At 71.2% G+C, this 57,671-nt stretch carries 40 protein-coding genes, 1 pseudogene and 3 riboswitches (2 of these 44 only partly in view); of the genes and pseudogenes, 25 read left to right on the forward strand and 16 right to left on the reverse strand.

The annotated features are described in order from the left end of the window. The 3 genes from ACZ42X_RS01035 to ACZ42X_RS01045 form a co-directional block, all read left to right on the forward strand. On the forward strand, positions 1-574 hold the 3' portion of the coding sequence (locus ACZ42X_RS01035) for an NAD(P)-dependent oxidoreductase (RefSeq protein ID WP_468282739.1). 308 nt of this gene lie to the left of the window's left edge; 574 of the gene's 882 nt are visible here — the last part of the coding sequence; the start codon falls outside the window, past its left edge; it ends in the stop codon at positions 572-574. A gap of 218 nt (positions 575-792) precedes the next feature. Beyond that, a complete protein-coding gene (locus tag ACZ42X_RS01040; RefSeq protein WP_468282742.1) occupies positions 793-1,185 on the forward strand; it encodes an STAS domain-containing protein in 393 nt (130 codons plus the stop codon). A 146-nt stretch (positions 1,186-1,331) separates the two neighbouring features. Beyond that, positions 1,332-3,416, forward strand: coding sequence for a SpoIIE family protein phosphatase (locus tag ACZ42X_RS01045; RefSeq protein WP_468282745.1), 2,085 nt, complete (start codon positions 1,332-1,334; stop codon positions 3,414-3,416). Positions 3,417-3,478: 62 nt separating this feature from the next. Here ACZ42X_RS01045 and ACZ42X_RS01050 read toward each other — a convergent pair whose 3' ends face one another. Together ACZ42X_RS01050 and ACZ42X_RS01055 are read right to left on the reverse strand one after the other, a co-directional pair. Then, positions 3,479-8,113, reverse strand: coding sequence for a tetratricopeptide repeat protein (locus ACZ42X_RS01050; protein WP_468282748.1), 4,635 nt, complete (start codon positions 8,111-8,113; stop codon positions 3,479-3,481). Between the two features lie 55 nt (positions 8,114-8,168). After that, the gene (locus ACZ42X_RS01055; protein WP_468282751.1) at positions 8,169-8,510 is read right to left on the reverse strand and encodes a trypco2 family protein; all 342 of its coding nucleotides are present in this window, start codon (positions 8,508-8,510) and stop codon (positions 8,169-8,171) included. 231 nt (positions 8,511-8,741) lie between these two features. Between ACZ42X_RS01055 and ACZ42X_RS01060 the strand changes: the two genes are divergently transcribed. Then, entirely contained in the window at positions 8,742-9,671 is a 930-nt protein-coding gene (locus tag ACZ42X_RS01060) for an alpha/beta hydrolase family protein (protein WP_468282754.1), read from the forward strand. Between the two features lie 361 nt (positions 9,672-10,032). After that, on the forward strand, positions 10,033-10,884 hold the full coding sequence (locus ACZ42X_RS01065) for an MBL fold metallo-hydrolase (RefSeq protein WP_468282757.1): 852 nt from the start codon (positions 10,033-10,035) through the stop codon (positions 10,882-10,884). Positions 10,885-10,924: 40 nt separating this feature from the next. On the opposite strand, the gene ACZ42X_RS01070 is transcribed toward ACZ42X_RS01065, so the two are convergent. Together ACZ42X_RS01070 and ACZ42X_RS01075 are read right to left on the reverse strand one after the other, a co-directional pair. After that, the gene (locus tag ACZ42X_RS01070; protein WP_468282760.1) at positions 10,925-13,045 is read right to left on the reverse strand and encodes a CehA/McbA family metallohydrolase; all 2,121 of its coding nucleotides are present in this window, start codon (positions 13,043-13,045) and stop codon (positions 10,925-10,927) included. A gap of 77 nt (positions 13,046-13,122) precedes the next feature. Next, positions 13,123-14,100, reverse strand: coding sequence for a phytanoyl-CoA dioxygenase family protein (locus tag ACZ42X_RS01075; RefSeq protein WP_468282763.1), 978 nt, complete (start codon positions 14,098-14,100; stop codon positions 13,123-13,125). 210 nt (positions 14,101-14,310) lie between these two features. On the opposite strand from ACZ42X_RS01075, the pseudogene ACZ42X_RS01080 reads away from it, so the two are divergent. Then, positions 14,311-17,463 (forward strand): annotated as a pseudogene (locus ACZ42X_RS01080) (family 78 glycoside hydrolase catalytic domain); the annotation flags it as partial. A 50-nt stretch (positions 17,464-17,513) separates the two neighbouring features. Here ACZ42X_RS01080 and ACZ42X_RS01085 read toward each other — a convergent pair. Beyond that, complete coding sequence (locus ACZ42X_RS01085; protein ID WP_468282766.1) at positions 17,514-18,416, reverse strand: AraC family transcriptional regulator; 903 nt, start codon at positions 18,414-18,416, stop codon at positions 17,514-17,516. Between the two features lie 115 nt (positions 18,417-18,531). Here ACZ42X_RS01085 and ACZ42X_RS01090 point away from each other — a divergent pair, with 115 nt between their 5' ends. Further along, on the forward strand, positions 18,532-19,293 hold the full coding sequence (locus ACZ42X_RS01090; protein ID WP_468282769.1) for a phytanoyl-CoA dioxygenase family protein: 762 nt from the start codon (positions 18,532-18,534) through the stop codon (positions 19,291-19,293). A gap of 31 nt (positions 19,294-19,324) precedes the next feature. On the opposite strand, the gene ACZ42X_RS01095 is transcribed toward ACZ42X_RS01090, so the two are convergent. The 10 genes from ACZ42X_RS01095 to ACZ42X_RS01140 all read right to left on the reverse strand — a co-directional run bounded on the left by ACZ42X_RS01095 (position 19,325) and on the right by ACZ42X_RS01140 (position 34,144). Then, positions 19,325-20,191 (reverse strand): AraC family transcriptional regulator, encoded by an 867-nt coding sequence (locus ACZ42X_RS01095; protein ID WP_468282772.1) that lies wholly within the window; start codon positions 20,189-20,191, stop codon positions 19,325-19,327. Between the two features lie 76 nt (positions 20,192-20,267). Then, entirely contained in the window at positions 20,268-22,442 is a 2,175-nt protein-coding gene (locus ACZ42X_RS01100) for a family 78 glycoside hydrolase catalytic domain (RefSeq protein WP_468282775.1), read from the reverse strand. Then, positions 22,439-24,586 (reverse strand): glycoside hydrolase family 36 protein, encoded by a 2,148-nt coding sequence (locus tag ACZ42X_RS01105; RefSeq protein WP_468282778.1) that lies wholly within the window; start codon positions 24,584-24,586, stop codon positions 22,439-22,441. The genes ACZ42X_RS01100 and ACZ42X_RS01105 overlap by 4 nt, the downstream gene beginning before the upstream one ends. Positions 24,587-24,629: 43 nt before the next feature. After that, positions 24,630-25,379, reverse strand: a complete 750-nt coding sequence (locus ACZ42X_RS01110) for a hypothetical protein (RefSeq protein ID WP_468282781.1) — start codon at positions 25,377-25,379, stop codon at positions 24,630-24,632. A 2-nt stretch (positions 25,380-25,381) separates the two neighbouring features. After that, positions 25,382-26,074: a formylglycine-generating enzyme family protein gene (locus ACZ42X_RS01115; RefSeq protein WP_468282784.1), complete on the reverse strand. Its 693-nt coding sequence runs from the start codon at positions 26,072-26,074 to the stop codon at positions 25,382-25,384. Positions 26,075-26,123: 49 nt separating this feature from the next. Then, the gene (locus ACZ42X_RS01120; protein WP_468282787.1) at positions 26,124-29,381 is read right to left on the reverse strand and encodes a hypothetical protein; all 3,258 of its coding nucleotides are present in this window, start codon (positions 29,379-29,381) and stop codon (positions 26,124-26,126) included. Between the two features lie 145 nt (positions 29,382-29,526). Next, positions 29,527-30,450 (reverse strand): carbohydrate ABC transporter permease, encoded by a 924-nt coding sequence (locus ACZ42X_RS01125; protein WP_468282790.1) that lies wholly within the window; start codon positions 30,448-30,450, stop codon positions 29,527-29,529. Beyond that, complete coding sequence (locus ACZ42X_RS01130) at positions 30,434-31,432, reverse strand: carbohydrate ABC transporter permease (protein WP_468282793.1); 999 nt, start codon at positions 31,430-31,432, stop codon at positions 30,434-30,436. Before ACZ42X_RS01130 ends, ACZ42X_RS01125 begins: the two co-directional genes overlap by 17 nt. Next, positions 31,405-32,853: an ABC transporter substrate-binding protein gene (locus tag ACZ42X_RS01135; protein ID WP_468282796.1), complete on the reverse strand. Its 1,449-nt coding sequence runs from the start codon at positions 32,851-32,853 to the stop codon at positions 31,405-31,407. The genes ACZ42X_RS01130 and ACZ42X_RS01135 overlap by 28 nt, the downstream gene beginning before the upstream one ends. Before the next feature lie 274 nt (positions 32,854-33,127). Further along, complete coding sequence (locus tag ACZ42X_RS01140) at positions 33,128-34,144, reverse strand: LacI family DNA-binding transcriptional regulator (protein ID WP_468282800.1); 1,017 nt, start codon at positions 34,142-34,144, stop codon at positions 33,128-33,130. A 188-nt stretch (positions 34,145-34,332) separates the two neighbouring features. Between ACZ42X_RS01140 and rhaI the strand changes: the two genes are divergently transcribed. From rhaI to ACZ42X_RS01190, 10 genes are all read left to right on the forward strand, one after another. Beyond that, complete coding sequence (gene rhaI, locus ACZ42X_RS01145; RefSeq protein WP_468282803.1) at positions 34,333-35,502, forward strand: L-rhamnose isomerase; 1,170 nt, start codon at positions 34,333-34,335, stop codon at positions 35,500-35,502. Positions 35,503-35,610: 108 nt separating this feature from the next. After that, a complete protein-coding gene (locus ACZ42X_RS01150) occupies positions 35,611-37,650 on the forward strand; it encodes a bifunctional aldolase/short-chain dehydrogenase (protein WP_468282806.1) in 2,040 nt (679 codons plus the stop codon). A gap of 149 nt (positions 37,651-37,799) precedes the next feature. Beyond that, the gene (locus tag ACZ42X_RS01155; protein WP_468282809.1) at positions 37,800-39,329 is read left to right on the forward strand and encodes a rhamnulokinase; all 1,530 of its coding nucleotides are present in this window, start codon (positions 37,800-37,802) and stop codon (positions 39,327-39,329) included. After that, positions 39,329-40,084 (forward strand): (Fe-S)-binding protein, encoded by a 756-nt coding sequence (locus ACZ42X_RS01160; protein ID WP_468282812.1) that lies wholly within the window; start codon positions 39,329-39,331, stop codon positions 40,082-40,084. The genes ACZ42X_RS01155 and ACZ42X_RS01160 overlap by 1 nt, the downstream gene beginning before the upstream one ends. Then, positions 40,081-41,505 (forward strand): LutB/LldF family L-lactate oxidation iron-sulfur protein, encoded by a 1,425-nt coding sequence (locus tag ACZ42X_RS01165; RefSeq protein ID WP_468282815.1) that lies wholly within the window; start codon positions 40,081-40,083, stop codon positions 41,503-41,505. Before ACZ42X_RS01160 ends, ACZ42X_RS01165 begins: the two co-directional genes overlap by 4 nt. After that, complete coding sequence (locus ACZ42X_RS01170; protein WP_468282818.1) at positions 41,502-42,140, forward strand: LutC/YkgG family protein; 639 nt, start codon at positions 41,502-41,504, stop codon at positions 42,138-42,140. The genes ACZ42X_RS01165 and ACZ42X_RS01170 overlap by 4 nt, the downstream gene beginning before the upstream one ends. Before the next feature lie 220 nt (positions 42,141-42,360). After that, positions 42,361-43,842, forward strand: coding sequence for a peptidase M16 family protein (locus ACZ42X_RS01175; RefSeq protein ID WP_468282821.1), 1,482 nt, complete (start codon positions 42,361-42,363; stop codon positions 43,840-43,842). 304 nt (positions 43,843-44,146) lie between these two features. Further along, complete coding sequence (locus tag ACZ42X_RS01180) at positions 44,147-45,019, forward strand: hypothetical protein (protein ID WP_468282824.1); 873 nt, start codon at positions 44,147-44,149, stop codon at positions 45,017-45,019. A 610-nt stretch (positions 45,020-45,629) separates the two neighbouring features. Beyond that, the gene (locus tag ACZ42X_RS01185) at positions 45,630-45,941 is read left to right on the forward strand and encodes a DUF1490 family protein (protein WP_468282826.1); all 312 of its coding nucleotides are present in this window, start codon (positions 45,630-45,632) and stop codon (positions 45,939-45,941) included. A 2-nt stretch (positions 45,942-45,943) separates the two neighbouring features. Beyond that, positions 45,944-48,130, forward strand: a complete 2,187-nt coding sequence (locus ACZ42X_RS01190) for a heavy metal translocating P-type ATPase (RefSeq protein ID WP_468282829.1) — start codon at positions 45,944-45,946, stop codon at positions 48,128-48,130. A gap of 120 nt (positions 48,131-48,250) precedes the next feature. On the opposite strand, the gene ACZ42X_RS01195 is transcribed toward ACZ42X_RS01190, so the two are convergent. Next, positions 48,251-48,958, reverse strand: coding sequence for a (2Fe-2S)-binding protein (locus tag ACZ42X_RS01195; RefSeq protein WP_468282832.1), 708 nt, complete (start codon positions 48,956-48,958; stop codon positions 48,251-48,253). 103 nt (positions 48,959-49,061) lie between these two features. Continuing rightward, positions 49,062-49,245: riboswitch (cobalamin riboswitch) on the reverse strand. A gap of 88 nt (positions 49,246-49,333) precedes the next feature. Then, positions 49,334-49,573: riboswitch (cobalamin riboswitch) on the forward strand. A 204-nt stretch (positions 49,574-49,777) separates the two neighbouring features. Between ACZ42X_RS01195 and ACZ42X_RS01200 the strand changes: the two genes are divergently transcribed. From ACZ42X_RS01200 to ACZ42X_RS01235, 8 genes are all read left to right on the forward strand, one after another. After that, positions 49,778-50,677, forward strand: coding sequence for a GHMP family kinase ATP-binding protein (locus ACZ42X_RS01200; RefSeq protein ID WP_468282835.1), 900 nt, complete (start codon positions 49,778-49,780; stop codon positions 50,675-50,677). Further along, a complete protein-coding gene (locus ACZ42X_RS01205; RefSeq protein WP_468282838.1) occupies positions 50,674-51,696 on the forward strand; it encodes a cysteine synthase family protein in 1,023 nt (340 codons plus the stop codon). Before ACZ42X_RS01200 ends, ACZ42X_RS01205 begins: the two co-directional genes overlap by 4 nt. Further along, positions 51,693-52,922 (forward strand): ATP-grasp domain-containing protein, encoded by a 1,230-nt coding sequence (locus ACZ42X_RS01210; protein WP_468282841.1) that lies wholly within the window; start codon positions 51,693-51,695, stop codon positions 52,920-52,922. The genes ACZ42X_RS01205 and ACZ42X_RS01210 overlap by 4 nt, the downstream gene beginning before the upstream one ends. Then, positions 52,915-54,189 carry an MFS transporter gene (locus ACZ42X_RS01215; protein WP_468282844.1) on the forward strand — a complete coding sequence of 425 codons (1,275 nt, stop codon included), beginning with the start codon at positions 52,915-52,917 and terminating at the stop codon, positions 54,187-54,189. Before ACZ42X_RS01210 ends, ACZ42X_RS01215 begins: the two co-directional genes overlap by 8 nt. Beyond that, complete coding sequence (locus ACZ42X_RS01220) at positions 54,158-54,907, forward strand: class I SAM-dependent methyltransferase (RefSeq protein WP_468282847.1); 750 nt, start codon at positions 54,158-54,160, stop codon at positions 54,905-54,907. The genes ACZ42X_RS01215 and ACZ42X_RS01220 overlap by 32 nt, the downstream gene beginning before the upstream one ends. Positions 54,908-54,968: 61 nt before the next feature. Next, positions 54,969-55,154, forward strand: a riboswitch (cobalamin riboswitch). Between the two features lie 30 nt (positions 55,155-55,184). Further along, complete coding sequence (locus ACZ42X_RS01225) at positions 55,185-56,234, forward strand: ABC transporter substrate-binding protein (RefSeq protein WP_468282850.1); 1,050 nt, start codon at positions 55,185-55,187, stop codon at positions 56,232-56,234. After that, a complete protein-coding gene (locus tag ACZ42X_RS01230) occupies positions 56,231-57,340 on the forward strand; it encodes a FecCD family ABC transporter permease (RefSeq protein ID WP_468282853.1) in 1,110 nt (369 codons plus the stop codon). The genes ACZ42X_RS01225 and ACZ42X_RS01230 overlap by 4 nt, the downstream gene beginning before the upstream one ends. Positions 57,341-57,378: 38 nt before the next feature. Continuing rightward, positions 57,379-57,671: the 5' end (the start) of an ABC transporter ATP-binding protein gene (locus ACZ42X_RS01235; RefSeq protein ID WP_468282856.1), read on the forward strand. The gene runs 526 nt beyond the window's last position; only the first 293 of its 819 coding nucleotides appear in the window; the start codon lies at positions 57,379-57,381; its stop codon lies off the right edge, out of view.

Raw genomic sequence — 57,671 nt, forward strand, 5'->3', positions numbered from 1 at the left:
CGGCGCAGCGCACGCCGAGTCTGGTGTCGGGTACGTCGCAGCGCCGGTCTTCGGCCGTGTTCCGGTCGCCGAAGCCGGGGCACTCAACATCCTTGCGGCCGGTGAGGACGGGTTGATCGACCGCGTGCAGCCGTTCTTCGACGTGATCGGCTCGCGGACGTGGCGACTCGGTGATCGTCCGGAGCAGGCCAACACCGTGAAGATCCTCGGGAACTACCTGATCGCCTGCGCAATCCAGTCACTGGGCGAGGCTGTCAGCCTGGCGGAAGGCGCCGGTGTCGACTCTCGGCAGTTCGTCGAACTGCTGACCTCGACACTCTTCCCGGGTGTCGTATACGCAGGCTACGGGTCGATGATCGCCGAACGGAACTACCAGCCGGCCGGCTTCACCACGGTCCTGGGCCGCAAGGACCTCCACCTCGCGCTCGATGCGGCGATCGACCACGACATTCCGATGCCGATCGGTCAGCTGCTGCAGGCCGTCTTCGATCAGGCCGTCGCCGACGGTCGCGGGGCGGATGACTGGGCGGTCATCGCGGAACAGCAACCGCGGTTGACCACCGGCGGCCGATGACCGTGACCGCGGCCTGGTGATCGCGCCAGGAGACGGCTCTTCGCGTCCGGCAGCGGCCGCCCGTTGGCTCGGGCACGAGCCTTGCGTAGCGCGCCGTAAGCGGGATAGACCTGCGGGTGAGAAATGGAACATCGGCTTCCGCCGTTGGTCGCCGGGCCTCGCGGCCCAGCGGCGTTCCCTCCTCTGCCGCAGGACACCGAGAACATCGGGAGCCGCCCGTGACACCTCCTCCTCCGCGCTTTCATGTCGCGACGAAACTCGCGGTCGGCCAGAGCGCCCTGCGCCTGTCAGGTGAGATGGACCTGGAGAGCACACCGGCGCTCCGGCACGCCGTACGCAGCTGCCTTCGGGTCCGTCCCACGTCCTTGCTGATCGATCTCTCCGGCCTGTCTTTTTGCGACTGCTCCGGCGTCAACGCGTTGCTGTGGGCTCAGCAGGAGTCCCTGCACGCGGGTGCCGCCTTCCTCACTCGGGGTCCGCTCCAGCCGGCTGTCGCCCGTGCGATCGAGATCGTCGGCGCCGGATGCCTGCTGCCGAGGACGTACGCGGCGACCACTGCGGCACCCGCCCCCCGGCCCCTGTGCGCGCGGGGCTGGATCAGCCTTCCCTAGCCGGGCACCGACGCACCGAGCCATCCCCTCTGTCCTTTGTGGACATACGGCGGGTGCAGACCGCGTCATGATGGAGGTGTTCGCCGCCCAGTGGAGCCGTGCAGGCTGAATCGATCCTTTCGCCGAGCTGAGAAGGGTGGCCGGTCATGGCAGTGGCAGACGGCTTTGATGCCGGGGCCCACCTGCGAGCAGTCGGCCGAGCAGAGGTGGCCGGAGGTCCGGCCGGTGGTCTCCTGGATGCCCTTGGAGTGGCACCGGTGGTGCTGGACCGGGACGGCCGCATCGTTCTGTGGAGCCCGCAGGCCGAGGCGCTCCTCGGCTACCGCGCGGATGAGGCCCTCGGGCGGTACGCCGCCCGATTGCTGGTCGCCGAGCAGGACCGTGATCAGGTGCTGACCTTGTTCGGCAAGGTGATGCACGGCGGTGAGACATGGGCCGGCGTCTTCCCGGTCGTCCATAGGGACGGCAGTGTCCGCTGGCTCGAATTCCGCAACATGCGGTTGCAGGATGAACACGGCGGCCGGTACGCGCTGGGCCTCGCGGTCGACCAGAGCGTGCTGAGGCAGGTCGAGCAAGATCTGGCGCTATCCGTTCGGCTGATAGATCAGTCCCCGATCGGTCTGGCAGTGATCGACACCGACCTGCGCTATGTGACGGTCAACGAAGCCCTGGTGCACCTCAACGGCCTGTCGGCGGCCCAGCACCTGGGCCGCCCGGTGCGCGAGGTGCTCTCCTTCCTGGACACCGACGCGGTGGAATCCTCGATGCGGCTCGTCCTGGCCACCGGCACGCCTCTGCTTGATCAGTACACCGTCGGCCGCGTACCGGCGGACCCCACGACCGAGCGCGCCTGGTCGGTCTCCACCTACCGGCTCGAGGACTCCGCCGGCACCGTGCTGGGCCTGGCCACCTCCGTCGTGGACGTCACCGAGCGGCACCGCGTCGCAGCGGAAGCCGAGCGCGCCCGGCACCGGCTGGCCGTCATCGCCGACGCCTCCGCCCGTATCGGCACCACCCTCGACGTAGAACAGACCGCGCGGGAACTGGCCGAGGTGGCGGTGGGCGCATTCGCCGACCTGGCCGCCGTCGACATTCTCGACACCGCCCTGACCGAGATCGCCTCGGGCACGGCTACGGAGTCCATGGTCTTCCGGCCCCTCATCGTGCACACCGCCTACCCGACCCCCGCCGCCCTGGCCGCCGACCCGCCCGAGAGTCCGGTGCGCTACGGCCCCGACCGGCTGATCAGCCGCTGCGTACGCAGCCGTCGGCCCGTCCTCGTCGCCCACGTCGACGATCGCGACCTGGCGCGCATCGCGCCCGACGAGCAGGCCGCCGCCGTGCTCGCCCGCGCCGGTGCCCACTCCTACCTGGCCGTTCCGCTGATCGCCCGAGGGGAGATCCTGGGCGCCGTCGACTTCCTGCGTGCCCGCAACCCCATGCCCTTCACCGAGGACGACCAAGCCCTCGCCCTGGAACTCGCCTCACGGGCCGCCGTCTGCATCGACAACGCCCGCACCTACCAGCAGCAGCGCCACGCCGCCCTCACGCTCCAGCGCAGCTTCCTGCCCCGCATCCCGGCCACCGTGCCGGGGCTGGACATCGCCTGCCGCTACCAGCCCGCCGGATCCGCCGCCGAAATCGGTGGAGACTGGTACGACGTACTCCCCCTGACCAGCGGCGATACGGCACTGGTCGTCGGTGACGTCATGGGCAGCGGCATCCAGGCGGCCGCCGCCATGGGACGGCTGCGCACCGCCACACAGACCCTCGCCGAGCTCGACCTCGCACCCGACCAGGTCCTGCAACACCTCGACCGGATCACCGCCACCCTCGAACCGTCCATCGCCACCTGCCTCTACGCCGTGCACGAAGAGGCCCCCTCCCGCCTCCGCATCGCCGTCGCCGGCCACCTCCCCCCGGTCCTGTGCCGCGCCGGCCAGGCACCGATCCTGCTGGACCTGCCCACGGGAGCACCACTTGGCGTCGGCGGCGTGCCCTTCCGCACCACCACCATCCCCGTCGGGCCCGGTGATCGCCTGCTCCTCTACACCGACGGCCTGGTCGAAACCCGGCGCACCGACATCGACGCCCGGCTGCACAGGCTCCTCGAACTCCTCGCCACCCCGGACGCCGACCTGGAGGCCACCTGCGACCGCCTCCTGTCCCGCCTGCACCACACCGAGGGCCATGACGACGTCGCACTCCTCCTCGCGCAGGTACAGCCCTGATCTCTCCCCGTCACACCGAGGCCCTCACGGGTCGAAGTCGAGCGGTGTGCAGCCCCCGGGCATCATGCGTGCAGCCGCTTGTGGACCTCCTCCGCTTCATCGGCTCGCCGGGCCATGGCCAGTGGCTGTTCCTGCACGAGTACGCGGAACAGCGCGACGGCTTCGGTGGAAGCGGCGCGGGCGGCATCGAAGTGTTCGCCCGCTGCCCACCAGGCGCGCGCGGAGGTGGCGAGGGCGTGTGCGAGGACTTCTCGGTGGGCGTGCGGTTCCTGGGAGGAGAGAAGGCGTGCTCTCCGGACCGCGTCCTCGGCGACTTCCCCGGCAAGCTGCGCTTGTCCGGTCATGGCGAGTCCCCGTGCCTGCTCCGTGAGCGACTCGGTCAGCGCGAGGCCCATCAGCGCAGGACCGTCGGCGTAGCGGCGCAGGATGTCCACGGCTTGCTCGTTCGCCGCGACGCCGTCCTCCTCTCTGCCCGGCACTCCCACCGCACACTTGGCGAATGCGTTCAGCGTGCCGGCGCGCAGCAGTTCCGCCGAGAGGTCTTCCGGGAGTGCCCGGCAGAAGTCGACGGCCTCGGCGAGCAGGGGGAGGGAGGCTTCGGGCGGGACGGTGTCCGAGACCGCCGCCACTTCGGACAGCAACATGGCACGGTGCATCAGGGCGTTGCCCAGCACAGCGTCGGCGAGCGGCGGTTCGGCGTCGGTGCGGGCGATCGCGACCGCCTCCTCGACGGCTGCGACGGCGCCTGCCGGGTCACCGGCGCGCCACAGCAGACGGGCTCGCTGCAAGAGCGCGGTCGACAGCTCGGCTCGCAGGCCCGGCGGATCAGCGGCGTGCTGCGCGCGGAGTCCGGGGAGGGCCCTTTCCAAGGGCTCCAGGGCGTCCGGCCAGCGACCGCAGGTCTCCAGTAGTTCGGCCAGCAGGGCCTCGGAACGTGCCCAGGCGAGTCGGGTGGCGTCGTCGCCTCGATACTGGTGTTCGGCGCGCCGGTGTGCGCACGCCTCATCAGCGGTCGCGGCCGCCTCCGTCACACGGCCGAACAGCCACAGCTGCCGCGCATGTGCTTCGAGACCGTCAGCCTGCTCGGTGCGGTGCGGGCCGGAGTTCCGCCGTATCCAGCGGTCTCTGATGTCCAGTGCTTCGCGGGAACGCCTGAGAGACTCCTCGTACTCCTTGTCGGTCCACAGCAGGCCGCCCGTGGCCGACAGAACGGCCCACAGATCGGTCTCATAGCGTGAGGGTGCCTCGACGCTGAGCGTACGCAGCCGTCTCAGGGCTTCCTCGCCTGCGCGGCGCGCCTCCTCGAACTCCCCCAGGACGCAGTGGCTCCGGAAGGCGATCAGCCAGTTCCTGAGCATCGGCTCGGCGAAGGCCGCCGGCTGGTCCGTCTCCGCCCCGCTGTTGAAGTCCATGGATTGTTCGACGGTCTCCAGGGCTTTGTGCGGTTCGCCGAGCACGAGGTAGGTGCCCGCCAGGTTGTTGAGACAGGTGGCGAGGTCCGGGAGGTGGGCGCCGGGTGCGGTCTCGGCCAGGTCTTGCAGGATGCCGGCTGCCTCCCGTAGGTGGCCGACCGCCTCCGCCGCTTCCTGTGGTCTCTCCTCGGACTTCAGTGTGCCCGCGAGGGTGATGAGGGACATGGCCAGGTAGTTGCGGAAGGCGTCCGGCTCGAGGCGGACGAGTTCGCGGTACCAGTGGACGCTCTGCTTCGCGATGCGATGCGCCCGGCGGCGGTAGCCGTGGGCCTGGCGTTTCAAAGCCAGGGTGTTGAGTGCCAGTGCCAGACGGGGCGTGTAGATGTGTGGTTGTTCGTCGACCAGGTCCCGGTAGAGCCGCACCGATTCCTCAGCGGCGTCGAGTGCTTCGTCGAGCTGTCCGAGGTTGTCGAGGTCGATGGCGAGGCTGTTGAGGGCGTTGGCGAGGTCGGCCTGGTACGCCCGGGGGCGCGCCTCCGCGAGGCGTCGGCGGATGGTCACGGACTCACGCATGTGGTCCAGCGCGTCGCGGTGAAGTCCGGCCCCCTGTGCGGCGGAGGAGGCGGTGGCGAGGACCAGGGCGAGACCTGCCAGCTGGCTGTCGGGATCGTCCTCGGCGAGCCGTCGTTGGAGTTCGACCGCTCTACAGGCGGACTTCAGGGCGCTGTCGCGGCGACCCGATTCCAGCGCGACGATGGCGTGGTTGTTCAGGTGGTTGACCAGGAGAGGGGTGTGCGCCATCGGGTCGTTGTCCTGGAGGGCCTCGCACAGTCGCCTGCACTCCTCGGCCACGCGCCACGCGGTGTGGTGGTCTCCGTTGGCGCCTGCGGCCACCGCGAGCGTATCGAGGGCTTTCACCAGGTTCACCCGGCTCGCGGGGTCGTCGGGACGCAGTGCGGCGCGCAGGAGGACCACGCCCTCCTCCGCGGCCTGGTACGCATCCCGTCGGCGTTCCACATTGCTGAGGAAGATGGACGCGTTGACGCGGCAGGCTCCCCGTTCGGCCTGGTGGCGCGGGTGGTCCGCCGGGATCTCCCGCCACAGGTCGTGGGCCTCCTGCACCGTGCTGAGGCATTCCTCCCGCTCGCCCATGGACGACAGGCGTTTGGACAGTTCCCGCAGTGCGACGGCGAGTCCCGGGCGTGCCGCGGGATCGACGGCGGCCTGCAGCCGGTGGACGCGGACGATGCGCCGGTGCAGGTCCAGTGCCCAGGGGGCCAGCAGGTACGTATGGGCCGGGACGGCCGCGGCTAGTTCCTCCAGTTCGTCGAGTGTGGCGCCGGGATGATCGGCGAGGGCCTGCAGTGCGGCCAGCAGGGGGGCGGGCTCCTCCAGCCGGGAGGCCAGGGCGATGGCCGCCGGGCCGAGCACCGCCGGGTGGTGCAGGCACCACTCGGTCAGTTCCTCGGTGCTGGGGCCGGCTCCCCGTACGGACGCCCGGGTGACGAGGGTGAGGAATCTGGCGGCCTGGTCGGGTGTCACGGCCGGCAGCAGCGCGTCCACCAGGCTCGGGCGGTCGCGGAAACGCCCGCCCACCAGCCGTTCGGCCAGCCGGTCGGGTTGCAGGTGCCCGACGGTGCCCGCATCGGTGGGCAGCACGGACAGGAGCCAGGCGTGCACGGCACGGACTCCGCCGGGCACCCCGCCGCCGTTGCCGTCGCCGAGCACGGCGGCCAGCACGGCGGTGGTCTCGCGCGGCCCACGCGGCCCCAGGGCCACGACGGCGGTCACCGCGTCCTCCAGCGTGTCCCACAGCAAAGGGGGGTAGATCCGATGTGCCCCCGCGGTGCCGCGCCAGTGCACGCGCTCATGTACCAGGAGAGCGTTCTCGATGGCCGGGGTGTCACCCGCGGTGGGCGCCACCCCCTGCGCCGCGTCCAAGAGGTGCACCAGGGCGGCCATGTGCAGAGTCAGAGGTGAGCCGAGCGCGCTTTCGGTCAGGTCGGGCGGGGTGCGGTCGGCGTACTCGGCCCAGTCGGGCCCTTCCTCTCCGGAGAGTTCCTTGAGCGCTGCGGCAAAGGCGCGGGCAGCGGTGAAGTAACCGTCGAGGCCGTCCGGCGGCAGCACAGGAAGCTCGCGGACCGACGCGGCCGACAGCATCGATCCGAGCTGCAGTGAATCCCCGGTGACTTCCTCGAGCCAGTGGCCGGCGGAGCGGGCGAGGAGGACGGTCTTGACCGGCGTATCCCGATGCTGTGCGGTGAACTCCAGGACGGAACGCGTCTCCTCGATGCGGCCGTCGGCACCGTCGACCACCAAGAGCAAGGGCAGGCCGGGCGCGGAGGTGCCGGGTTCCATCCGCGCACCGGGCCGCAGCCAGACGACGGACCACTCCGGTTGGAGGCGGCGGGCGAGTTCCACCACGAGCCGGGTCTTGCCCCGGCCACCGGGGGCGTGGACCACCGCGACCTCGCCGTCGGACTGCTCCGTCCACGCGGTCAGTGCGCGCAGTTCCTCCTCCCGGCCGTGGAAGGGGACGACCGCCCGGGCCGGATGCAGCAGTTCCACGACCGAGCGGGCAGCGCGCTGCGTTGCGGCGTGGTGGTCGGGGTGGGCGAGAGTGGCGTATTCGACCGGCTGGGGGACGTGTGGTCCATGAGCCCCGAACTCCTCCAGGGCGGCGAGGAAAGTATCGTCATGCAGAAGGGTGACGGCCCGCTCCGCCTCCAGCCGCGCCGGGATGCGGTCGGGCACGTCATTGACGACGACGCCCACGACGAGGTCGCCGCACAGCACGGCCGCCCCTGACATACCCCTCCAGGACGAGTCGCTGGTCCCTCGGCCACGGTAGGTCGTGCAGTCCAGTACGTACATGCCGCCGACGAGCCCGCTGAGGGGGCTGATCTTTCCCTCTGCCTGCTCCGATTCCCGGGACCGCCGCTCGGAATGAGGGAAGCCGGTGGCACGCCACTCTACGGACGTGCTGTCCCCGGCGATCCGGCCCCACAGCACCTGGGTGGGGGAGGCAGGCTTCCAGTCATCGGCGGAGATGTGCACCAGCGCGGCGTCCACTTCGGGCGCATCGCCTTCGGTGGCGTCCTTCGGCATCCCCCGCCACACCACGTGCCCCAGGTAGTCGGTTTCCTCCCCGAGCGGGGAGACCGCGACCGGCGAGCCCAAGGCTGCCACGGCGTGCGCGGCCGTGAGGATCAGACCCGGGGCGATCTCGTAACCGGCCGCCCAGCCACCTGCCGCCGCCACGCGCACGACGCGCTTACCGCTCAACAGGCCTCCCCGGCTCGTATGGGTCCTGCCACGGCAGGAGGGACACGTGTTCCTGTCACCGCGGCCGCCGAGCGCGCACCCGGTCGTCCGGAGCCTCGCCGTCGGCCGCCGCACCCTGCCCGTCCGCGGAGATCTGCACCGGGCCGCCCCCGCGACGCGGCGTGAGGGTCACCAGCACACGGTGGCTGCGGCTGCGCGCCGCGGAGCCCTCCGCATCCGCCGTGACGACCCATGCCCGGAAACCGGCTTTGCCCCGGGCCTCCTGGCGGATCTCGACGAGGAACTCCATCTCGATCTGGCCGACATCGAAGGTGATGTCCCGGCCCTCGCCGCTCACAGCGGCCTCCATGAGGCTGTCCCGCAAGGCGGTGACGGCGTCCCCGAGTTCGATGTTCATCAAGCCCCCCACATCCCGCGCGGCCGCAGAGGCACGCCGTGTACGCGCCCCGCTGGGCGCTCGCCAGAAGCGAACCGACTTTAGCCAAGGGGTACTTGGCCTGTCCGGTGGATCGGAAAGGCGAACAATGTTCCACGGAAAGAAACGCCGTCCATATTGGCAGGGGCATGCCAGTGTGTTGAAGTGGCATACAACGTTTCTCTCTCCGATACCCCCGAGGAGGGCAACCCCGTGCTACGCACCCTTCTGCGCGCCGTCCCCGCCATCATGCTGGCCGTCGCCGCCACCCTGACCGCCCCCACCGCCACGGCGGCCACGCCTCACGTCGGTCTCGCGGCTGATCCCGCCGCCCCCGGCCCCCACCCGGTCGCCTACACGGACCTCACCGTCTCCGCTTCGGGCCGCTCCTACAGCGCCCGTGTCTGGTACCCGGGCGCGGCCGCCGGTGCCAACGCCCCCGTCGCCCAAGGAGCCCACCCTGGCCTCGCCTTCGGACACGGCTTCCTCCAGAGCATCTCCACGTACGAGAGCACCCTGCGCCACTACGCCTCCTGGGGCTTCATCACCGTCGCCCCCAAATCCCAGGGCGGCCTCTCCCCCAGCCACAGCGGGTTCGCCGACGACCTGAACGCCGCCCTCGCCTGGCTCACCACGCAGAACGCCACCACCGGATCCCGCTTCGCCGGCGCCGTCGACACCAGCCGCTACGCCCTGGCCGGCCACTCCATGGGCGGCGGTGCGGCTCTCCTCGCCGCCTCCCGTAACCCGGCCGTCAAATCCGTCAGTACGCTCGCCGCCGCCGAGACCAAGCCCTCCGCGGTCACCGCCTCCGCGGCCCTCGCCATCCCGGTCCAGTACGTCGGCGGCAGCAAGGACACCATCGCGGGCGTCGACGGCCATCAGCGCAGGATGTACGACGCGAAGCCCGCTCCCACCCAGCTCCGCGTCATCACCGGCGGCTTCCACTGCGGCTTCACCGACAGCAGCGGATTCGGCTGCGACAGCGGCTCGATCACCCGCGCCGAGCAGCAGCGTCTCACCCGCTCCGTGACCACCTCCTACCTCCTGTACACACTCGGCCTCGACGGTTCCCTCCACGACCAGGTGTGGGGCGCCGCGGCGCGGAACCTTCCCGGCGTCGTGTACACCGCAAAGCCCTGACCCCGCCCGAACGATCTCGCCGTCCGGAGGAGAAGCACCCTGAGCGCACCCATCCCCCGCGTCGAACCCGACCGTGAGCGGTGGGCGTTCACAGTCTTCTCCGGGCGGCCCCCCGGTCACCGTCCGCCGCGGCACACCCGCGCCGTTCGGATGGTGGCCGGTCGTGCGGAACCCACCGCCTCGTCGAGGACCTCGTCCGTGGTGAGCTCGGCGCCGGCCACCAGCTCGTGCATCCGTTGTCTTCGCGCTCTCGTCGCTCACCGAGGCAGGCCGTCACGAGTTCTGCGTTTGACGACGGCCCGGCACGGGGCTGCACTGGATTCATGGACGCTGCGGTGATTCCGTCCCAGGGAGAGCAGCGATGACGACCATGGAAAGTTTCACCCTTCTGCAGCCGTACAAGATCGCCGAGGAGACGTTCGTCATCCCGTGGGCCCTCGAGGCCCCACCGGTCGGCCACTTCCCGATGAATTCGATGGTGATCCGGGGAGCCGAACCGGTCCTCGTGGACACCGGGGCGCCCGCAGTACGAGCCCAGTGGCTGGAGGCGGCCTGGTCCATCGTGGATCCCCTGGACGTACGGTGGATCTTCCTCACCCACGACGACCGCGACCACGCCGGCAACCTCCTGGCGGTTCTCGCGGAATGCCCGAACGCGACCCTGCTCACGACATGGTTCTCCATCGGCCGCATGGCCGAGGAGTGGGAGACCCCCATCAACCGGTGCCGCTTCATGACCGACGGCGACACGATCGACACGGGTGACCGCACCCTGGTCGCCAAGCGACCGCCCCTGTACGACAACCCCACAACCCGCGCCCTCTTCGACCCGAAGACCAACGTCCTGTGGGCCGTCGACACCTTCGCCACGAACGTGCCGACCCCCATGCCCGAAACGGCGGCGCTGTCGCCGGACGAATTCCGCGACGGCCAGTTCTTCGGCGGAAGGCTGGTCTCCCCCTGGGTCGCCCTGCTGGACTCCCAGAAGTTCGGGACGGTCGTCACCGACTTCCAACACCTCAACGCCGAGGTCATCGCCGGCTGCCACTGCCCCGTCCTGCGCGGGCCCCAGATCCCCGAGGCCTACGACCTCCTCCGCCAGCTCCCCGACGTCCCACCGTGGACAGAGTTCACCCAGTCCGACCTGGACCAGTGGATGGCGGACGCCGAGAGCTCGGTTCCGCCGGAGCAGCCGCGGCCGTCGGGGACATGAGCAGCGCCGCCGCGCGGCGTTGGGATGGAACGCTGACGAATCAAGGCAGGTCGCGCAGGTCGACCGGCGCAGCGGTCACCTCGCTCGCACCCTCGGGACCGGGGGCGTAGAAGGGGCGGGCGGCGTCGACGGCGGCGAGCACATCGCTCCGCTGCCGGCCGTCGTGGAACCGGCCGTGCTTCTGCACGAAGCCCGCCAGCAGGTCGAGCCACCGACGGCAGAAGGCGAGGTCGGGCTCGCGCCGTACGCCGGCTCCGTCCACGTCCAGCCACGTGGCACCGGTGTGCGACCACGCCCGCTCGGCCAGCACGCCGGGGTGCGCTCCGCCCGTGCAGCGCGCCGCCACCCAGGTCGGCTCCCGCACCTCCAGGTCGAGCGACACCGCGAGCGGCCCGTCGCCTTCGACGGAGCCGAGCACACGCCCGCCTGCCGTGATCACTTCGAGCCGGCGTGCCTCGGGCCCGTACGCGGTTGCCGACAGGTGAACGCTCCGCCCGGCCGCGCCGTCGATCCGGCTGCCCTCGTCCTGTCCGTCCACCCGCAGTCGGAGCCAAGGACCGTTCGTGACGACGACGGGGCCGCTGCGCAGAGCGAGGCTGAACGCCGCCGGGTCGTGGTCGCCCCCGGTCCACGCGTAGACCCGCCCAGAGCCCGGCGGGCCGGAGAAGGCACCGGCCCGGCTGAAGGACAGGAAGGCGTCGGTCCCGGCCGTCGGCGCGAGCCGCAGCCCGCAGCCCAGCAGGCGGTACCAGAGCTCGGCCGGGCCGGAGGGGTCGACCGAGAACAGCAGGTCGATGCTGTCGACCAGGCCGAGCGCGGCGTCCACCACCAGCTCCCGCGCCTCCACCGACCGGATCACCCAGTCGAAGAGGTGATCCGGCGCCGACTCGGCATCCGGGGGGAACGGGCGGACCACGGGGTGGCAGTAGCCGATGGCCGCGCCTCCCGCCCGCAGCTCGGCCGCCGTCTCCGCGTTCGCGGGCCAGTCCCAGGGGTGCGAGCTGCCCTCGTGCCCCGTCGCCCAGCGAGCGGGTGAGGTGTGCCCGCCCGTGGCGTGGAAGTGGCCCAGCAGGTCGTTGCGGAACTCGACCCCGAAGGCCGTCGTGCCGTGCTCGTGCCGCAGCGGACTGCCCAGCCGGCTCTCCACGAGCGCCTGGTCGTAGACCTCGTCGCCGTGCCAGTTGCCGGCGACCAGGCCCATCAGGTCCAGCCCCTCGCCCTGCTGCATGAGGACCGCGTCGTGCAGCGAGACCACCTGGTCACCCGAGTAGTTCGCGTGCACGTGCAGGTCCGCGCCGGTCCAGCCGCCGCCGTCGCCGTCCCACCAGCGCTCCGGCTCGAGGTGCAGCCGTGTCGTGCCGCCGGCGTGCAGCTCGGCCCGCTCCGAGACCGAGGTGTACTGCGCACCCCGCGCCGCCGTCACCCGCACCACACCGGCCGGCACCTCGAGCGTCGCTTCCTGCGCGTGGAAGAACGGCCGGTCGTGGACGTCGTACTTCAGCCGGCCTCCGGTGGGCGCCCACGGCTGCCCCGCCACGTCGACGACGCTCCATCGGACGGGCGTGGTGGCCGAGAGCTCCAGCACGGCCGGAGGCACGCGGCGCACGGCGGCCGACAGGTCGACCCTCACTGTACCGGCGCGCAGTGACGCGAGCCCCGGCTCCGGCTCCAGCTCCATCCGGCCGACCGCACCGGCTGCCACCGTCCACGCACCGGCCGCGCCCCTGACATCGACCGCATGGGGCGTGTCGTTCACGACGACCACCACCACACCTCCGGGGCACCAGGTCGCGGGGCCGCGGGAGCCGTCAAGCACGTGCAGCGGTTCGCCGTACCGCACGGTCCCGGTCAGAACGTCGACGACGACGACACCGGGAGGCAGCGGCGCGTCCGCGGTCACCAGCAGCCGGAGAACGGCGGCGCGGTCGACGCGCCGGTCCTGCCCCATGGCGGCGAGGACCGGGCCGAGCGCCGGCACACCCCAGCGGCGGGCCAGATCGAGGACGTCCAACATGACGTCGGGTGCTTCGGCCCCCCAGTCCAGCGGGGATTCGGCGAGCAGCGCGCGGTAGCGCGCCAGCGCCTCGCCGACCGCGGGGGGCAGCTCGTCGTCGCAGCACATGGCGGTCCCTCTCTTGCCGAGCGCGACCTGTGAGATCACGGCAGCTCGATGATGTCCCCGCGCCCCATGCAACAGCCAGGCGATCGGGCGACTGACCCTCCAGCCAGGGCTGTTCGTCAGCAGATTCTGCGGGTGCCCGGCTCGAGAAGCGATGCGTCCCACGGGATGTACGAGAGCCGATTCGGGTGCCAGTAGTACATCAAGTCCGCGTTCTCGCTTGACCATCCCTGGTAGATCTCGTCCCAGGAACGCTCCGCATGGTTCGTCAGTGAGCGGGCTTCGATCACGTCGTCGCCGCGCTGGTAGCGCACGTCCATGGAGATGCGGACCTCGTCGCGGACCACTGCGGGCAACGACTGATGGACCGTGAGGCTGGGAAACGTCACCACGTCGCCCACGGCGAAATCGCCGCCGACCCAGTCGGTCTCGTGCGCGCACAGCTGCGCCCCCCAGTTGGTCCAGTAGCCGTCACTGTCTCCGGTTCCCACCGGCAGGCGGCCCTGCCGGTGGGAACCACGCAGGATGACGAGCGGACCGCTCGCCAGACTGCAGTCCCCGACGGGAAACCAGCAGGTCCACGTTTCGGTACTGCCCTGAACGAGCGGGAAGTCCTGATGGGGTGGGGTCGCGCCCGTCGACGGGTGCGCCGTCATGGCGCGCATGATGTGACGCGGATGGACGAACACGTCGTCGCCGCCGAAGAGCTTGCGGTAGAGGTCCAGGAGCGCCGGCTGGTGCGGCAGCCGATGCAGCTCGGGCAGCCTCTGCATGGCGGCGTAGAGCTCCGCGGTGACGCCGATGTCGACCCGCATCTGGTCGGCGGGCAGCTGGTTGAGCCGGGCGAGATCCAGTTTCCCGTCGAGTGGATCGGCATCCGGCGCCCGTAGGCCATGCTCCGACAGTATGTCGAGGACTTTGGAGCGAAGCTGCAGAATCGGCTCCGGATCGAGCAGTCCACGGAAGAACAGATACCCGTCACGCTCGGCTCGGGCTCGCAGCTCGTCGGGGTGGCCGAGGAGTCCGGTGGATTCCTCGAATGGCGTCAGATCAGCGGCTTGGAGCTTCACCGGAACCGAAGACATGGTTTCGCTCATGGCCCCCAGGCTAGGAACGCGCTTCCTCGCCGCGCCATGTGGAGAACGCTCCGTTCATGGACGATCTGATCAGCGCCGGGCGCGCGGCCGCTCGAAGGCTTCGGGGCTCGCCGGGTTGACTCGTCGCAGGCGCCCTCCTAGCGTGCCTGAAACGATTCACCGTCCGTGCTGCCGGCGATGCCGTCCGAGAGGGGCACTCCCGTGGGGGTTCTGCACGTCGTCAAGCCCACCGCCGAGTACACCACCTGCCCTCTCGGGCTCGACACGGAACGGCCGCGGCTGAGCTGGCAGCTGCTCTCCGACCGACCGGATCAGGCGCAGAGTGCCTACCGGATACGCGTCGCGACCAGCGCCGACCTGCTCGACAACCCTGATGTCTGGGACAGTTCACGGGTGACGTCCGACCAGTCGGTGTTGGTCCCCTACGACGGCCCCGCGCTTGCCCCCCGCACCCGATACCACTGGTCGGTGCGGGTCTGGGACACGGACGGTGTGGCGAGCGAATGGAGTGAGCCCTCCTGGTGGGAGACCGGACTCATGGACGGCTCGGACTGGACCGGCCGCTGGATCGGCGCCCCGGTGGCCCTCGTGGGCGCGGCGGCAGCGGCCCCGCTGCCAGGGGTGCCGACCCTGCGAGGGTCCCAGTGGATACGCCTGGCGGACAGCAGCGCGCGGGGCCGGGCAGGGACCGGAGCCTCCGCCGCGATCCGCTGGTTCCGCGTCGTCGTGGACGTACCGGCAGGTGTCCGCCGGGGCTGTCTGGTGCTCGCCGCCGACGGCGGCCTGACCGCCTACGTCGGCGGCACCCAGGTCCTGCACACGGTCGCCGATCCCACCGCGGAGAACTGGCGCCGTCCAGCCGTGGCCGAGGTCACCGCCCAGCTGCGGCCGGGACGCACCGCCGTAGCGGTCCGCGTCGACACGAGCAGCACCGGATCCGGGGAGGCCGGCCTCCTCGGAGTGCTGCAGTTCACCACCGCCGACGCAGTACGCCACCTGCGGACATGCCGTACGTGGAAGGCCACCGGTGGCGAACCCGCGGGTGACTGGTCAGGCCCGGACTTCGACGACAGCGCCTGGGCCGCCGCCGACGAGTGGGCCCCCTGGGGTATGGCCCGGCGAGGGGCGGTGGCCCCCGCCGCATCCCCCGCCTTCCAGCTGCGGCGCGAGTTCCGGCTCCCCGCGAAACGGATCGCCCGCGCCCGTCTGTACGCCACCGCCCTCGGCCTTTACGAGGCGCACGTCAACGGCCGCCGCGTCGGCGCCGACGAGCTGGCCCCGGGCTGGACCGACTACCGCAAGCGGGTGCAGTACCAGACGTACGACGTCACCGACGTCCTGCGCGGCGGCGCGGCCAACACGCTCGGCTTCCACCTCGCGGACGGCTGGTACGCGGGCACCATCGCCTCCTTCGGCCGGCACCACTACGGCGAACGTCCCCTGCTGCTGGCGCAGTTGGAGGTGACGTATACCGACGGCTCTACCGAGCGGATCGTGTCGGACCAGGCGTGGCGGGCGGCGGCGGGCCCGCTGGTCTCCGCGGACCTGATCGGGGGCGAGGACTACGACGCCCGGCGGGAGACGGACGGCTGGACGCAGCCCGGATTCGACGACTCCGGGTGGCAGCCGGCGGAAGCTGCGGCGGTCACCCCACCACCCGCGATCGTGGCCCAGGCCGATCCCCCGGTCCGGGTGGCGGGCGAGCTCCCCGCCCGGCAGGTCACCGAAGTCGCCCCAGGGGTCTTCGTCTTCGATCTGGGCCAGAACATGGTCGGCTCGGTGCGGTTGAAGGTCTCCGGCGCGGCGGGCACGGTGGTGCGGCTGCGCCACGCGGAGGCACTCAACCCGGACGGCACGCTCCACACCGCCAACCTGCGGTCGGCCCGGGCCACCGACACCTACACCCTCAAAGGAGGCGGCTCGGTGGAGGTCTACGAGCCGCGCTTCACGTTCCACGGCTTCCGCTACGTGGAGGTGACCGGCTACCCCGGGGTGCCGCCCCTGGACGCGGTGACCGGCCGGGTCATGCACACCTCGGCCCCGTTCACCATGGACTTCGAGACCGACGTACCGATGCTCAATCAGCTGCACTCCAACATCACCTGGGGCCAGCGCGGAAACTTCCTGTCCGTCCCCACCGACACCCCGGCCCGCGACGAGCGGCTCGGCTGGTCCGGGGACATCGGCGGCTTCGCCCCCACCGCGGCCTACGTCATGGGGTCGGCACGCTTCCTCACCAAGTGGCTGCGGGACCTGTACGACGCCCAGCGGGCGGACGGCGCGTTCCCCGATGTGGCGCCGCAGATCGGCATGGTGGGCGCGGGCACGGCGGGCTGGGGCGATGCCGGCGTCTGCGTACCGTGGGCGTTGTACCAGGCGTACGGGGACACCCGGGTCCTCAGGGAGGCATGGGAGCCGGCCAAGCGCTGGCTGGACTACCTGCACCAGCACAGCGACGGCTACCTGCGTCCCGCCACGGGCTACGGTGACTGGCTCAACGTTCGCGACGAGACGCCCAAGGACGTCCTCGCCACCGCCTTCTTCGCCCACAGCGCCGACCTCGTCGCCCGCATGGCGCGGGCTCTCGGTGACGACCCGGCCCCCTACGAGAAGCTCTCCGACGCCGTCCGCGGCGCCTTTTGCGCGGCCTATGTCTCGCAGGGCGGCGCCCGTATCAAGGGCGACACCCAGACCGCGTACGTACTCGCCCTGTCCATGGATCTGTTGCCGGAGCCGGAGCGTGGCCGGGCCGCGGACCGCCTGGTGGAGCTGATCGAGGCGCGGGACGGGCACCTGTCGACCGGCTTCCTCGGCACGCCGCGGCTGCTCGGGGCCCTCACTGCCGCGCGCCGCACGGACGTGGCGTACCGGCTGCTGCTCCAGGAGTCGTTCCCCGGCTGGGGCTACCAGATCGCCCGCGGAGCCACCACCATGTGGGAGCACTGGGACTCCGTAAGGGAGGACGGCGGCTTCCAGGACGCGGGGATGAACTCCTTCAACCACTACGCCTACGGCGCGGTCGGCGCGTGGATGTACGCCACCGTCGCCGGCATCGCGCCCGCCGCACCCGGCTTCCGGCGCCTGGTCGTCCGCCCCCGCCCCGGCGGTGCGGTGACGGCGGCGCGCGCCCGCTTCGACTCGCTCTACGGCCCGGTCACCACCCGCTGGAAGGCGGGCGGCGGCGGCTTCACTCTCCGTCTCGGCCTGCCGGTGGGCACCGCCGCCGAGGTGTGGGTCCCCGCCCGTGCCGTGGCGGACGTCAGTGCCGGCGACGCGGAGTTCCTGCGGATGGACGGCGGTTGCGCGGTCTTCGCCGCCGGTTCGGGCTGTCACCTGTTCCGTACCGGACGACTCGCTCGATGAGCGTCGCGACGGCTCCGGCACCGTAGCGGTGCAGCCCGCGTCTCATCCCGTCATCCCGCGTCGTCTCCCGCCGCGCGGTAGGCGGTCGGGCTGAGGCCGTAGTGGGTCCGGAACCGGCGGGAGAAGTAGTTCGGGTCGGGCCAGCCGACCGCGGCACCGACGCGCGCCACGGGCTGTGTGGTGCCCCGTAGCAGCGCCGCCGCGCTCTCCGCCCGCGCGCGGGCGAGGTAGGCCATCGGCGGGAGCCCGATGTGACTGGTGAACATCCGGGTGAGATGGCCCGCGCTGACCGCGAGTTCGGCGGCGAGCCGGGCCGGGGTCCAGGCCTGTGCGAGATCGGACTCCAGCAGCCGTACGGCGCCGAGTACGAGCGGGTGGGCCGAAGGTGCGTCCGCCGTGGCGGTCGGGGCGGGCGCCTGCGGTGCCGCCGCGGCGAGAGCGTCGAGGAAGACCGCGAGGCGGCCGAGGACACCGATTCTGTGGACCGTACCGTCGTGCCCGGCGGCCGCGGCCAGTTCACCGAGGAGCGACAGGCACCGCGTGTGGTGTTCCGCATCGAGCCGGAAGCCGAAGACCCCGGCGTTGCCCAGCGCGCTCGGCCCGCCCCACAGCAGGTGGTTGACGGCCGGTTCGGTGCGGATCCAGGCGAGGTCGGCGCGGAGCAGCTCGGCCGCGAAGCAGCAGTTGACCACGGTGAGGCCGGCGCAGTCCACGTAGCCGTGCCAAGGCCCTGGCCGGAGCACGATGACGTCCCCCGCGGCGAGCGGCCGGCCCCCGGCCGCGGTCAGGTGCCGCCCCCGACCGGAGACGACGAGGGCGATCTCCAGGAAGTCGTGGCTGTGTCCGGGCACGTCGCCGGTCAGCCGGTGCCGGCCGGTGTGCACCGGAACCCGGGCGGGGAACAGGCCGGTGCCATGCAACAGGCCGTCGAACTGGGTGTCTTGGTCCGGCACATCAGTATCGTGCTAGCTCGTGCGAGTCGTTGGCTAGCCCCGCGGCCACCGGGGCGACCAGCATGAGGGGTATCGCTGAGACCCCCGGCAGGGGCCGATGAGGCTGAGGAGCACGATGGAGCTTTCCGAAGAAAGCGTGGAGCACTACCGGCGGCACGGTTTCGTGCGCGTGCCCGGAGTCCTCTCGGCGGCCGAGGCCGCCGGCTACGCCCGCGCCGCCGCCGAACTGCCCGGCGCGTCGTCGACCGGCCCGGAGATGCGGGCCTTCCGGCAGTACGTCAACGTCTGGCGCACGAGCGCGGCGTTGCGCGTGCTGACCCTGCACCCGAAGCTCTCGGCGCTGGCGCATCAGCTGGCCGGTGTGCCCCTGCGTCTGTGGCACGACCAGGTGCTCGTCAAGCCGCCGCACCACGAGACCGCGACCGAGTTCCACCAGGACCACCCGTACTGGCCGCACCGGACCTGCCGGCACGCGCTGTCCGCCTGGGTCGCGCTGGTCGACGTACCGGCCGAGCGCGGCTGCATGACCTTCCTGCCCGGCTCCCACACCCACACGGGGCTGCGGCCCCAGGACCTGCACAAGGAGGGGGACCTGTTCGAGATCGACCCCGAACTGCGGTGGAGTGAGCGGGTCACCGTCCCGCTGCGCGCGGGGGACATCACCTTTCACAACAGCTACACCGGCCACATGGCCCTGCCCAACCGCACGGACACGGCACGGCTCGCGCACGTCGTGATCTACATGGACGCGGACACGGTCTACGACGGCCGTCCGCACCCGGTCACGGACAGCGTCGGCCTCCTGCCCGGCGACCGCCTCGACGGCGACCTGTTCCCTCCGCTGACGTCGGCCGCCGCGGGGTCCCGGTCCGCATGACAAGGTGGAGGGCTCGGGAGTCCGGAGCCGGTCACAGGACGTGCTGGGCGCTTCGCCACTCCCGTGGTGACTGACCGACGTGCTGCCTGAACAGGCGGGAGAAGTAGTACGGGTCGGCCACGCCGCACCGCCGGGCGACCTGACCGACCGTGAGGCCGGTCGTGCGCAGCAGCTCCTGTGCCCGGGCGATCCGCCGTGCGGCGACCCAGCCCATCGGCGAGGTGTCGAGGTGCCGGCGGAACCGGCGCGTGAGCGTCGCGACGCCACAGCCCGCCACGCCGGCCAGCTCGCCGATGGTGAGCTGATGGTGCAGCTCCTGGTCGACGTACTGCAGCACGCGCCGAAGATCGTCGGGGACGAGCGCCCCGTACAAGGGCCCGGCCGCTCCGAGCGACTCCGACAGCTCGTGCAGGAGCAGCGTCCCGAGCGCCCGCATCAGCCCCTCGTCCGGCACGCCCCGCCGGAACACCTCGACCGCGTACAAGGAGACATCCACCAGCCGCGGGCGTTCCTCGGCGGAGGAGACCACGACCGAGCCGCCGGAAAGGATTGTGCCGTCGCGCCGCCATCCGCATCCCGTGAGCGGGTGGTCGCGGTCGTGGGGCACATCGGCCACCACCCGGTGTCCGGGGTCGTGCTCGGGTATGAGATGCGCGCCGACGAGCAGGAACGGGTCCAGCGCGTCGGCGGCATACCGGATCGACCGCCCCCACGGCAGGATGAGGAGCACGCCGGCCTTCATCACATGGCGCTGTCCGTTGACCCAGACCTGGCCGCCTCCTCTCCGGCACAGGAGGACCATGCGTGACTCGACCCGCGCGTGCCGCAGCCGCCGGCCGGGCTGGAACTGGTACATGTTCGCCTGGCTCACGACCGGGAACGGCGCCCCACTGACCACGAGCGGATTGTCCGGCAACCGTGCGTCCGCTGTCATCGCCCAGGCACACGGCGCCGCGGACGTGTCCGACGGAGGATCACAACGGCAGGACGAGGTTCAGCCGCGCGCCGGGCTCCAGCGTGTGCACGAGATCGCCCTGGCGCAGCTCCACGTGTCCGGTGGGACGAGCCGACCAGCGTATCGCCCTGTCGTCCCGCCGCCACGACACCTCCACCACTCCCCCGCCGGGAAGCGGCAGTCGACCGGACGCCCCCCGCTCGCCGGCGAGCAGCTCGAGGCGCAGCCCGCCGTCGGGATCCACCCAGAGTCCGAGCAGCATCCGCGACAGCAGCCACGTCGGGGTTCCGGACCACTGGTGGCACCGGCTCCACCGGGGGTCGAAGTTCTCCCACCACGTCGTGGCTCCCTGGTCGAGCAGCCAGCCGTAGAGCCCCTCGATCCGTTCGAGCACCTCATGCGCCCGGCCACGGCGGGCCAGTTCGATGAGCGAGAAGTGCAGGAAGTACGGCGTCACGAAGCGCTCGCCCGTGGCGAGGTGGCTGGACAGCCGTGGTCCGGTGGCGTCGAGGGGGAAGCAGGAGTCGAGGTGGTCGAGCACCAGCTGCACGGCGGCCGGCTCGGCGCTCGGCGGCAGGACTCCGGCGCGGAGCGCCAGGGACGCCGCGTGGTAGCCGAGCGGTTCGGCGGACGTGCGCCGGGTCAGCGTCTCGCGCAGCGCCGCGGCGGCCTCGTCGACGGCCGCGGTGGCGCTGTGTCCCACCTCGCGCAGCCAGCGGGCTGAGGCGTCCAGTCCGTCGAGGGCCAGCAGCGAGATCGACAGGCCGTCGTCGTCGGCGCCCCAGTCCACGAACGGCCACGGCAGAGACCCCTCGATCCCCGTGGGACCGAGGCGGGCGCAGAACGCCGCGGCGTTGCGTGCCGCGGCCGGTGCCAGCTCGCCGAGCAGCTTGCGGCTGCCGGTGAGCGCGGCATGCCGCAGCACCGCCCCCGGCCACAGCGCGGAGTACGACGCAAGGTGCCGGACGGCGCCGGGCCCCTGACCGGCCACGAACCCGTCGTCGTCGGCGCAGCCGGCCGCCATCCGCAGCGAGCGCTCCACGATCCGCAGATCCCCGTGCGAGACGGCGGCGATCTCCATGCCGACCACGGCATCGCCCAGCCACTGGCCGCGCTCGCGGACCGGGCAGTCGACCAGGGCGTCCTCGGAGCAGGCCCGCAGCGTGTCGACGCCGACCTGCCAGATGCGATCGAGCCGGGGAGAGCCGGTCGCCAGGCTGCCGACCGGGTCGGCGGGGGCGCTGCTGCGCTCGTCGAAGCGCAACTCCCCGATATGGACCGGCGAGCCCTCGGCCAGCACGTGCACCTCGACCCAGCGCCCGGCGCGGGGAGTCACCGGCCCCAGCCGCTGCCGCCCGCCGGCGGCGACGTAATGGTCGAGGTTCGCCGACAGGCCGTTGCTCATCGAGATCCAGGGCGTGACCCGGCCGTCGACGAGGTCCTCGCTGTAGAGCAGATCGACGGTGGCGCCCGGGGGCGCGCTGATCTCGACGCGCGGGCGCCCGAGCCGGACGCGGCCGAGGTCGAAGCGCGCCCACACCCCCTGCGCGGGCACCTGCCCGTCCGGCGCCAGCTGCCGGGAGAACACCGTGGCGGCCGGGTCGTCCTCGGGAAGCAGCAGGCGCTCGACGAACTCCCCCTGCGCCACGCGTACGGCGGTGAGGGGCGTCAGGGACACCGGTGGGCCCATGTCGGGGGCGGGGACCGGCAGGCCGGGCACCGGTACGGCGGGCGCCCACGTGTCGGCGGCGGTGCCGGGGCCTGTCCACGCCGGCAGCTCGCGCGTGTCGCACCACTCGACGAAACCGAGGTTGTCGTTGAGGCGGCGGACCCCCGGCCGGTACGCCTGCAGCGGCGCTGCCCGCCAGTCGAGGCCGGGGTGTCCCTCGACCTCGACCCACAGGTGCGGCGCCACGACCGCTGCCTGTTCGGTCGGCACGCCCGGGTGCACGACGTGGAACGCCAGCACGTGCGGACCGGGAGCGAGGTCGAGCGCCGTCTCCACGTGCTCCGGGTGGTCGGCGGGGGCGCGTGGCGGTCCTTCGGCGACGGGCTCGCCGTCGACGTGCAGCACCGCCCACCACGAGGCGGAGAAGCGCACGACGAGACGGCCCCGCTCCGGCAGGTCGACCACCGCGCGGATGCCCACGTGTGCGTCGATCTCCGGCGCGCCGTCGGTCCACAGGTGCGTCATGTCGCCTCCCGGCCGTTCGTGTCGACAGGTCGTGCGGCGACGGCGACGGCGTCGAACCGGTCGGGAAGGTGGAGCGTGAGCTCACCGCCGCCCGTCAGTTCCCGCGGTGCCGCTCCCGCCGGGAAGGTCTGGACGTGGTAGCGCTGTCCTGCGCGCAGCCCGTGCAGACGCACCCGCAGCCGGTCGTCCTCGGTGTCCTGCCGCCACACCCCGAGCAGGCAGCCGGCCGGGGAGAAGAGCTCCAGAGCCGTCAGCGCCTCGGTGCGATGCGGCGGCTGCTCGGGGCCGTGCCGGCGCACCGACGCCTTCGCGAGCAGGTCGGCCGAGGCGTTCGCGAAGGCCACCGCCTCGACCATCAGCGCACGTTGGTCCCCGTCGAGGCGGTTTACGGGCCCACTCAGGGTCATGCGCCCGAGCAGCCCTGTGACCAGTCGGTAGCGCGTCTCGGCGAGGCTCAGGTCCGGCTCGAGCACGGCCCAGCTGACGGCCTGCGACGGGTGCAGTACGTCCAGCACCGCACGCAACACGTTGGGGAAGCTGCGCCAGCCACCGTTCCAGTGGCCGTGATCGCTGACGCTGCCGAGATGCGTGCGCGACAGCAGGCCGTAGGTCGTACGCCCGCCGCCGCTCGCGCAGTTCTCCAGTACGAGGTGCGGATGCCTGGCGCGCAGCCCGTCGAGCACCGCCTGCCAGCCCGCGGCGAGCTCCAGCGCGCCTTGGCCCGGTCCGTGCGGCGTCGCATCCGGTCCCGGTACGACCTCGGTGTTGTAGTCGAACTTGAAGTACGCGTAGCCGTGGTCGACGAGCCCGTCCAGCACGCCGGCCAGGTGGTCGCGGACCTGCGGCTGCCGCAGATCGAGGAACGCCCGGCCCCCGTCGAGCAGCGGCCGGCCGTCGCGCTGCAGCAGCCAGTCCGGATGCTCGGCGACGAGGCGCGAGGCGATCCCGGCGACCTCGGGTTCGAGCCAGATGCCCGGTACGAGCCCGGCGTCGCTCAGGTCTTCCGCCTGGGCTTTCATGCCCGCGGGGAAGCGGCTCTCGTCGTGCGTCCAGTCCCCCGCCAGGGTCCACCAGGTGGCGATCTCCCCCTCGGGCGTCTGCGGTGCGTACCACCCGGCGTCCAGGACGAAGGTCTCGACGCCCGTGCCGGTCAGCGCGGCCGTCTGGGCCGCGACGGTGGAGGCGTCGAGCGTGTTCATCGTCGCGTGGTACTCGTTGTAGACGACGCCGCGACGCGGCTCCCGCGGTGCCTGGTGCAGCCGGCGGTGCCGGTGAAAGGCGTCGACCACCTCCGCGCGGTCACCCTCCACGGCACCGACCACGACCGGCACCGTCTCCAGCTGCTCGCCCCTGCCCAGCACATGGCGCCAGTGCCCACCGGCGTAGTTGGGGCCGCCGGCCTGCGTGTAGACGGTGCCGGAGTCGGCGCCGACCTCCATGCGCCAGCCGGCGGCGGCGTCGATCTGCACGCCGTACGAGATGCCCGCCGCGCGGTCCTCGAGCACGTAGAACGGCAGCAGGTGCTTCGACGACCAGGAACCGGTCGTCTCCACCGACCAGGCGTTGATACAGGACTCCGGGTACAGCGCGATGTCCGTCACCGGCCGCGACCGGAGGGTCCCCTCCCAGCACCAGCCACCGTCGTAGGTGTGCAGCCACAGGGCGTCGAAGTCGCCGTGCGCCGCCAGGCCGCGCAGCATGCCGCTGCTGACGTGGTCGACGGTCAGCGGCACCTCGGTCGCGCGGACGCTCGTCCAGCGGGTCAGGCAGGAGGAACCCGGCCTCGCCAGGAAGTGCAGGTCCATCTCCAGACCCTGGTCGCCCGACGAGCTGAGCACCACGTGCAGGCCGCCGTCCTCCAGCCGTTCGGCCCGGTGGCTTCGGACCGTGGTGCTCTCCGTGCTGCCGCACCCCGTCCACCGGGTGCCGTGCTGAGGGAGCGGGCGGTCGTCCCCGGCCAGTTGCAGCTCGGCCTCGGCGCCGAGCCGGCCGCCGCGCAGCTGCTCGAGTTCCTCGGCGCCGAGCCGGTGGCTCGGGCCGAACGCGACCTGCCGCGCCGTCCCGGCGATGTCGACCGCGTGCACCACGCCCGCGGTACTGAGCAGCAGAAGCGACCCGTCGACGTCGAGCTCGGGGCGCGTCACGGCCGCGGCCCCAGGGTGGCGCCGCGACCCGTCACCGGGAGTCTCATCCCCCCACCTCCATCGAGGAGCGCATGCGGGTCAGCGCGTCGGCCGGCGGCGCGTCGAGGAAGAACATGTCGTTGCCCGCGGTGGCGGACCCTCCCGGCGCGATGGCCCCGAAGCCGCTGGCCGCGTGGATGCAGGAGTACTCCCTGTTGTGGAACAGGAACGCCGCCGGACGGCCGAGGGTGGCGACGGTCCGGGTGCCGTCGCGGCTGCACACCGCCAGCCACGGGTCGAGGACGACATCGGGCGTGGCGTGGAAGGCGGAGACGAACGGCAGGTCCGTCGCGGGGGGCGCACCGGCGGTCGAGTAGAACTGCACGGTGGGTCGGGTGCTGTGCCGGCGCGGGACGGAGAGCAGGGGCACGGGTTCGCCGGCGATGCCCGTGAAGTGCCGTTCGCAGTCGTGGTCCCTGACGTCCCGGACGCCGCCGCACGACAGGCAGTTGAAGGCCAGTGCGTTCTCCCAGTGGCGGTCGCTCTCGTTCTCCACGGTGTACGACACCACGACGGCGTCGTCCGAGGACAGGTCGACCGTCATCTCGTAGGCCAGCTCACCGGGTTGGCGTCCGGTGGCCCGCCATATACGGCCCTCCTGCCGCTCCCACTCCGGCACCAGCGTCGTGTACCAGACGGCGGATGCCGCATCGCCGATGGCCTCCGGAAAAGCGAGCGAGAAGCGGGCACCGGGAAAGGCGGGCACCTCGCTCAGCCAGGCGCTCATGGTCCCTGCGATGGGCTCGAACTTCATCGTTAGACTCCTCGGCGGCTTCGCGCGACGCGGAAGCCGATGTAGTCCGTGCGGTTCAGCGCCCAGCCCGACTGCCCGACCGCGGCCACCCGCAGGTTGGCCGGCACCGTCGTCACCCAGCTGCCGCCCTTGACGATCGCGGTCGCGGGGTCGGGCCGGTCGGCGGTCCACTCGGCGACGTTGCCGGACAGGTCCAGGACGCCGAACGGGCTGGCTCCGGCCGGCAGCGATCCCACCGGGGCGGTCCCCTCGGCGTCGTAGTGGGCGTGCGACGGCTCCACCTCGTCGCCCCACGGGAAGACGCGGTGTTCGTCGGCCCGCGCGGCGCGCTCCCATTCCGCCGCCGACGGCAGGCGCACACCGGCCCAGGTGGCGAAGGCCTGGGCGTCGTGCAGGTTGACGTGCGTGACGGGGTGGTCGGCCACGACCTCCGGCGGGGTGGGGCCTCGCCACCAGTCGGGTGCCTCGCCGCCGCCGTCGGCGACGAAGAGCGCCCACTGCCCGTTGGTGACGGGGGTGCGGCCGATGTCGTACGCGGGCAGCCCGACCCGGGCGCCGGGCAGTTCGCCGTCGAACCAGGACGGGTGCACTCCGAAACGCTCGGCCAGGGCCTCGACCTGCGTGATCGGCGTCCCGGTCTGCGCGGTTCCCGGCGGGATGGGGACCAGATCCAGCTCCAGCCTGCTGCTCGGCACAGTGCTCCTTCTCGTACGGTGACCCACGGGGTTCGGTCCTTCGCCCGCTCTAGTAGTCGATGGTCAGCGTCGACTGCCGGGCGTGGCGCATCTTGATGAACGTGGTGCCGTTCGCGACGTGCTTGAACCCTTCCGGCGCGGCGTCGAGGTCGGTGACCGGGCCGAGACCGCGACCGTCGACCTGGACCGAACGCGGGGTGGGTATCCCGGTGATGAGAAGCTGTGACACCTGCCCCGGGAAGAACCCCAGCCTGGCGGTCAGCCGCGATGAGGTGCGCTCGGCACCGAGCACGTCGGCGGCGGTGGAGATGCGGGTGTTGGGGTGGATCAGCGCGGTCTGCACGTCGACGGGGTGGCCGAGAAGCATGACCATGGGTTTGAGGATGTCGTCGGGGTTGAGGTCGAAGTCCTTCACCGGCGTGTTCGGGACCAGGAGCCAGCTGTCCGGGTAGCCGCCCTTGTACGGCTCGGTGGTCCGCTGCTGGTGCAGCGCGCTGATGAGGATGCCTTCGGCTATCCGGCGCCAGGGGAACCCGCCGATGTCGGCCGGCAGGTGGAACGGCTTGGTGCAGCTCGGGTCGGCGGAGGCGTCGAGGAGACTGAGCAGGAAGTAGGCGTACACCAGGCCCACCCACTGCACCGGTCGGCCGAACCACGGGATGGTGAACATCGTCGCGCCGTAGTCGGAGATGGACGCGTACGGCATGTACGGGCGGTCGGGCGCCGACCACGTGTACAGGAACGGCAGTCCGGTCCGCGCCCAGTAGACGGCCCGGTTCAGGTACCGGGTCTCGCCGGTGAGCCGGTACGCCTCGGTGTAGGCACCGATGCCGTACGCGGAGCCCAGCAGCGTCGGCGTGTGGAGGGGCATTTCCCAGACACCCACGGCGCGTGGCACGTTGAACTGCTCGATGAACTGGAGAGCCCGCATGCCCGCCTGATGGGCGACGGTGTCTCCGGTGAGCCGGGCATAGCGCAGGAGGCCCTGGGCGTGGACGGTCGAGACGCCCATGATCTCGGTTCCGCGTTCACCCAGGATCTCGTCTTCCGCTTCCTTGGGGTTGAAGGCCCAGCCGCCGGACGGCAGTTGTGTGCGGATTCTGGCGTCCCTGTTCTTCTCGAACTCGGTGATGGCGCCTTCGAGGTTGCCGAGGTAGAACGGCGCGTGGAACCAGCCGCTGTACGTGCCGTCCGTGTTGCCGAGCGCGGTGCGGCCTTTGGTGGTGAGGAGGTTGACGACGAATTCGTGCACCCGGTGGAACACGGCCGTGCGCTCGTCGGCGTTCGTGGTCAGCAGTCCGGCGATATGCAGGTTCACCCCGTACGGCACGTAGGGGAATGCCTTCTGGCCGGACCACGCCGCCCACCCCTTGACCTCCGGATCCCAGAAGGACGTGAGGTAGGCGTGCCGGACGAGCGCGAGCTCGTCCTCCCAGCTGAAGGGCATCGTGGCGGGCTCGGGGACGCCGTGCAGGGAGTACCAGTCCTCGACGGCGGTGAGCACGTCGTCGGAGGGGTTGACGATGAAGTCGGCCGTGACGGAGAGCGGTCGGCCGGCTGCGGCGGAATGGGGCGTCGTCGCCCAGGGTGCGTTCTCCGGGACCGGGTGGGGAACGGCCGGGACGAACAGCGAGAGCAGATGGTTGGCCTGCCCGGCGAGCCAGTTCGGTGAGGCGAACCGTGCGCTGGGGTACCGGTTCTGGCCGTCCCACCGCTGGTTCGTGTCCCAGGCGACCGACACGGTCGACCCGCCGCCGGAGATCGCCATCACCGGGACCGTGATCCTCAACGGATGCGGTGCGATACGGAGGTTGTCCGGTGGCCAGACATCGAGGGTGCTCGACGATCTCTCTCCCGCGACGAGCCATTCCAGCCCGGGGAAGAGCCCCATGTGCTTGGGCTTGCCGAAGCTGCCCTCGCCGGCGGTGAGCGAGGGGCCGCCGAAGGCGAGCAGTCTCGCCTGCCGGTCGGGCGTGATCGAGTACGTGGCCTGGACGGCGCGTGCGGCTGGGCCGGCGTCGTCGGACACGGGCCTGACGGCGAGCCGCAGGTGCGAGGACCATCGCACGCCGTCGGCGTCCGTCACCTGGCCGGTCAAGACGACGTGGTCAGCGGCCAGTTGAGCGGTGTCCGGGACGATCGGCATCAGCCGGACGCCGTCGGCCGCCGGCCCGACGAGGTAGCTGAGCGGCTGCGACGTCGCCATCCGCTTCCACTCCTGGCCCGTCCGGACGTCGAGGAGGAGCTGCGTATAGCCGCCGGAGCCGCGAACGATGATCGCGCGGACGTTCTTGTTCTGCAGGTGCACATGCCCTGCTTGGTCCTGGAAGACATGCACACCGCTGGGCCACCAGTGGGCGGACGGGGGCGGCACCGGGACGATGGGCAGGATCGCGCCGAACTGCTGGCGGCTGCCGGGTACCTCCATGTCGAACGTGGCCACGCCGGGTACGTCGACCGTCGGGCGGGCCGTCCACAGCAGTTGAGCCGTGCCGTCGGGTGCGATGACGGGAGCCTGCTGGGTCGCGCCACCGGTGACGAGGTTCACCCCGCTCGGCAGCGTGATCGTCGCGGGGAAGGCCGTGGACGGTTCGCCGCCGACGTTGGACAGCTGGACCGCCAGGGTGACCTCTTCACCGGGGCGTACCGAGCCCGGCCGTACGATCAGTGGCGCGACCGCGATTCTGGCCCCGAGCTGTTCGATACGGATGTAGTCGAACTCGATCTGGGCGCCGTCGGCGCCCGGCGGCTCCCGGTCCAGGCGGAACACCTGCACCGTTCCCTGCTGCCACCGCGCGTTCTTCGCCGCGAGATCCACCGTGTATTCGTGGAACGCGCCGTCGGCCTTGATCGGTATCTCGATCAGCTTGTCCACGCCGAGCGTCGGGGACTTGTCGGTGGCGAAGTAGACCGAGACGCTCTCACCGGCGGTCGCCCGCATCCGGAACCGGAGGATGCGGTCGCGGATGCCGTTGAGGTGCAACGGCGGCGCGGTCATGTAGGGGTCGAAGCCGGTGACGCTGGTGCTGAGGGTGCCACCGCGCACGACGAACGGCGCCAGACCTTTCGCCGCCGTCCATCCTTCGGCGTCGCCGTCCTTGTTGAATTCCCACCCCACGGCTGTGCCGGTGGTGGTGATCGGCTGGATGAACAAGCCCCGAGCCGAATCGAACTCCCAGGGCCCGGTGTCCGCGCGCTCCGCGGCACCGGCCGGTGTGACCCGGAAGAAGCCGCTGCCGAGCACGGCGACCGTGCCGATAGCTCCGAACTGCAGGAGTTGTCTTCGTCCGATGCCGTTGGTGCCCATGGTGCGGTCCCTTCGTTTTCAGGCTGGCTGGGGTTGTCTCGGCCGCGGGGCCGGCGGGGGCCGTTCGGCCCGCGCTACGCCGCGACACCTTCGGTGCGGGCACCTCCTTCGCCCAGTCGGCTGTCTGATCAGCCGAGGCCGGGTCCTACTTTCCGGTGCCGCCGCCCGCAAGCCCGCCCTGCATTCCGGCAAGGAAATGCTTGGAGAGGAACACGAAGAGCAGCAGCAGCGGGATGCTCGCGAGGGCGTACCCCGCGAACAGCGGGCCGTATTCCGTCGCGTGCTGGGTCTGGAAGAACTGCAGACCCGCCGACACGGTGCGCAGATCGTTCTCCGTGACGGTGAGCAGGGGCCAGAAGAAGTCGTTCCACACGCCGATCACGGTCACCAACGCGACGGTTCCGACGACGGGGAGCGACAACGGAACCATGATGGAGACGAACATCCGCAGTCCGCCGGCGCCGTCCACCCGCGCGGCGTCGAAGAGCTCCTGCGGCAGCTGCTCGACGAACGTCTTCATCAGCAGAGTTCCGAGCACCGCGCCGCCTACGAGGTGCGGGATGACGAGCACGATGCGGGTGTTGAGCAGCCCCATGTCGCGCATGAGCACGAACATCGGGATCAGGCTGGAGATGCCCGGCACCATGAGCAGTACCGCGACCAGCCCGAAGAGCATGTTCCTCCCGAAGAACTCGTAACGGGCGAAGACGAACGCCGCCACCATGCACAGCGCGAGCGCTCCGACACTGGAGGCGATCGCCACGACCACCGAGGTGACCAGGTACGGCTGGATCTGCTCCCAGGCCCTGGCGTAGTTGTCGAAGTGGAACGGCAGGCTGGGCATCCACCACGACTCGTAGTACTGCTGGTTGGTCTTCAGCGACGTCATGAGCATGAAGAGGAACGGGAAGAGCCCGACGAACGCGATGACACTGAGCACGCCCTTGATCGCGAGCTGGTCGCCTCGCCGACGTCCGCGCGACGTGGCCGGCCCCGCCGTGGTCCGCCCCGGTTCGCTCCGGTCCGGGGCTCTGTGCAGACGGAGCTGGACCTCAGAGTCGACGGACATCGGCCCGGTCCTCTCTTCTGACGAACACGATGACGATGCTCAGGAGGATCGTCATGACGAACAGCGTGGTGGACAGCGCGGCGGCATAGCCCCACTCGCTGCCCTGGAACGCCACTCCGAGCATGCGGAGCACCGGCACCTCGGTCGCGTTGTCGGGCCCGCCTCCGGTGAGCAGGTACGCCGCAAAGCCGTATTGCAGGACGTTGATCGTCGCCAGGAACACCAGCAGTTTGAGCTGGCTCGCCATCAGCGGAAGGTCGATCGCGAAGAACCGCCGCAGTCGGCCGCAGCCGTCGAGGGCGGCCGCCTCGAACACCTCGGCCGGGACGTTCTGCAGGGTGGCGAGAAACACCAGGAACGGAAGTCCGGCGACGAACGGGAACCCGATGAACAGCAGCGACAGCAGCGCGAACTGCGGATCGCCCACCCAGTTCTGTGCCAGAGCGTCGAGTCCGACGGCTCGCAGGAGGCGATTGACGACGCCGTTGTTGGGTTCGTACATCGCCGCCCAGAGCAGGACCGTGACGACTCCGGGAAACGCCATGGGCGCGATCAGGGCGGTGCGGAAGAAGAACTGCGCGCGCTTGCTCTTCAGGCTGATGATGAGCTCGGCCGCGAGCAGCGGAATGGCCCACGCCACGGTGATGCCGAAGACGAAGATGACACCGAGATTGCGGAACGACCGCCACCACAGGTCGTCGTCCAGCATGGCCCTGTAGTTGTCCAGTCCGACGAAGGGCGAGTCGAAGCCCGGCCGCCATTCGTAGAACGAGTGCCAGATCCCGCTTGCCGCCGGGTAGTAGGCGAACACGGCCAGCGTCGCGAAGAGTGGGATGAGGGCCAGATAGGCAAACCAGGGAAAGCCTTTCCGGCTCCTCGCCATCACTCCTCCTTCCGGGCGTCGCGCCTCGTCCTGTACCGGCCGGATCGCCCGCCCGCTGTTTCCGCCGGTCTTCACTCCGCCCAAGGCTCGTTCCCCCACTTGCCGTCCTTGACGGCCTGGCGTTGCCCCTTGATCCACAGGTCCTGGAGGTAACGCTGCTGCTCCGGCAGTGACTTCGTGCCCAGCAGCCATCCCTCGACGAGGCTGAGCCTGGTCACACCCGGCGGCCCGATGGGCATGACGAGGGGGGCCGGGTCACCCCAGCTGCCCTCGGCGAACATCTTCGTCTCGTCGGCGCCGGAAGCGCCCTCGACCGCGGGGATGCCACCGGTGGCCTTCAGCCAGGGCTGCGCGTTCTCCGGCGAACTGACGAACTGCAGGAACTTCACGGCCGCTTCGAGCTTCTTGCCCTTGACGGTCGACGGGATCATGTAGTTGGTGCCGCCGACGCCGGCCCCGAACCTCGCCGGAGCGCCATGGGCGAGCGGCGTGGACTCCTTGGTGATCTGCGGGAACGGCATGCTGGCGAAGTCGAACTTCACGTCCTGCAAAGAGGTGACACCGAAGTTGACCCCCCACGCCATGCCGGCCTTGCCGGCCGCGAAGTCACGCAGTCCGACCACGGCGCCGTTGAGCCCCTCGGTGTTGCCCGACCACTGCTTGTCGACGCAGGAGTCCCACACCTTCTTGAGGAGCTTGAGCGACTCGACGGCCTCGGGCGTCTTCGGCGTCAGATCGCCGGAGAGCACGGCCTTGGCGAGCGACTTGTTGGTGACGACGGGTTCGCCCGTCGCCGACGTCGCCTTTCCGGGCTTGCCGTCCGCCGTGTAGACGTTGAGCCGATCGACGTGCTTGTCGAGCAGCATCCCGCTGATCGCGGTCATCGTCCAGTCGGGGCCCAGGTCGGACCGGTCCATCGCGAGCGGTGTGTAGCCGGCCCCCTTCAGCTTGGCACACCCGTCGATGAAGTCCTCGAAGGTCCTGAACGGTCCCGTCAGTCCGGCCTTGTCGAAGGCCTCCTTGTTGTAGAACAGCCCGGTTCCGGCCAGGTTGAAGGGCACGAACTCCAGCTTGCCCTCAGCGTTCCGGAGCGCCGGATTCTCCAGCCCGTAGTAGCGCTTGCGGAAGGCGTCGGCCCACTTCTCGCTACCCGGTCCGGACGTGATGTAGGGGTTGGGCTTCGCGAGGTACTCGTCGAGGGCGTGCACCATGTGCGGCTTGTGAGGTACCTGACTGAACACCAATTCCGGTGCGGTACCGGCGGCGAGGTGTGTGGAGATCGTCTGCGCGAAGCTGTTCAGCGGCAGCACGACGGTCTTGACCTTGATGTTCGGCTCCGCCTTCTGGAAGGACGCGACGAGCTCTTCCCACGGCTTCCCGAACGACGAACCGCTCTCGCTCCACTGGTTCGGGCCTTCCAGGGTGATGGTCACGGTGTCCCCGGACGACGAATCGTCCGCGCCGGAACCGCAGGCGGTCAGGCTCAACGCCAGGGCTGCGGTGGTCGCGGTCAGGCGCACCGCGGCCGAACCTCGCGACCGCAGGAATCCGCTGCGTGATCGTTGGTTCAAACCCCATCTGAGCATGTGGACACCTTTCATAGACCTGCGGTTGTGCAGTCCGGGGTGGTGCTCAAAGTGGCTTTGGATCGTTTCAATCGACTTGGCGTGAACCTAGGTCCGCGCTCCATCCACTGTCAATACTGTGACGGGATTCACACAAAACCGCTGTTGCAGGCGCAGTTGGCGGGCCGTGCGGGGCAAAGGACGGCAGACCCAGAAGGGAAGACTCGGGTCAGGACCGCGGCATGCTCGACCTGCGCACGACGAGCTCCGGCTGGAGCACGATGCCGGTGTGCTGATGGTCATGCCCCGGGTCCGACGGCTCGAGCTCCTCCAGCAGGAGCCGTGCCGCGAGGCGGCCGATCTCCGCGGCCGGATGGCGCACCGAGGTCAACGGGATAAGGCTCGCCCCCGCGAACTCGATGTCGTCGTAGCCGACGACGGCAAGGTCCTCCGGGACACGCACGCCCGCATCGAAGGCCGTCTGCATGACGCCCAGGGCCAGGAGGTCGTTCGCGCAGAAGACGGCCGTCGGTCGGGGCGAGAGGCCGATGAGCCGGGCCCCGGCGTCCCGACCGGCGCCGACGTCCAGCTTCTCGACCGGGATGTCGACGATCGCGTCGGCGCCGAGCCCCGACTCCTCCACCGCGCGGACAAGGCCCTCACGCCGGTCCCGGACCTGCTGCAGATGACCGGGGCCACGCACGTAGGCGATACGCCGATGGCCGGCGGCGAGCAAGTGCCGGCCCGCGAGCTTGCCGCCCAGGACGTCGTCGGCGGCCACGGAACAGGCCGTCTGCGCGTCGACCGCCCGGTCGGCGATGACGAACGGGATATTCGCGCGTCGCAGCGCCTCCCATGGTTCACCGTCGGATGCGACCGGTGCGAACACGACACCACGCAGGCGCTGCTCGACGAAGAGCGACAGGTAGGCCTGCTCGGCCGAAGCGCTCTCGGCACTGTTGCACACCATCACACCGAGGCCCGCTTCGACGGCCACCCGCTCGGTGCCCTGGGCGAGGACGGCGAAGAAGGGGTTCCTGGTGTCCATGACCAGCAGCCCGAGCATGCGGCTCCGGCCGGCACGCAGTTGCCGCGCCGACTCACTGCGGACGTACCCCAGCCGGTCGATCGCTGCGTGGACACGGGCTCGGACCTCACTGGAGACACGCTCGGGCCTGTTCAGGACGTTGGAGACCGTCCCCACGGAGACGCCCGCCTGGCGCGCCACGTCCTTGATGCCCACCACTGCCGACCGCCCTTTCGCCTCGGATCCGCGCGCTCGCCATCCTAGGCCGCCACCACACCATCCGGGATGAATCCTTTCACCATAGATCACTCGGTCTATTGACCACTCCACGCATACATGCTTCGGTATCGATGAAACGATTCACGAGCCGACGCGGTACAGCGCGGCCCTGGTTGCGAGGTTGCCCCATGACTGTCGTTCGGGACGCCGTGAAGGCCGTGCTCAAGGCCCAGACCATCGAGACGCCCTCCTGGGGCTACGGGAACTCGGGCACCCGCTTCAGGGTGTTCGCCCAGCCCGGTGTCCCCAGGACGCCGTGGGAGAAGCTCGACGACGCCGCGAAGGTGCACGAGTTCACCGGAATCGCCCCGAAGGTCTCCCTCCACATCCCCTGGGACCGTGTCGACGACTACGCCGAGCTCGCCGCGTACGCGAAGGAGCGCGGACTGGACCTGGGGGCGATCAACTCCAACACCTTCCAGGACGACGACTACCGGCTCGGCAGCGTCTGCCACCCGGACGCGAAGGTGCGCCGCAAGGCCATCGACCACCTGCTGGAGTGCGTCGACATCATGGACGCGACCGGCTCGTCGGACCTGAAACTGTGGTTCGCCGACGGAACCAACTACCCTGGCCAGGACGACGTCGTGACGCGCCAGGACCGTCTCGCCGCTGCTCTTGCCGAGGTGTACGAGCGGCTCGGCGACGAACAGCGCCTGCTCCTGGAATACAAGCTCTTCGAGCCGGCCTTCTACACCACCGACGTCCCGGACTGGGGCACGTCGTACGCCCACTGTCTCAAGCTCGGGCCCAAGGCCCAGGTCGTCGTGGACACCGGCCACCACGCGCCGGGCACCAACATCGAGTTCATCGTGGCCTTCCTCCTGCGCGAGGGGAAGCTCGGCGGCTTCGACTTCAACTCCCGCTTCTACGCCGACGACGACCTGATGGCCGGCTCGTCCGATCCCTTCCAGCTGTTCCGGATCATGCACGAGGTCGCGCAGAACGGCGGCCTCGCCCCGGCCGCGAACGTCGCCTTCATGCTCGACCAGTGCCACAACATCGAGGCGAAGATCCCGGCCGTCATCCGCTCCGTGATGAACGTCCAGGAGGCCACCGCCAAGGCCCTCCTCGTCGACGTCGACGCGCTCGCCACCGCCCAGCGCGACGGTGACGTCCTCGCCGCGAACGCGGTGCTGATGGACGCGTACGACACCGACGTACGCCCGTTGCTGCGCGAAGTCCGCGAGGAACAGGGGCTCGCGCCGGACCCCGTCGCCGCGTACGCCGCTTCCGGGTGGCAGGAGCGGATCGCCACCGATCGTGTCGGCGGCGAGCAGGCCGGCTGGGGAGCCTGACCGCCCGGCTTCCCAGGGCTCCGTCCGCAGGACCGTAGGACGCCCGCCCCTCCGGGGCGCCCTCCTTCCCCCTTCCCGCGCACGTCGACTCCGAAGGACCGATCGCACATGGCCACCCACCCCGAAGTCGCCGCGCTCCTCGGCCGCGCGCACCGGCTGGGCTCCGACCCCCGCAACACCAACTACGCCGGAGGCAACGTCTCCGCCAAGGGCACTGTCACCGATCCCGTCACCGGTTCCGACACGGAGCTGATGTGGGTGAAGGGGTCCGGCGGCGACCTCGGCACGCTCACCGAGGACGGCCTGGCCGTGCTGCGCCTCGACCGGCTGCGGGCGCTGAAGGCCGTGTACCCCGGTGTCGAGCGCGAGGACGAGATGGTCGGTGCCTTCGACTACTGCCTGCACGGCAAGGGCGGCTCCGCCCCGTCGATCGACACCGCCATGCACGGCCTGGTGGACGCCCGGCACGTCGACCACCTGCACCCTGACTCCGGCATCGCCCTCGCCTGCGCCGCCGACGGCGAGAGGCTGACGGCGGAGTGCTACGGCGGAAAGGTGGCGTGGGTGCCATGGCGCCGGCCCGGCTTCCAGCTCGGTCTGGACATCGCGGCGATCAAGGAGGCCAACCCGGAGGCCGTCGGCGTCGTCCTCGGCGGGCACGGGATCACCGCCTGGGGCACCACCTCCGAGGAGTGCGAGACGAATGCCGTGTGGATGATCCGCACGGCGGAGGCCTTTCTCACCGAGCGGGGCGGGAAGCAGCCGTTCGGCTCCCCTCTGGAAGGCTACGCGGCGCTGGACGAGGAGAAGCGCCGGGAGCGGGCCGCCTTGCTCGCGCCCGTGATCCGCGGTCTGGCCTCCCAGGACCACCTACAGGTGGGGCACTTCACCGACTCGGAGGTCGTCCTCGACTTCCTCGCCCACGACCAGCACCCGCGCCTGGCGGCCCTGGGCACGTCCTGCCCCGACCACTTCCTGCGGACGAAGGTGCGCCCGCTGGTCCTGGACCTGCCTCCCACGGCTCCGCCGGACGAGGCCGTGGCCCGGCTGAGGGAGCTGCACGCGGAGTACCGGGTGGAGTACGCCGCCTACTACGAGCGGCACGCCGGCCCCGACTCGCCCGCGATGCGCGGCGCCGACCCGGCGATCGTCCTCGTTCCCGGCGTCGGCATGTTCTCGTTCGGCAAGGACAAGCAGACCGCACGCGTGGCGGGGGAGTTCTACGTCAACGCGATCAACGTCATGCGCGGTGCCGAGGCGGTGTCGGCGTACGCGCCGATCGAGGAGGCGGAGAAGTTCCGGATCGAGTACTGGGAGCTGGAGGAGGCCAAGCTGCGGCGCATGCCGAAGCCGAAGCCCCTCGCGACCCGGGTCGCGCTGGTGACGGGTGCGGGCTCGGGCATCGGCAAGGCGATCGCGCACCGGCTGGTCGCCGAGGGCGCCTGTGTCGTGGTCGCCGACCTGAACGGCGAGAACGCCGCCGCCGTGGCCGAGGAGCTGGGCGGCCCGGACAAGGCCGTGGCGATCACCGTGGACGTCAGGTCCGAGGAACAGATCAGCGCCGTGTTCCGCGAGGCCGTCCTCGCCTTCGGCGGTGTCGACCTGGTCGTCAACAACGCCGGCATCTCGATCTCCAAGCCCCTGCTGGAGACGACCGCGAAGGACTGGGACCTCCAGCACGACATCATGGCGCGGGGCTCCTTCCTGGTCTCCCGCGAGGCCGCGAGCGTCATGATCGAGCAGGGCCTCGGCGGTGACATCGTCTACATCGCCTCCAAGAACGCCGTCTTCGCCGGCCCGAACAACATCGCCTACTCCGCCGCCAAGGCCGACCAGGCCCACCAGGTGCGGCTCCTCTCCGCCGAACTCGGGGAGCACGGCATCCGGGTGAACGGCGTCAACCCCGACGGGGTCGTGCGCGGCTCCGGCATCTTCGCCGCAGGCTGGGGCGCCCAGCGCGCTGCCACCTATGGCATCGAGGAGGAGAAGCTGGGCGAGTTCTACGCTCAGCGCACCCTCCTCAAGCGCGAGGTCCTGCCCGAGCACGTCGCGAACGCGGTCTTCGCCCTCACCGGCGGCGACCTCACCCACACCACCGGCCTGCACGTCCCCGTCGACGCCGGCATCGCCGCGGCCTTCCTTCGCTGAGGGCCCTTTGATCGCCCTGGGGCGGGTTGCCGACGCACTCGCCCCAGGTGCCTCCGCGGACCGGCGGCGCAATGCCGTACGGGAACCGGCCCCCACACGGTGCCCGCCGGGCGCCGCCGGTCCGCCCCTTATTCCCTCTTTGTTCCTCGATGAGCCGCCCACACCGCAGAGGTATCCACGTGACCACCACTCCCCCGTCGTCCGCCTTCGCGTCCGCGTTCGCCGCAGTCGATCTCGGCGCCACCAGCGGACGGGTGATCGTCGGCCGGGTAGGTCCGGACGACCTCGGCCTCACCGAGGCCCACCGCTTCCCCAACACACCCGTGCGCCTGCCGGACGGGCTGCGCTGGGACACCCTCGCCCTGTTCCAGGGCGTCCTCGACGGACTGCGCGGGGCCGCCCGCTCCGGCGGCGTCGCTTCCATCGGCGTCGACACCTGGGCCGTGGACTACGGCCTCCTCGACACGGACGGAGCCCTGCTCGGCCACCCGTTCCACTACCGCGACGACCGGACCGACGGCGCCGCCGCCCATGTCTGGGCGAAGGTCGGCCCCGAGGAGCTGTACGGCATCACCGGCCTCCAGCACCTCCCGTTCAACACGGTCTTCCAGCTCGCCGCCGCCGAAGGAACCGCCCAGCGGCGGGCCGCCCGCACGCTGCTGCTCATCCCTGACCTGCTGATCCACTGGCTGACCGGGTCCATCGGAGCCGAGGAGACCAACGCCTCCACCACCGGCCTCTTCGACGCCCGCACCGGCACCTGGTCCAAGGACCTCCTGAACCGGCTCTCTCTCGATCCCGGCCTCTTCCCGCCGTTACGCGCGCCCGGCGACCCGGCCGGCACCCTGCTGCCCCACGTCGCCACGTACACCGGGCTCGATCCCCGGACGCCGGTGACGACGGTCGCCTCGCACGACACCGCCTCCGCGGTCGTCGCCGTGCCCGCGACCGAACCCGGCTTCGCCTACATCTCGTGCGGCACCTGGTCGCTCGCCGGCCTCGAACTCGACACCCCGGTCCTCAGCGAGGCCTCCCGGGCGGCGAACTTCACCAACGAACGCGGCATCGACGGCACCGTGCGCTACCTGCGCAACATCATGGGCATGTGGCTGCTCGAAGAGTGCCGGCGCACCTGGGAGAGGGAGGACCTGCCCACCCACATCCCCACGCTCCTCGCCGACGCGGCCCGGGCCGAACCCTTCGCTTCCCTCGTCGACCCGGACACCCCGGAGTTCCTCGCCCCCGGCGACATGCCGGCCCGCATCCGGGGCTACTGCGCCCGCACCGGGCAGCGCGTTCCCCGCAGCCAGGGCGCAGTCGTCCGCTGCGTCCTGGAAAGCCTGGCGCTCGCCCACCGCCGCACCCTGCGCCAGGCCGCCGAGCTCGCCGACCGCGACATCACCCGGATCCACCTCGTCGGCGGCGGCTCCCGCAACGACCTCCTCTGCCGGCTCACCGCCGACGCCACCGGCTTGCCGGTCATCGCCGGCCCCACCGAAGCCACCGCACTGGGCAACATCCTCGTCCAGGCCCGCGCCGCAGGCCTGGTCGGCGACCTCGCCGACATGCGCCGCCTGATCGCCTCCACACAGCACCTGCGGCACTACGCCCCCCAGGGTGACACCGCCGCATGGAACGCGGCCGCCACCCGACTGGACCTCGCCCCGGGGAACCCCTGATGCGCGTCGCCCTCTTCGCCACCTGCGTCAACGACGCGATCTATCCCTCCACGGCCGTGGCCACCGTCAGACTCCTCGAACGCCTCGGCGTCACGGTGGACTTCCCCGCCGCCCAGACCTGCTGCGGCCAGCCCCCGTACAACACCGGCTACCGCCGCGAGACCGAACCCCTGGTCCACCGCATGGCCCGCACCTTCGAGGGCTACGACCATGTGGTCGCCCCGTCCGGCTCCTGCGTCGCCATGGTCCGCGACAGCTACCCGAGGATCGCCCGGAAGGCCCGCGCCGAAGGCCGCGGCAACACGCTGGCAGAGGCCGTCGACTCCCTGGTCCCGAGGACGTACGAACTGACGGAGTTCCTCGTCGACGTCCTCGGCGTGACGGACGTGGGGGCGTACTTCCCCCACAAGGTGACCTACCACCCCTCCTGCCACGGCCTGCGCGTGCTCGGCCTGGGGGGACGCCCCCGCCGGCTCCTTCAGGCAGTGAAGGGGCTCGAACTGCGGGAGCTGCCCGGGGCGGAGGAATGCTGCGGCTTCGGCGGCACCTTCGCGGTGAAGAACCCGGACGTGTCGGCGGCCATGGGCGCCGACAAGGTCCGCAACTCCCTGTCCACCGGCGCCGGGGTCCTGTGCGGCGCCGACAACTCCTGCCTGCTGCACATCGACGGCATGCTGCGCCGCCTGGACGCCCCGCAACGCGTCCTGCACATCGCCGAGATCCTCGCGAGCACGGAAGAAGAGCCACTGGCATGAGCGGGACCTTCATCGGCATGCCGGCCTTCCCCAAGGCCGCGCACGACGCCGTACGCAACGACACCCTGCGCGCCAACCTGCGCCGCGCCACCCACACCATCCGCGACAAGCGAGCCACGGCAGTGTCCGAACTCGCGGACTGGGCCGAGCTCCGCGAGGCCGGCAAGCAGATCAAGGACCTCACCCTCAGCAGACTCGACCACTACCTGCTCCAGCTGGAGGAAGCGGTCACCGCGGCCGGCGGCACCGTGCACTGGGCGGCGCACGCGGCCGAGGCCAACCGGATCGTCGCGGACCTCGTCAAGGCGACCGGCGAAAGGGAGGTCGTCAAGGTCAAGTCGATGGCCACGCAGGAGATCAGCCTCAACGAGGCGCTGGAGGCCGAAGGGATCCGGGCCTACGAGACCGACCTCGCCGAGCTGATCGTCCAGCTCGGCAACGACCGGCCCTCCCACATCCTCGTCCCCGCGATCCACCGCAACCGCGGCGAGATCCGCGACATCTTCCGCACCGAGATGGGCACGTGGGGCCGAGAGGCACCCGACGACCTCACCGACAGCCCAGCCGAACTGGCGGAGGCGGCCCGGCTGCACCTGCGGGAGAAGTTCCTGCGCGCGAAGGTCGGGATCTCCGGGGCGAACTTCATGGTCGCCGAGACAGGCACCCTCGTCGTCGTCGAGTCCGAGGGCAACGGCCGCATGTGCCTCACCCTCCCCGAGACCCTCATCTCCGTCGTCGGCATCGAGAAGGTCGTCCCCACCTGGCGGGACCTGGAGGTCTTCCTCCAGACGCTCCCCCGCTCCTCGACGGCCGAGCGGATGAACCCGTACACGAGCATGTGGACCGGAACCACCGACGCGGACGGGCCGACGACCTTCCACCTCGTCCTCCTCGACAACGGCCGGACCGACACCCTCGCCGACGAGGTCGGCCGCCAGGCCCTGCGCTGCATCCGCTGCTCCGCCTGCCTCAACGTCTGCCCGGTGTACGAACGGGCCGGCGGCCACGCGTACGGCTCCGTCTACCCCGGCCCGATCGGCGCCATCCTCACCCCCCAACTCCGTGGCGCGCAGAGCGAGATCGACGCTTCCCTCCCGTACGCCTCCACCCTGTGCGGGGCCTGCTACGACGTGTGCCCGGTCGCCATCGACATCCCCGAGGTCCTCGTCCACCTCCGCGAGAAGGTCGCCGGGCAGGGCGGGAAGGGACACCGGCTGGAGAAGGCGGCGATGAAGGCCGCCGGCTGGGTCCTGGACCGCCCCGGCGTGCTCGCCGCCGGCGAGCGCGTCGCGTCGAGGACGCGCGCGCTGCATCCGAGGAAGCTGCCCGGGCCGGGCGTCGGCCCGTGGTCGGAGAGCCGCGACCTGCCGGAGATGCCCGCCGAACCGTTCCGTGACTGGTGGAAGAAGAACCGCACGTGAATCAGAACTCCCGCGAACGCGTCCTGGACCGCATCCGCCAGGCACTCGCCGACACGCCACTCGCCCCGGAACCGGCACGCGGCTACCTCGCCACCCACACCCCCGACACCCCGGACACCATTCTGGACCTCCTCCACGAGAACCTCGCCGACTACCGCGCGAGCGTTCATCGCACCACGGAGACCGGGCTCCCCGCTCTGGTGGCAGAACTCCTCGACCGGCACGACGCCCACACCGTCGCTGTGCCACCCGGGCTGCCCGCCGTGTGGCTGTCCGCGACGACGGCCGAGCAGCACCACGACGCGGACGCCACCCTCACGCCACACCAGCTGGACACCACAGACGCCGTGGTCACCAGCTGCGCCCTCGCCATCGCCGAGACCGGCACGATCGTCCTGGACGGCGGCCCCGGCCAAGGCCGCCGCGCCCTCACTCTCGTCCCCGACCTGCACGTCTGCGTCGTACGCGCCGAGGACCAAGTCGTCGCCTCCATCCACCAGGCCCTGCCACGCCTCGACCCGACCCGACCCCAGACCTGGATCTCCGGCCCGTCCGCCACCAGCGACATCGAACTCGCCCGCGTCGAAGGCGTGCACGGCCCAAGACGGCTCGATGTTGTGATCGTCACCCGCTAAGACGTCGTTGCACCCACAGCAGCGGTGACGGCGGCTTCGTAGGACTGGGCGCTCTTGTCGTAGGCCCGGCGCGGGTCGGGCGCGGGTCCGGCGCAGCGCGGTCCGGCGCAGGGCGGGCGCGGGTCCGGCTCAGGCCGGGCGCGGGTCCGGCGCAGGCCGGGCGCGGGTCCGGCTCAGGCCGGGCGCGGGTCCGGCTCAGGCTGTCGGTAAAGTCGGGCCCATGCAGCGCACCACCGTCGACGGTGTCACCGTCTTGTGGGCCCCGGGCCCGGTTCCCCTCAGCGCGACGCTCACCTTCGGGTGCGGTGCCCGGGACGAGAGTTTCCGCACCATCGGTGTCACCCACCTCATCGAGCACCTGGTGATGAGCACGCTGCCCCGTCTGCACCACGAGCACAACGCCTCCGTCGACCTGGAAGCCACCCGCTTCACCGCTTCCGGACGTCCGGAGCAGATCACCGCCTTCCTGGCGGCGGTCTGCGCCGCCCTGTCCGACCTGCCGCTGGACCGGATCCAGCACGAGGCGGGCATTCTGACCGCCGAGGCGTCCTCGGTCACGTCCCCGGCCGCCGCCTTCCTGCTCAACCAGCGGTTCGGGGCCCAGGGTCCCGGCCTTGCGCCCTACACCGGGCCAGGCTACGACCGGCTTTCCGCGGACACCGTCCAGGCCCACGCCGCCGTGTACTTCACCCGCGCCAACGCCGTCCTCCAACTCACCGGTCCTCCGCCCCAGGACCTGCGGCTCCCCCTGCCCGAGGGCCGGCCGCCGCAACGCACGACCCCGGCCGCACGTACCGGTGCATCCTGGGACGAGGCGCCGATCGAGGGCGCCGCCATCGCCCTGACCATGCCCCTGGGCTCAGCGGCCGCCGCTCTCGGCGTCGCGCTCCTCGAGCACCGGCTCACCGAGCTCGCACGGCACCGCCGGGGCCTGAGTTACGCGGTCCAGGTCGAGTCGAGCCTGCGTGACGAGCACACCCTGGACACCCTGCTCTCACTGGACTCCCGCCCCGGGCAGGAAGCCGAGATAGCGGAGCTGCTCTGGCAGGAGGCACTGCGCCTGGGCCGGGAACTGCCCTCCGAGGACGAGCTCAAGGAGGAGATCGAGGGCTTCCGGGAGAGCTACGCTCACCCGCGCGCCGTGGAGGCGGAGCTGGACCTGGCTGCCGCTTCCCATCTGTTCGGACTGCCGTCACGAGACGCCACAGCCCGGCTGGCTGCCCTTCGTACCGTAGTACCCGAGGACGTACGAGCCTGCTTCGCGCAGGCCCTGGTCACCGCGCAGCTGGCCGTGGCACCGGATGTCGAGCCCCGGCTGACTGCCCTCGACGGATCGCCGCTGCCTCAAGGGGCCTGCTGTGCACACGACGGGCTGCCGGCAGGCGAGGTGTTCCGGCCGCCACTGCTGGCGCGCGCGAAGTACGGCGCGGCGCGCCGCTCCCGGCTGGTGCTGACCGGCGACGGTGTGGCGGAGCTCAACGGGGACGGGCGACTGCACCGCATACGCTTCGACGAGATCGTCGGCGTGGAGAGAGATGGTGACGACCGCACGCTCTTCGGGGCGTCCGGCTGCCTGATGGAGCTGTCGCCCCAGGAGTACAGCGGGTGCGACAAGGTGATCCGGGCGGTGGACGCCGCGGTGCCGACCGGCCTCGCGTACGACGCCTCGGCCCTGGCACCGCGAGACCCCGAGAAGCAATAGGGGCAAGCCTGACCGGCTGTCGGGCCCAGAAGGCCTTGCATGGGCGGCGGACGAGCTCGGCCGCGCTGCACACCGTTCCAGTGCTGCGGCGCCGACGCCCGTCCGCTCCGGCGGCCCGTGTCCGGCCGCCGTAGCGCAACCAGCAGACGTCGGCAGCCCATCACGCTGAGCCCGGACGGGGATGCCCGCACGTCACCAATTGACGCGAGCATCCACCCATTGTCATCGTGGCGTGACATCCTCACCTGCCATGATCGTGGTCAATGGGATTCGTCAAGTACGGCGTGCTCGTGCCCGACGCCGAATGGACAAGCAGGTGGCCGATCTGCGCGCAGCGCTCGATCGCCTTGGATACGACTGGTGGCCGATACCGCTCGGATTCCGCGTCGCCCTGCGCAAGCACGATGCCGCGGGATGGGGCTGGTTCATCAACCTGCAAGCCTGGGCACTGATCGCGTGGCTGTTCCTGAGCTTCGAGGCATGGGTCCTCTGGTGGCCGGAGGAACTCCTCCATGCCCAAGTCACCTTTGCCTTCCTCGGAGTCGGGATGGTTTTGGTGGTGATTGCCCGCCAAACAGCAAGCTCGGCGCGTGCGACACGCCGCAATCGCCTGGCCTGGCTCTGTGCCGAAGTGATCGAGAGTTGCGCCGAGGCGCACAGGCGCGGCGGAGACCGCCGGCACGAGGCCCTGCTCGAGGTGTCGAGGGACCTCCGGAGGCTGGAGGGTGATGTGCTGACGGCGTATCGCAGGCGTGGGTCGGTCGCGTCCTTCTCCCCTCCCAACGCGAAACTGCGGCGCCATGCCGGGCAAGTGGTCGCCAAACTGCGCACCGTCGAGGAGGAGATGCACGGCGATCATACGCAGAACGCGTTGGAGGAGTTGGCGGGACTGGTAGCGACGATCGCGGAGCAGTACACGAGCAACAAGGTTGCGACCCTGCTTCCGGTGGGGTCGGTTGCGGACCTCGAACCCGTACGCGACCGTGAGCCGATCCTCGTGGGCGTCACCGTCGTGGTGATCGCTGGCGGGGCCGTTGCCGTCTCCTTGCTGAATCTTCCCGACATAGCTTCAGGGGCTGTAATCGTCGCGATGGCAGTCCTGGTGCTGCTGGTCCTGTTCGGGCGGCGTTGGCACCGGTACCTGCCGATCGTCGATATGTTCAAGCCCGGACCATGATCCGCAGCCGCCTTGATCGCACCCGACGTCCACGACCACGACGAAGACCCCGACCTCTGCACCCCGTACCCCTCGGCCGCGAACCGGTGGAAGCCACCAACTGCGGGCACTCTCCCGCTCGATGGTCGTCCCGCCCACCGCTGGTCGGCGGACGTCACGAGGGCCGCCGCCTGCCCCACGTCCAGCGGTCATCGGACGCCGTCGGTGAGGTGGACTGGGCGGTCGCGTGGGTCGCCACAACCATCGCGGGAGCCCAGCACAGACAGCTGGCCGCGAGGGCCGGCCGAGATGATCGGTCAGTTCATGCCCACGCACGCGAAGAGACCAACGTGGAACCGACCTTGCCGCCCGGCCGCCGGTCGGCGAATCCAACGCGTCGGGAAACCTCAGCCACCTCCGCACACCGGGTGAGTAGGTGACGGTCTCCGTGCCGGAAGTTCCGTGAGACGGCATCGCCGGCACGTCGCGGGGCCCTACACGCAGCGGACACGCACGCATACGTGAGCGGCCTGGTTGATTGAGGATGCAACAAGTGCGGCAGCGAACGACATAGACGCACAATTGGAGTGGCTGTGTGGCCTCTGCACGGCCGCAACGTAGGGAGACCACCATGCACCCTGCAGCCCTCGCCGGCGCCGCCGTAGGCCGCCTCGCTCACCACGCCGTCTCCGGCGTCGTCGGTGGTGTCATCCTTCGCGGCGCCGCCAAAGCCGCCCCGAGAGCCAAGCCCGCCGCACGCAAGGCGCTGGTCAACGGCCTCGCGGGCGGGATCAGGGCCACCAGATGGCTCGGATCGGCCGCGGAAGAAGCGCGACTGAAAACCGGTGACGTGCTCGCGGAGGCCCGCTCGTCACTGGGCGAGGAAGCTCCGCCACCGTCCGCCGTCAACATCGGCGGCCACGACCACGACCACCAGCACTGATCATGTCCGACATACGCGTACGCTCCGTCGCTGCCGGACGCGCGCGACTGACCGTCCCATGGCTTCAGGCGCGGCCAGGATGCGCGGGGCTGGTCGACGAGCGGCTCGCCGACCTGCCCGGCTTCCGCGCGCTGCGCCTCTTTCCCCGGACCGGCAGCGTCGTGATCTGGGTGAATCCCGATGACCTGGACGTCGACCGCCTGGTGGCCGCGCTCGACGAGGCTCCCCCACCCTCCGTACCGGCCAGGCCGAGCCGGTCGGTGCCCGACTCCTCCACCGGAGAGCTCGCCCGGCTGGTCGTGGGCGGAGCGGTACTCGCCGTGGTGGCCGTGCACCGCCTGGTGCTCCGGCGGCCACCGTGGGTCAGCGGGGGCCGGTCCGGGTTCCTCGGCGCGGTGACCGTCTTCAGCGGTCTGCCCTTCTTCCGCGGGGCGCTGCGCACCATGGCGGGACGCCAGCATCCGGGTACCGACACGCTGGTCACCGCCGCCACGGTCATCTCCCTCATGCTGCGCGAGAACGTCGTCGCGCTGACCGTGCTGTGGCTGCTGAACATCGGCGAGTTCCTCCAGACGATCACCTTGCGCCGCACCCGCCGCGCCATCGAGGAACTCCTCAGCATCGGTGAGGAGCGCGTCTGGCTGGTACGTGAAGGAGTCGAGGTCGAGGTGGCCCTGGAGGACGTGGAGGCCGGCGACGTCGTCGCCGTGTACGAGCACCACAAGATCCCGGTGGACGGCGTGGTGTCCGGCGGCGAGGCGCTGGTCGACCAGGCCGCCATCACGGGCGAGGCACTGCCCGTCTACGCCCACGAGGGCTCCGAGGTGTACGCGGGCACCGTCGTCACCTCCGGTTCCCTGACCATACGGGCGGTGTCCGTGGGCAGTGACACGACCGTTGGGCGGATCATCAGCCGGGTCGAGGAGGCCCAGTCCGACCGGGCGCCCATCCAGACCGTCGCCACCCGCTTCACGCGCCGCTTCGTCCCCGTGTCCCTGGCCCTCGCGGCGGGTACGTACGTGCTCACCCGCGACGCCCGGCGCGCGATGACCATGCTGCTCGTCGCATGCCCGTGCGCCGCCGGCCTCGCCACGCCCACCGCGATCAGCGCCGCCATCGGCAACGGCGCCCGCCACGGCACGCTCATCAAGGGCGGCACGCACCTGGAGGGAATCGGACGGGTGACCGCCGTCGTGTTCGACAAGACCGGCACCCTCACCCTCGGCCGCCCACTGGTGACCAGCGTCGTCGCCCTCCACGAGGACTACACGGCCGACGACGTCCTGCGCCTCGCGGCCTCCGGTGAACGCCACGCCCGCCACCCCGTCGCCCAGGCCATCGTCACCCGCACCGAGGAACAGCACCTGCACATTCCCATCCACCAGGCGTGCGAGGTGGTCCTGGGCATGGGGATGCGCGCCGAGCTCGACGGTACCCGGCTCCTCGTCGGCAGCCCCGCCCTGCTGCGCCGGCACGGACTGGAGCTGACGACGGTCGCCCAGGACTGGACCGAGCAGTTGCGCCGCCAGGGCGAAACGGTCATCTGCCTCGCCCACGACGACGACCTGATCGGCATGCTCGGTGTCTCCGACGCCGTACGCACCGCGGCGGGCACGGTCGTCCAGCAGCTGCGCGACCTGGGCGTCCAGCGGATCATCCTGCTGACCGGTGACGCACCCGAGACGGCCCAGGCCGTCGCCGACGCCCTCGACATCGCCGAGGTCCACGCCCACGCCCTGCCCGAGGCGAAGCTGCAACTGATCCGCGATCTCCAGCAAGAGGGGCACATGGTCGCCATGGTGGGCGACGGCACCAACGACGCCCCCGCGCTCGCGCTCGCGGACGTCGGCATCGCCATGGGCGAGCACTCCTCCCACGTGGCCCTGGAGACCGCCGACATCGCCCTCGCCGGCAACGACCTGCGCCAGGTCGCCGCCGTCGTGGAGCTCAGCCGGCACACCCTGCGCGTCGTACGGCAGAACTACGGCCTGGCCATCGGCGTCAACCTCGCCGGTCTCGTCGCCGGCGCGGGCGGGTCCATCAACCCGGTCGTCGCCGCCCTGCTGCACAACACCAGCAGCATCGCCGTCGTCGGCAACTCCGCCCGCCTCGTCAACCACACCCCGCATCTGCCCGAAGCCGGTCAGGACCTCTACGCCGCGCCGCTGGAGGAGACCCGGGTGCGCTGATCAGCGGCACCTCGTCCCGGGCCGGACCTCCCGTTCTCGCCACCGAGGACCTCACACCGAGCTCGTCGTAGGGAGGAGTCCGCCGGTTCCCGCAGGCGGGCGTCGGCCGGCTCGGGGTGGTCAAGCGGGGCGTGGCTCCTTGTGGGTGAGAAGGACGCACTCGCCGCAGTATCCGGCGCCGGGGACGCGGTAGTAGAGGCAGCAGCTGCGGCGGCGGTAGGTGAACGGCTCGGTGGTGAGGGTGCCGGCGCTCGCGAGCGGTTCCCGTCGCAGCAGGGCGGCGGCGATCGCAAGCGGCGGGTGAGGCGCGTCCGGGGCGCGCTGGAGCAGCACGCGTACGGCGCCGGTCAGCGCGGATGCGGTGTTGCCCGGCAGCAGCTTCGGTGAGAGTCCGAAGTGCCGGCGCAGCGCGTCGCCGAGGGGCAGCAGGTTGTCGGCGAGGACGGTCCGGTGCAGGGCGTCGGGGATGTCCTGCTCGGGCAGGGCGGCCGGTTCGGGCAGCCAGAGCTCGATCGGGCCGGACGGCGGCGTGCGCCACCACAGCCGGTCCGGCGACAGGTCGGGGACGCGGCCGGTCAGCGCCGCCGTGGCCAGGGCGATGGACCAGAGGCGTGCGGCGGTCCCGATGTGGAGGGTGGAGGCCGCGACGCGCCGCTGGTCGGTGCCGAGCCGGCGGCCCACCTCCGCCACGTACGCCGACAGGGCGCCGCGGTCCGTGTAGAGGGTGGTGAGCGGGCGGAAGTCTCCGCCGTCGGTGCGTGGTCCGCCGGGCACGGCGAAGTAGGGCCCGATGGCCGTGACCCGGTCGAGGACCTCCGTGGTCACCATGTACGTACCGCCTGGCCAATTGGACCGGCGGGCGGTGACCAGCCGTCACATGCGCGTGGGCACACGAGTGCCACCGTCCTCTCTCGGGGAGATCCGCCCCGGTACGTCGAGGTGCGACGGCGTGAGTCTCCTGACTCGGGATCGACGCTCTCCCGGCCTTCCGGACCCTCGACTGGGCCGTGGCCGTGGCGGGTTCGCTCCCCCTACACAGTGGCGGTACCGTGCCGGAATCTCACCGGCTTCCTCGTTCCGCCGTCGCTTGCCGGACGCAGCATCCCAGAGTCTGCGCACCCCATGCCAGGCCCTCACCCTGTGTCACCGACCACAACCGGACAACTGCGGGCGGTGCCCTGTCGCGCCGCGACCGGCCGCCTCTACGCTGCTGACCGCAGTCGGTTCGCGCCCCCGTCCCGGTGGCGCGTCGTAAGAGGGAACCCGGTGCGATTCCGGGACTGTCCCGCAGCGGTGAGTGGGAACGAACGCCGTCAACGGCACTGGGCCCCATCCAGGGGCCCGGGAAGCGACGGCCATTAGGTGTACGTGTCCGCCGGAACGAACAACCGGCCGGCCGGTGAGCCCACGAGTCCGAAGACCTGCCACTGCGCGCGTGCGGTGACGCACACGCTGTTCACGGTGACCTCGAGGGCTGGGTCGGCGGTGCAGGCGGATCGGCGCACGCGTACGCGCCGCGACCGCCACCTCGCTTCCCGCGATCCTCCTCGGGCCCGGGGAGACGAGGGAGGACACGTACGTGACCACGGCACACGGCGGCCGGGCGTGCCGCCGCACCGGCCAGGCCCGGCCGTCACACGGCCGACGATGCTGACGCTCACGAACCGGGCCCCGACGCGGACCTTCTCCGGGGTGTGTCACGGGACCCTGGGCGAGCTCTACCAGGGCCCGCTGCGGGAGGGGCCCGCGCGGCCCGGTGCCGAGGCGGACATCGCCCTGGTGTCGTTCCCGGTGGACCGGCACTCCTGGGTGTACTTCACCTCCGGGACGGCGTCGCCCGGCCCGCCGCCTCTCGGCGAGAAGTCGGTACTGGCCGCGCACCTCTTCCTGGAGCGCTTCGGTCTGACGCTGCCGCCCGGCCGCTGGAGCGCCCACAGCGATCTGCGCGTGGGGGTGGGCATGGCGAGTTCGACGGCCGACGTCGTGGCGACGCTGCGGTGCCTCTTCCGGGTCTTCTCCCTGCCCTACGACCCCGGCGAGGTGATGCGGATCCTGTCCGCGATCGAGCGGGCCGACAGCGTCTTCCTGGACGAGTTCGCGCTCTATCTGAGCGCCCGGCACAGGGTGGTGCGCCGACTGGGCACCGGGGTCGGTTTTCACACCGCGTTCGTCACCGAGCCCGGCACCGTGGACACGGCCGCGGTGACGCCGGTCCTGCTGCGGCAGTACCGACGGCGTGCGGACGAGTACGAGCGATGTCTGACCGACCTGCTCAAGGGCTTCGCCTGCCATGACCCCGCGGCCGTGGCCCGGGCGGCGACCACGAGTGCCGTGCTGTCCCAGGAGGCGTTGCCGAAACGGTCCTTCGACGCCGTGCTCGCGCACCGCGAGGAGTTCGGGGCCGACGGGGTGTTCGTCGCGCACACCGGATCCCTGATCGGCTACCTCTTCGCCCGCCGCCCCGCCCCTTCCGTCAAGGACGACCTGTCCGCCTTCTTCCACTCGCTCGGCCACCAGTGCTCTTTCGCCCAAGGAGGCTACGGGTGATACACCCCCACATCGCCGACGCCCTCAAAACGCCCGACCTGGTCCGGCTGACCGACGGCATGGTGCTGATCCGCTTCGAGTCGATGAAGATCTACTCGGCGCTCGCCGCCGTCCGCCATCTGCTCGACCGGGGCACGGTCCGCCCCGGGCAGACCCTCGTCGACAGCTCCAGCGGCATCTACGCCTACGCCCTGGCGCTGGCCTGCCATCGCTACGGCATGCGCTGCCACATCGTGGCGTCCACCACCGTGGACACCACCACCCTCGCCCAGCTGGAGATCCTCGGCGCCACCGTGGACCAGGTCAGCCCGTCGCCGACCCTCAAGCTGGACCAGGAGTTACGCGTACGACGGGTGCGGCGGTTCCTCGCCGAGCGGCCCGACGCGCACTGGATGCGCCAATACCACGACGGCGTCCACTACCTGGGTTACCGGGAGGTGGCCGACCAGGTGGCGGCGGCGGTGCCGGACGGTCCGCTCACCGTGGTCGGGGGCGTCGGGTCCGGGGCCTCGACCGGCGGTCTCGTGGAACACCTGCGCCGCCGCGACCCGTCCGTGCGGCTGGTCGGTGTCCAGCCGTTCGGCAGCGTCACGTTCGGCAGCCAGGACCACCACGACCCGGACGCGATCATCGCCGGGATCGGCTCGTCGATCGTCTTCGACAACGTACGCCACCACCTCTACGACGGCCTGCACTGGCTCGACTTCACCCACGCCATGTCGGGGACGGTCGCCCTGTTGCGCGAGCACGCCGTTTTCGCGGGCCTGTCCACGGGCGCCGCGTACCTGGCCGCCACGTACGAGGCGCGTCGCCATCCGGACCGGCTCCTGCTGGTGATCGGCGCCGACACCGGACACCGCTACGTCGAGCACGTCCATGCCCGGCACGCCGAGGCCCCCGACCCCGCGGCGCTCAAGCCGTTCGAGGTGGAGTCCGCCGAGGAGATGCGCATGCCGTGGTCGACGATGGCCTGGAACCGTACCACTTGCCCTCCGCACTGGAAGGAGGCCGCCGCGTGACCCTGGTCTGTCTGGAATCCCTCACGTTCGGGCTGGGGCACCTCGTGCGCGCCGCCGACGCCCTCGGCGAGCGCCTGCGGCTGCTGACCCGCGATCCGTCGTACTACGCCTACGAGTTGGAGCGGCTCCCGGCCGGCGCGCTCGACGTCGTGACGACCGACACCTTCGACACGGAGCGGGTGGCCGGCCTGCTCACCCGTACGCCGGAGCTGCGGGGGCTGATCAGCTCCACCGACACGTGGACGCTGGTCGCCGCCGAGCTGACGGAACGGTTCGGTCTGCCCGGCCTCGACCCGGCGGTCCTGCGGCTCACCCGGGACAAGGCCGCCGTGCGCGACCGGCTGTACGAGGCGGGGCTGACGCGGGCGCGTGCCGTCGAGGCCCCGAAGGCGGCGGCGCGCGGCGAGGTGGCGCTGCCGGTCATCCTCAAGGACAGCGCGGGCACCGGCAGTCAGAACGTCTGGCTCGTCCGCGACGAGGCCGAACTGGACGCGGCACTGCGCGAGGCCGCCGGGCGGCGTCTGACGGGCCGCCTGTTCGCCGAGCCGTACTTCTCCGGCCCGGTGTACAGCGCCGAGACCCTCACCTGGGCGGGGCAGACCCGGCTGCTGGGCGTCTCCAGCCGGCTGATGTCACCCGAGCCGCACTTCCGTGAGGAGATCACGGCGTTCCCGGTCGCGTTCCCGGAGGAACGGCACAGCGGCTTGGAGCGGTGGCTGGACGAGGTCCTCGCCGCCATCGGGTACACCGACCGCTTCGCCCACGTGGAGTTCGTCCTCACCACCGCGGGCCCCGAGGTGGTGGAGGTCAACCCCAGGATCGGGGGCGCTCTCGTCGGCGAGGGCCTGTGCCGGGCGCTCGGCGTCAACGTGTACGAGGCGATGGTCGAGGCGGCGCTCGGCCGCCGGCCCAGCCTCATGGACGCGGACCTGCCCGGCGGTCCGGCCGTCGCCTTCGTCCTCGGCTATCCGCGCCGGCCCGGGGTGTTCACCGGCGTCGAGGGGCTCGACCGGCTGACGGACATGCCCGGGTTCCCGACCTGGTATCCGGTCAAGGGCATCGGCGCGCCCATCGAGCACCTGGGTGACAGCCGGGGCTACGCGGGCATCGTCTACGCGGAAGGTGAGACGGCCGAGCTGGCCACGCACCGCGCGGTGGCCGCAGCCAACGCCGTACGCGTGCTCACCGAGCCCTTCCCGGAACGGGCGGACAGGGCCGGTGACTGAGCGGCACGCCATCGGCGGAAGCCTGCGGGGCGCGCTGTCGACGCTGACCGGGCCGCTGCGCTTCCTTCTGCTCAGCTCGTTCCTGATCCCGCTGGGCAGCTTCATGGTGCTCCCCTTCATGTCGGTGTTCCTGCACGAGCGGCTCGGGATGGGGCTCGGCGCGGTCGGGCTGGTGCTGGCGGTGGCGTCCCTCGTGCAGTTCTCGGGCGGCATCGTCGGCGGGGCGCTCGCCGACCGCTTCGGGCTGCGGCGGACCATGGTGTGGGCCCTGCTGATCCGTACGGCCGGGTTCATGGGCCTGCTCGCCGCGCTGCGCTGGCCGCCGCTCGCCGTGGCGGCACTGATCCTCACGTGTTGCGGCGCCGCTCTGTACCTCCCCGCCAACAAGGCGTACCTGGTGCACGGCGTGGACGACGGACGGCGCCCGGCGTTCCTGTCCGCGGGCAACGCGGCGCTCAACGCCGGCATGGCGGTGGGCCCGCTGATCGCCGGACCCTTCGTGCTGTCGTCGCCCGGCCCGCTGTTCCTCGCCGTGACGGCGCTGTTCGTGGTGGTGACGGCGGGCCATGTCCGGTTGCCGGCGGCCGGGGCTGGTCGAGAGGGCGCGGACGTCCCACGGCAGGGCCTGCTGTCGGGTGTCGCCGTGCTGCCGTTCGCGGCCAACGCGCTGGCGTTCTACCTCTACTTCCACTTCCAGCACTATCTGGCCGTGTACGCCGTGGAGCGGGCCTCCAGCGAGTTCTACAGCGTGGTGCTGCTCGTCTGCTTCCTGCTGGTCATCGTCGTCCAACCGCTCGCCTCCGGGCTGATCCGGAAGATGCCGTACGCCCTGGCCCTCGCGGCCGGATTCGCGGGGCTCGCGGCCGGGCTGGCGGTGCTGGCGATCGGGACCAAGGCGGCGCTCCTCGCGGGCGGGGCGCTGATCACGCTCGGCGACATCGTGCTGTTCCTCAAGAACGACCTGGAGGCCCTGCGCCGCAGCCCGCGCTCCGACGCCGTGGTCTTCGGGCAGCAGCGGCTGGCCGCCGGACTGGGCGCCTGCGCCAGCGGCCTCCTCGGCGGGCAGCTGTACGGGTTCGGCGAACGCTCCGGGGAACCCGGTTGGTTCTGGCTGGTGGCAGCCGCGCAGTGCCTGCTCCTCCCCCCGCTGCTGCTCGCACTGCGCCACGCGGCCGGGGCCGCGGACGCGGTGCCCTCTCCCCTCGACGACGACACGGAAGGAACACCGACGCCCGATGACGCACACCGGCGGATTCCAGGACGATGACTTCTGGACCGAGTTCCATGACTTCCTCTTCTCCGAGCAGCGGTACGCGCAGGCCGAGGAGCTGCTCGGCACCTCGCCCCTGCTGTCCTTCCCCGTCGGGGCGCGCGTGCTGGACCTGTGCTGCGGACCGGGGGTGTTCACCGTGCCGCTGGCCCGCCGGGGCTTCCACGTGACCGGTGTGGACCTCAGCCACGGGATGCTGGACCGGGCCCGGAAGCTGGCGGCCGAGGCGGGGGTGACGCCGACGTACGTCCAGGCCGACGTGCTGGATTACGCGGCGCCCGGCGGCTTCGACGTCGTCCTCAACATGTTCACGTCCTTCGGCTACTTCGAGGACCCGGCCGACAACGCGCGCGTGCTGCGCACCATGCACGACTGCCTGACGCCCGGCGGCACCCTGGTCCTGGACGTGGCCGGAAAGGAGCTGCTGGCGCGCAAGGTCACGCCGCCCAAGGTCGTCCAGCGCGGTGACGACCTGCTGGTGCAGACGGACACCGTCCTGGACGACTGGGCCCGGCTGCGCAGCGACTGGGTCCTGGTCCGGGGCGACCGCGTGACACGCGCGAGCCTGGTGTGGTTCGTCTACAGCGCCGTGGAGCTGCGGCGCATGGCGCGGGAGGCGGGTTTCCGAGACATCGGGATCTTCGGCGGCTTCGACGGCCGCCCGTACGACCAGGACGCGGAGCGGCTGATCCTGCGGGCCGTGCGCACCGGGTGACACGCGCGCCGCGCCGGGGGCGCGCGGTAATCGGCCACGCGCCCTTTCACCCCTGACCAAAAGGAACGTAATATCACCTGGTCATCAGCCGCGACGGGAACAGGAAGCCGGTGCGAATCCGGCACGGTCCCGCCACTGTGACCGGGGAGTGGAACCCTTCGACAAGGCCACTGCGCAGCGCGCGCGGGAAGGCCGGGGGGAACGTCGATCCGGGAGTCAGGACACTGGCCTGTCGCGGGCCCGTTCCGAGGAGCGCGGACTCCCCAGGAGGCTTTACGTGTACGACGGCACGCCCCGTCCCCTTTTCTCCCCCTCTTCCCGGCCGCGCCGCCGCGCCCTGCGTGCTGCTGCCACCGCCCTCGCCCTGTCCGCGACGCTCCTGGCCGGCTGCTCCGGCACGGCCGCCAAGGACTCCGCCGACGACCCGAAGGCCGCGGCGTCCTCGGCCCAGGGCTTCCCGGTCACCATCGACAACTGCGGTACCCGCACGACGTACGACAAGCCTCCCTCCCGCGTGGTCACCATCCACCAGCACCCCGCCGAGCTGATGCTGGCCCTCGGGCTGAAGGACCGGATGGTCGGCACGGCCTTCCCGGACTCGGCCGTCCTGCCGCAGCACAGGAAGGACTTCGAGGCCATCCCGGAGCTGGCGAAGAAGGAGCCGTCGTTCGAGAACGTCCTGGAGGCCGAGCCGGACTTCGTCTACGGCGGCTACGGCAGCGCGTTCGCCGAGAACGAGGGGCGCTCCCGCAAGGCGTTCGCCGACGCGGGCATCGACACCTACCTCAACCGCGAGTACTGCGGGAAGAAGCAGGTGTCCATGAAGGACACGTACGACGAGATCCGCACCATCGGCTCGATCTTCGGTGTGCGCGACCGGGCCGACAAGCTCGTGGCCGACCTCCAGGGACGTATCTCGCGGACCACCGCGGCGGTCGAGGGCGCGCCCGCCGTGCCGGTCTTCGTGTACGACAGCGGCGACAAGGCGGCGTTCACCGCGGGCGGCAAGAGCCTCGGCACCGAGGTCATCAGGCTCGCCGGCGGACGTAACGTCTTCGCCGACCTCGACGAGGTCTTCGGCGACGCGTCCTGGGAGCAGGTCGTCGCCCGCAAGCCCGAGGTCATCGCCGTCTACGACTACGCGGGAGCCGGAAGCGTCGAGCAGAAGAAGAAGTTCCTGCTCTCCCAGCCCGCCCTCGCCGACGTACCCGCCGTGAAGAACAAGCGGTTCGTGGTGCTGCCGCTCACCGCGACCCTGGTCGGCGTCCGGCCGCCGTACGCCGTCGAGGACCTGGCCCGCGCGCTGCACCCCGAGCGGTTCCGGTGACGGCCCCCGCGAAGGCGCCGCCGGCCGCGCTCCCGGCGGCCCCCGTCCAGCGGCCCCGGGAGCGGGAGCGCGCCTTCGCCCTCACCCTCGTGGTCCTCGGCGCCTTGCTCGTCGCCTCCATGACGGCGGGCATGGCCATCGGCTCGGTGCACGTGCCGCCCGGCGAGGTGTGGGGCATCGTGACGCAGGCGCTGGGCGCCGACTGGGCGGAGCCCACCTGGTCGCGGGCGCGCGAGACCATCGTGCTGGACGTGCGGGCGCCACGGGTGCTGCTCGGAGCGGTGACGGGCGCGGGGCTCGCGGTGGTGGGCACCGCCATGCAGGCCCTGGTGCGCAATCCGCTCGCGGAGCCGTACCTGCTGGGGGTGTCATCGGGCGCGTCCCTGGGAGCGGTCGCCGTGATCGTCTTCGGCGTGAGCCTGTTCGGGCCGGTGTCGCTGTCGGTCGCGGCGTTCGCCGGGGCCCTGCTCACCCTGCTGCTCGTCTACACCACGGCCCGGTCCGGCGGCCGCATCACCTCGGTGCGTCTGGTGCTGTCGGGGGTGGCGTTCGCCTCGGTGCTCACGGCCGTGATGGACGTGCTGCTGCTGACCTCGGACCGGGGCAACGAGGCGCGGGCGGTCCTCGCCTGGACCCTCGGCGGCCTGGGCGGTGTGCAGTGGGCCACCCTGTGGCTGCCGGGCGCGGCACTGCTGCTGGGCATCGGCGTGCTGCTGGTCCAGGCGCGGTCGCTGAACCTGCTGCTGGCGGGCGAGGAGGCGGCCACCACGATGGGCCTGGACGTCGCCCGCTTCCGGGCCCGGACCTTCGTCCTGCTGTCGCTGGTCACCGGGGTGCTGGTGGCGGCGGCCGGCCCGATCGGCTTCGTCGGGCTGATGATGCCGCACATCGTGCGCCTGTTCGTCGGCGGCGACCACCGCCGGGTGCTGCCGACGGCCGCGCTCGGCGGGGCGGTGTTCCTCATCTGGGCCGACATCGCCGCCCGCACGATCGCCGCGCCCATGGAGATCCCCGTCGGAGTCCTCACCGCGCTGTGCGGCGGGCCCTTCTTCCTGTGGCTGATGCGCCGGGACGCCCGGCGGAACACCGACCGAGGAGTGGCATGATCCCGGACCGGGCCTCGGCCATGACCTCGAGGCCGACCATGACCTCGGCCCCGCCCTCGTCCTCGTCCTCGTCCGCGAGCGAGCTCGCCGTCGAGGGCGTCACGCTCAGCGCCGGTGCCCGCCACCTCGTGCGGGATGTCTCCCTGACCGCCCGCCCCGGCGAGGTGATCGGTCTCGTCGGCCCCAACGGCAGCGGCAAGTCGAGTCTGCTGCGCGCCGTGTACCGCGTGCTGCGTCCGGACGCCGGGTGTGTCCGGGTGGACGGCCACGACGCCTGGTCGCTGCCGGTGCGCCAACTGGCCCGGAGGCTCGCCGCCGTGGTGCAGGAGAC

This window comes from Streptomyces sp. NPDC030862, assembly GCF_055571835.1.

What these genes read in the sequence shown, in the direction of transcription:
- ACZ42X_RS01045 (WP_468282745.1), top strand. Translation starts at nt 1,332, where the DNA reads ATGGCAGTGGCAGACGGCTTTGATGCCGGGGCCCACCTGCGAGCAGTC.
- ACZ42X_RS01055 (WP_468282751.1), bottom strand. Translation starts at nt 8,510, where the DNA reads ATGAACATCGAACTCGGGGACGCCGTCACCGCCTTGCGGGACAGCCTC.
- ACZ42X_RS01065 (WP_468282757.1), top strand. Translation starts at nt 10,033, where the DNA reads ATGACGACCATGGAAAGTTTCACCCTTCTGCAGCCGTACAAGATCGCC.
- ACZ42X_RS01075 (WP_468282763.1), bottom strand. Translation starts at nt 14,100, where the DNA reads ATGAGCGAAACCATGTCTTCGGTTCCGGTGAAGCTCCAAGCCGCTGAT.
- ACZ42X_RS01090 (WP_468282769.1), top strand. Translation starts at nt 18,532, where the DNA reads ATGGAGCTTTCCGAAGAAAGCGTGGAGCACTACCGGCGGCACGGTTTC.
- ACZ42X_RS01100 (WP_468282775.1), bottom strand. Translation starts at nt 22,442, where the DNA reads ATGACGCACCTGTGGACCGACGGCGCGCCGGAGATCGACGCACACGTG.
- ACZ42X_RS01110 (WP_468282781.1), bottom strand. Translation starts at nt 25,379, where the DNA reads ATGAAGTTCGAGCCCATCGCAGGGACCATGAGCGCCTGGCTGAGCGAG.
- ACZ42X_RS01120 (WP_468282787.1), bottom strand. Translation starts at nt 29,381, where the DNA reads ATGGGCACCAACGGCATCGGACGAAGACAACTCCTGCAGTTCGGAGCT.
- ACZ42X_RS01125 (WP_468282790.1), bottom strand. Translation starts at nt 30,450, where the DNA reads ATGTCCGTCGACTCTGAGGTCCAGCTCCGTCTGCACAGAGCCCCGGAC.
- rhaI (WP_468282803.1), top strand. Translation starts at nt 34,333, where the DNA reads ATGACTGTCGTTCGGGACGCCGTGAAGGCCGTGCTCAAGGCCCAGACC.
- ACZ42X_RS01150 (WP_468282806.1), top strand. Translation starts at nt 35,611, where the DNA reads ATGGCCACCCACCCCGAAGTCGCCGCGCTCCTCGGCCGCGCGCACCGG.
- ACZ42X_RS01155 (WP_468282809.1), top strand. Translation starts at nt 37,800, where the DNA reads ATGAGCCGCCCACACCGCAGAGGTATCCACGTGACCACCACTCCCCCG.
- ACZ42X_RS01160 (WP_468282812.1), top strand. Translation starts at nt 39,329, where the DNA reads ATGCGCGTCGCCCTCTTCGCCACCTGCGTCAACGACGCGATCTATCCC.
- ACZ42X_RS01165 (WP_468282815.1), top strand. Translation starts at nt 40,081, where the DNA reads ATGAGCGGGACCTTCATCGGCATGCCGGCCTTCCCCAAGGCCGCGCAC.
- ACZ42X_RS01175 (WP_468282821.1), top strand. Translation starts at nt 42,361, where the DNA reads ATGCAGCGCACCACCGTCGACGGTGTCACCGTCTTGTGGGCCCCGGGC.
- ACZ42X_RS01180 (WP_468282824.1), top strand. Translation starts at nt 44,147, where the DNA reads ATGGACAAGCAGGTGGCCGATCTGCGCGCAGCGCTCGATCGCCTTGGA.
- ACZ42X_RS01185 (WP_468282826.1), top strand. Translation starts at nt 45,630, where the DNA reads ATGCACCCTGCAGCCCTCGCCGGCGCCGCCGTAGGCCGCCTCGCTCAC.
- ACZ42X_RS01190 (WP_468282829.1), top strand. Translation starts at nt 45,944, where the DNA reads ATGTCCGACATACGCGTACGCTCCGTCGCTGCCGGACGCGCGCGACTG.
- ACZ42X_RS01195 (WP_468282832.1), bottom strand. Translation starts at nt 48,958, where the DNA reads ATGGTGACCACGGAGGTCCTCGACCGGGTCACGGCCATCGGGCCCTAC.
- ACZ42X_RS01200 (WP_468282835.1), top strand. Translation starts at nt 49,778, where the DNA reads ATGCTGACGCTCACGAACCGGGCCCCGACGCGGACCTTCTCCGGGGTG.
- ACZ42X_RS01220 (WP_468282847.1), top strand. Translation starts at nt 54,158, where the DNA reads ATGACGCACACCGGCGGATTCCAGGACGATGACTTCTGGACCGAGTTC.